Genomic DNA, 57,671 nt, shown 5'->3' on the forward strand with positions numbered 1-57,671 from the left:
GTACCTTCACATCCCCTAAAGCGTTTTTACACACCTAAAAACTGGATCACATCTAATCAGAAGCAAGTGCGTAAGCGTAAAACGTGTTGTTTATATTATGCGACGAGTGATGAGGGAAAGATGTGTGGATCGTGTCCCAAGAATCGAACCTTGGTTAAAATTGACGATGCCTCAATCACTGCTTCCACAGCAGTCCACCATGCTCTCGTCCAAGCAAAATAAGCAGGACGAACATATACTGAGGGTAACGCTACAGGATAGGGTGATGCCCTTGGTAAATAACTGTATAAAAAATCTGTTTATTAATAAAATATCAAATAATAGTGGTGTCTTCTTTGGAATCAACATGAACACTTGGAATGAAAGTATGGAAGAAGAGCCTTCTGCGGTGGATGCTCCAGATAGCACGATTCAGACTCCGATTCGACATCGTCATAAAAGCAAACAGCACAGAAAAAAGTTTTCTTCTCGACCCTATTCGATTAAAATGAAAATTAACATAAAATAAAAATAGCGAGAGGGTATATTCCCTCTCGCTTAGCATGATCAAGGAGGTACATATGGAAAAAGAATGTACGTATGAGGACTTTTTGAAGGTGGACATGCGAGTGGGAGAAATAGAGCGAGCGCTTCCCTTTCCAAAGGCGCGTAAGCCAGCTTATCAGTTATGGATCAACTTTGGAGAAGAGATTGGGATTAAAAAAAGTAGTGCACAAGTCACAGAGCGCTATCAGGTAGAGGATTTGATTGGGCGCAAAGTGATTGCCGTCGTAAATTTTCCTGAAAAGCAAATTGCCAATTTCATGTCTGAAGCCCTCGTATTGGGAATCGATAGCGTAGCAGGTGGCGTTTCACTATTGCAAATTGAACATGATACACCATTGGGTACACGCGTTTACTAAAATGAGCATCTCTCATAGGTAGAGATGCTCATTTTATGCTAAAATAAGTGCGTTGAAACGCGCGCGAAAGGGGGATGGGTATGTATTTAAAACGACTGGATATGTCGGGCTTTAAATCATTTGCAGATCGAACGCAAATGGAGTTTGTTCCTGGGATTACTGCTGTCGTGGGTCCCAATGGAAGTGGTAAAAGCAATGTTACAGATGGCATTCGTTGGGTATTAGGGGAGCAAAGTGCAAAATCGCTACGCGGTTCGAAAATGGAAGATGTTATTTTTGCAGGTAGCGAGTCTCGTAAACCAGTTGGATATTGCGAAGTTGCGATGACATTTGATAATAGTGAGCATAAATTACCACTTGATTATACCGAAGTAACGGTTACAAGACGGGTGTATCGATCTGGGGATAGTGAATACTTACTGAATAAGCAAACATGCCGTTTGCGTGATATTCATGAACTGTTTATGGATACGGGTATCGGAAAAGATGCATATTCCATGATTGGACAAGGTAAGATTGATGAGATTTTAAGTTCGAAATCGGAAGATAGACGTGCTATTTTTGAAGAAGCGGCTGGAATTGTTAAATATAAAACAAGAAAAAAAGAAGCTGAGAAAAAGTTAGAGGGTACAGAACAAAATCTAACACGGATTCGTGACTTAATTCATGAACTACACACGCAATTAGAGCCACTTGCCGCACAAGCTGAACAAGCGAAAGCTTATAAAGCACTGAAAACAGAATTAGCAGAAATTGAAGTACGATTGTATGTACATAAAATCAAATCATTACATAACGATTGGCAAATATCTAAATTGGAAATGACCCAATTAAAAGAAACGCAATCTGTATTAGGGGCTGACATCAGTAAACAAGAAGCAGATTTGGTCATCTTAAAGGAAAACCGTAGAGAAAACGAAGAAAAATGGGAACAATTGCAAGCGGAACTCTTACAGGTGAGTGAGCAACTTGAAAAAGTGGAGGGGAAAAAAGACGTTCGTGAAGAGCGTATTCGAAATCATGCTGCTACCGAAGAACAGTTAAAGGAGCGATTGATCGAACTTGAAGAGCGGTATCACAAGCGCGTAACAGAACAAGGGCGATTATCTCAGCTGTTACAGCAAAAAGAAGCAGAACTGAAGCACGCAGAACTTCAGTTGGGAGAGGCACTTCGTTCACTTTCCTTAAATTCTGAAGAGGCAAACGAACAACTTGCTAAGCTCCATGCTCAACGAAATCAAGATGGGCAATTACTAACCGAGCTTCGTAGTGAACACACTTATCTAATTGAACAACTAGAAGAATTGCAGTCACGACTCAATGCGCTTGATTCAAAAGAAGAGACGTGGGTAACTGAACAACGTGAAAAGCAAGCTGAACGAGATCAGGTACTGAAGCAACGGGAACAACTCGAACATGAACGACAACAAGTTGCATTGCAACTACGTGCCCTTGAACAAGAGAGACAACAACTTGAACAGGAAGATGGGCCACTCAAGAGAGCATACCAACAAATTGAAAAAAAAATACATCAACTTCGTACGGAACAGGAATGGCTGAAGGGAATGGAGGCCGAACATCAAGGTTTTTTCCAAGGGGTAAAAGAAATTTTAAGGGCTCGTGATCAACATGTTTCCTCATTACAAGGTGTACATGGTGCTGTAGCGCAAATCATTCAAGTGCCTCATCAGTATGAGGTAGCAATTGAAACGGCATTAGGTGGCGCCTTGCAACATGTAGTTGTTGATAATGCATATACCGGTAGACAAGGCATTGCTTTTTTGAAAGAAAAAAAGTTAGGTAGAGCGACCTTTCTTCCGCTTGATGTGATGCGCGCTCGTGTCATGTCACAAACAGATCGACATATCTTACAGCAACAGCAAGGTGTGATTGGAACGGGTGCTGATCTAGTCTCTTATGACGCCCAGTATCGAGAACTGTTTCACTATCTACTCGGATTGGTAATCATTACAGAAACCCTTGCCCAAGCTAATGCAGTTGCCAAACAGCTCCAATATCGGTATCGTATTGTGACCCTAGATGGAGATATTGTAAATCCTGGGGGCTCTATGTCAGGAGGAAGTCGTCAAGGGAATAAGACTAATTTGCTGGGGCGTTCTCGCCAAATTGAAGAATTGGATAAAAAAATTGAGGAGCAAAAACAACAACTTGCTGAGTGCGGAAATCGCGTAGATCAGCTACAACATAATCGAAAAATTTTGGATGAAAAAAGAGAGCTGATTCGTAAACAAGGTGAAGAACGAAGAGTAAGTGAACAAGCCTTAATTAGCCGAGATCGAGAGTTAGCGCACTTACTTCAGCTCACACATGACAATCAAGAAAATTTGAAAGCAGAGCGTACCGCATTGGCACATAAGCTTCAGAGCATCAAAGAAAAGAGACAACAGGTTAAAGAAGAAATGACGCGTATAGTCGAGCAAAATGATAGCTTAAACGATGAAATAGAGCAGGTTCAGCATCTTGTTCAAAAAGAAATAGATGATCGAGCAGAAGTAAATGAGCAAGTTACAGAATGGAAAGTAAAAGTGGCTGCTTTAAATCAGGAAAATACGCATTTAAAAGAGCGTCATTTACAAGTTATGACGGAATGTGAGCAGACGGAAAAGCAGTTATCCCATTCGCAAATGGAAAAACGCGATTTAGGGGAAACATTAACAGAGAATCATGTTGAAATAGAAAAATTAACGATGGAAATCGATCACCTTAGACAAGGTAAAGCAGAAGTGCAAGCACGCGTAGCACAGGTTAAAAGTATTCGTGAACAGCAGTTATCAGAACAAGAATTACAAGAAAAAGAGGTACGCAACAAACAAGCGACCATGCGACAGCTAGAAGCGAAGATGCATGAGCAGCAAATCCAAGCCAATCGTCAAGATGTAGAATTAAATCATCTTTTGCAAAAATTAGCAGAAGAATATGAGTTAAGTTATGAGCGCGCAGCCGCACAATATGAGCCACCAGAAGATGTGAAAGTTGCTGAAAAGCAAGTGCGATCGTTAAAAGCCCAAATGGGTCGTTTAGGTGATGTCAATCTAGGTGCAGTGGAAGAATATGAACGCTTATATGAACGACACCAGTTCCTAGAAGCACAAGAAAACGATCTAACGGAATCTAAGCAAAAACTAGCAGATATTATTACGAAAATGGAAGCCGAGATGGGCAAGCGCTTCTTAGAAGCTTTTGAGCGCATCCGTAGTGAATTTCAAGTTGTATTTGTAGAAATGTTTGGAGGAGGTAAAGCAGATCTAAACTTGGAGGACCCTGATCATTTATTGGAAACGGGAATTGAAATTGTTGCGCAGCCCCCTGGGAAAAAATTACAAAACTTAACGTTATTATCAGGGGGAGAACGCGCACTCGCAGCATTAGCATTACTGTTTTCTGTTCTTCATATGAAGCCAGTTCCGTTTTGTGTATTGGATGAAGTGGATGCTGCTTTGGACGAAGCGAACTTAACTAGATATACACGTTACATGCAAAAATTTGCCCACAATACACAATTTATTATTATCACACATCGAAAGCATACGATGGAAGGCGCAGATGTTTTATATGGTGTAACCATGCAAGAATCTGGTGTTTCCAAGTTGGTTTCTGTTAATCTAGAAGAATATGACCAAAAACAAGAGGTCGCAGCAGCATTGGAATAGGAGGATGTCAGTTGAGCTTTTTAAAACGATTACGTGAAAATGTATCGAAAAAAACGGAAAGTGTGACACAAAAGTTTATCTCGGGTTTAAGTAAGACAAGTCATTCATTTGTAGGTGCCATGAACAACTTATTTACCGGGCGTACTAAAATTGATGAAGACCTTTATGAAGAATTAGAAGATATCTTAATTGGTGCTGATGTAGGTGTGAATACAACCTTGGAATTAGTTGAGCGCTTGCGAGATGAAGTAAAGGAACGCAAAATAAAAGATCCGAGTGAACTACAACCTTTGTTGTCCGAAATCATCGGTGACATGCTTACAAATGAAGATGAATCCCATCATATCCAATTAAACGAAGACGGCTTAACGGTGATTTTATTTGTCGGTGTTAATGGTGTAGGAAAAACGACTAGTATCGGGAAATTAGCACATCGATACAAAAGTGAAGGCAAAAAAGTAGTAATGGCTGCCGGGGATACGTTTCGTGCTGGTGCGATCGAGCAACTACAGGTTTGGGGAGAGCGAGTCGGGGTTGATGTAATACGTCAATCTTCGGGGTCTGATCCAGCAGCTGTCATCTATGATGGCATTCAAGCAGCAAAATCACGCCAAGCAGATATCTTATTATGTGATACTGCGGGGCGCTTACAAAACAAAGTGAACTTGATGGAAGAGCTAAAAAAAGTGAATCGGGTTATCCAGCGTGAAGTGCCGGATGGACCACATGAAATTTTACTGGCGCTTGATGCAACAGCAGGACAAAATGCACTCGTCCAAGCGAAACAGTTTGGTGAGGCGGTGAACGTCTCTGGAATTGTATTAACGAAATTAGACGGTACAGCTAAAGGCGGAATTGTGATCGCGATCAGTCATGAATTAAATATTCCGGTCAAATTGGTGGGTCTAGGTGAAAAAGCCGACGATCTGCAAACTTTTGATACGGATCAGTTTTTACATGCACTTTTTAAAGATGCAGTGATAGAGGATGATAAGATGCAAGTGGATTAAACCATTCATTTTCTGTATCAAGGAAAAAACCTTGACATTGGATTGCAACCCAGTTATAGTAGAATCCTGTAAAGGTAATCACCTTGACGGTGAATGTGAGGTGACTCCATTGTTGGAGAAAACCACAGAGATGAACTTATTATATGATTTTTATGGATCACTACTTACAGAAAAACAACAGCAACTTTTAGAAATGTATTATGTAGAAGATTGGTCACTGGGTGAGATCGCTGAACATAATGGGGTTTCGCGCCAAGCCGTATTTGAAGCGATTAAACGTGCGAAACAATCCTTATCGGAATTTGAGGCGAAACTCGGTTTAATGAGACATTATATACAGAGGCAAAAAATAGCGGAGCAAGTATTGCATTTATTGCAAGACTTACCAGAGATCAAACAACAGGTGCAACCATTAATTGTACAGATGGTGGATCAAGACTAATACAGTGGGAGGTGGCACCATGGCGTTTGAAGGGTTATCCGAACGGATGCAAGCCGTAATGAGTAAGTTGCGTGGCAAAGGAAAAGTGAGCGAAGCGGATGTGAAAGAGGCTACGCGTGAGATTCGTTTAGCACTTCTTGAAGCGGATGTAAACTTTAAAGTGGTAAAAACCTTTGTCAATCGTGTGAAAGAGCGAGCGGTTGGACAAGAAGTACTGAAGAGCTTAACGCCAGGTCAGCAAGTTGTTAAAGTGGTGAATGAAGAATTGACTGCTTTAATGGGAACGGAACAAGCTAAGCTCGTACAAGCAAATCGACCTCCAACCAAAATTATGATGGTTGGTTTACAAGGTGCTGGTAAAACAACCACCTCAGGTAAGCTCGTCAAATACTTACAAAAACAAAATCGAAAGTCTTTATTGGTAGCTGGGGATGTATATCGTCCAGCAGCGATTAAACAATTACAAGTGCTGGGTGAGTCACTTGATACGCCAGTCTTTTCCTTGGGAGATCAAGAAAGTCCTGTTAAGATCGCAGAGCAAGGCTTGGCAGAAGCGAAGCAAGAGCATGTGGACTATGTCATCTTCGATACAGCAGGTCGCTTGCATATTGATGAAAAGATGATGGAGGAATTGAAACAAATTCGTGAAAAAGTTCAGCCAGATGAAATTTTGCTTGTTGTGGATGCGATGACGGGTCAAGATGCGGTTAATGTTGCAGAGCATTTTAATCGTGAACTTGGATTAACAGGGATTGTATTGACCAAACTGGATGGAGATACGCGCGGAGGAGCTGCGCTATCTGTAAAATCTGTCACCGACTGCCCGATTAAGTTTGTCGGTATGGGTGAAAAATCAGATGCTTTAGAGCCTTTTCACCCTGAGCGAATGGCTTCTCGAATCTTGGGAATGGGTGACGTGCTTACTTTGATTGAGAAAGCGCAATCAAATGTAGACGCTGAAAAGGCAAAAGCACTAGAACGTAAAATGCGTACGCAATCGTTTACATTTGATGACTTTCTAGATCAACTACAACAAGTGAGAAATATGGGGCCACTCGAAGACATGCTCGGCATGCTACCGGGTGCAGGCCAAATGAAAGGCTTAAAAAATATGCAAGTCGATGAAAAACAAATTGGCCGCATTGAAGCGATCATTCGTTCTATGACTCCATATGAGAAGGAACACCCGGAACATATCAATGCAAGCCGTCGTAAGCGGATTGCACTTGGAAGTGGAACGAACGTACAAGATGTAAATCGACTGCTCAAACAGTTTGATGATATGAAAAAGATGATGAAAAAATTCTCTGCAATGACCAAAAGTAAGAAAAAGCGTAAAGGATTTAAGTTTCCTTTTATGCCTTAATGTTTTCCTGATACCCTGATTAGGAGGTGAAAGATATGGCAGTTAAAATTCGTTTGAAGCGTATGGGAGCTAAAAAATCCCCGTTTTACCGTGTAGTCGTTGCGGATTCCCGTGCTCCACGTGATGGACGTTTTATTGAGGAAATTGGATATTTCAATCCCCTCACGGATCCAGCACAAGTGAAAATCGATGGAGAAAAAGCGAAAAAGTGGTTATCTGATGGTGCGCAACCTTCTGATACTGTACGCAATTTATTCCGTCGCGAAGGCATTTTGTAAGACACCTCTGATGGTGGCACAGCTTGAAGGAGATGATGATACTTGGAGAAACGATATCGGTCCCATCAACCAAAACGCACGGATTACTTAAACGTAGGAGTACTCATCACGACACATGGTATTCGAGGAGATGTACGTGTGCGTTCAGATACTGATTTTCCTGATGTCAGATTTGCTCCTGGTAATCAGCTTCTTCTTAAGCATGAGGCCCTATCTGGTTTGAAAACGCTAACCGTTGAAAAGTGTCGCACCCATAAAGCAAATTTATTAATTAAGTTCCAAGAATGGAATAATATAAATGAAGCAGAACCCTATAAAGGGGGTCAATTACTGGTAGAGCGTGATGATTTAGTAACTGTCGACCAGACAGAGGGTGAATTTTATTTTCATCAAATCATTGGATCTGAAGTAGTGACAACCACGGGCGATATCATTGGCAAGGTGACGGAAATTTTACCGATGCCAGCTAACGATGTATGGGTGGTTCAGGCACCAGGGCGGAAAAAAGATATCCTACTTCCTTATATCGAATCAGTGGTGAAGGAAGTAGATATAGCGCACAAAAAAATCACAATCGAGTGGATGGAAGGATTAGATTAACGGTGACGAAGATACGCTTTGATGTATTAACCCTTTTTCCCGAGATGTTCACGGGCTTTTTGGATACGAGTATGATAAAAAAAGCACATGAAAAAGGATTAGTTGAAACCTCTGTGATCAACTTTAGAGATTTCACCACGGATCAACATCGTACCGTTGACGATTCTCCATATGGAGGTGGCGGAGGAATGGTGTTAAAACCAGACCCAATCTTCGCTGCCGTAGAATCGATATGTGAACATGAAGCGAAACCACCTCCTGTGCTGTTGATGTCTCCACAAGGAGCTCCTTTTACCCAAGAAAAAGCGGAAGAGTTAGCACATCATTCTCGTCTTATTATCCTGTGCGGACATTATGAAGGTTATGATGAACGTATCCGTGAACACTTGGCCACAGAGGAAATTTCGATTGGCGACTATGTTTTAACAGGTGGAGAACTTCCTGCTATGGTTGTGATGGATAGTGTAAGTCGTTTGATAACCGGAGTGCTTGGCAACCATTCTTCAGCGGTGGATGATTCTTTCTCAACGGGATTATTGGAGTATCCCCAATACACACGTCCTGTAGAGTTTAGAGGTCACCGCGTACCAGATGTGTTGCTATCTGGTCACCATCAAAAGATTCAAAAATGGCGTCGAGAGCAATCTTTACTCCGTACCTATGCGCGTCGTCCAGATCTATTGGAGACGGCTGCGTTGACTGAGGAAGATCGTTTTTTCTTGCGTCGTTTACAAGAAAAAAAACATAGCTGATTTTGCTGGATTGAGTTCACATAAGCTGTGTGATAAAATATCTCCGTTCATATGAAACGGATGATGGCGATGAATTTTTGAAAGGAGGGAAAGGAAATGCATCCTACGCTTCGTTCTGTATCAGCAGATCAAATTAAGCAAGATATTCCACAATTCCGTGCAGGGGATACGGTGCGTGTCCATGTAAAAGTTATCGAGGGACAACGTGAACGTATTCAGTTGTTTGAAGGTGTTGTGATCCAACGTCGTGGTGGTGGAATCTCCGAAACGTTTACCGTTCGTAAGATTTCTTATGGTGTTGGTGTTGAGCGTACATTCCCACTGCATTCACCTCGTATCGATAAACTCGAAGTGATTCGTCGTGGTAAAGTTCGTCGTGCGAAACTTTATTACCTACGTAGCTTACGTGGTAAAGCGGCACGTATTAAAGAAGCACACCGTAAATAGTTTACTGCGTTTTAACCAAAAGGGCTTGTCTATACAAGCCCTTTTGTTGCATCTTAAAGTTCAAGGAGGTCTCAATGCGTTCATTTATTCCTCGTTCAGAACATTTAAAGCACAAACGAAAAAAGCGAAGAAGAGAATGGTGGCCCTATTTTTTTGCAGCAATGGTGATTGCGATTTTGGTTCGTCTTTATGCATTGGAACCTTACGATGTTTCAGGAGATTCGATGCAAAAGAATATTAATTCGAGTGACTTGGTGATGATCAATAAATTTATTTACCATTTCACAAAGCCGACTCCCAATGAAGTGATTGTGTTTCAAGCGACGAAGGAGAGTAAATATATTAAACGCGTAATCGCTGTAGCTGGACAAACCGTTGAAGCAGAAAATAATAAGATACTAGTTGATGGGGACTTGATTGAAGAGCCTTATTTAAATTCTTCTTCTCGAACCACGGATTTTAACCTCGTAGAGGTTCCAGCAGGTCATGTTTTTGTTTTAGGTGACAATCGCATGGAAAGTCGCGATAGCCGTCATATTGGAACCGTATCGCTAGACCAAATCATCGGGCGAGCTGAGTTGATTTACTGGCCACTGGGTGAGATGAAGTTTTTATAGGGTGAAATAAGGAGTAGGTACTTAAATGAGTATACAATGGTTTCCGGGACATATGGCAAAAGCAAGAAGACAAGTTGAAGAAAAATTAAAGATGGTTGATGTAGTCTATGAATTAGTAGATGGTCGACTTCCTTTGTCTAGTCGTAACCCGATGATGGATGAAATTATCAGAAATAAACCGCGGCTTATATTACTGACCAAATGTGATTTAGCTGATGAAGCAGGCAATGCCAAATGGATTCAGTACTTCCAACAGCGCGGACATACGGTCTTACCAGTCGACGCACAAACGGGTAAAGGGGTAAAGCAAATACATGGGATCACCGAAAAATTACTACAGCCGATGTTTGAAAAACGAGCAATGAAGGGGATTCAATCCAAAAAAATGCGTGCTATGGTAATCGGAATTCCTAATGTAGGCAAATCTTCACTCATTAATCGCCTAGCCAATCGTTCAGCAACGGTTACAGGAGATCGACCCGGTGTGACGAAGGCACAGCAATGGATCAGACTAGGGAATCATTTGGAGTTATTAGATACCCCAGGTATCTTATGGCCCAAGTTTGATGATCAAGAAACTGGATTTAAGTTAGCAGCGAGTGGTGCAATTAAAGAAGAAATTTTGGCAACCGATGAGATTGCCTTATATATGATCCATTTTTTGAAGAAGCATTATCCGCAAGCATTAGCAAAACGCTATCAGATTGCAGATGTCGAAAGTTATGAAGATGTTGCGTTGATGGAAGAAATGGGTAGAAAAAGAGGTTGTCTGCAACGCGGTGGTGTGATTAATTATGAGAAAGTAGCTGAAATCTTCTTAAATGACTTACGTGGTGGTCGGATTGGACGCATTACCTATGAATTACCTGAAGACTGGATGGAAAGCGAAGATGAAAAATAAAACACAAACCATAAGGGAGATCAAAGCATGGCTGTCAACGGTTCCTGATTTACAGGCGTCTGAACTGCAGCTTCTTCAACGTGATTCAAGGGCAGGAGTCCAAAAACTTTTACAGTCTTTTTTAAGAGAAAAAGCGAAAAAACAGCAGGAACTGGAACGGCTAGCGAGAATGTGGAAATACGAAGAAAAATATCGAGATCTGGGGTATCAATGGATCGCCGGAGTGGATGAAGCAGGGAGAGGCCCACTCGCGGGCCCCGTTGTGGCGGCCACCGTTATTTTGCCACCTGATTTTGATGTAACTGGCTTAAATGATTCAAAGCAAGTTTCTGAACCCGAGCGCAAACGATTAAGAGATCATATTAAACAACATGCCATTGCATATGGCATTGGTTATGTACATGCAGCTGAAATTGATCAAATAAATATCTTACAAGCTACATACCTAGCTATGCGCAAAAGTATTGAAACGCTTAAACAAGAACCCTCTCTTCTTTTAACGGATGCAGTCACCATTCCTCAAGTCCCCGTTCCACAGCGAGCATTTGTGAAAGGGGATACGTTAAGTCATTCCATTGCAGCGGCATCTATTTTGGCTAAAACGGCTAGGGATGAATGGATGAGAAGTGCAGCTCAAAAATATCCGCAATACGGTTTTGAGAAGCATATGGGATATCCGACTCCAGACCATCTGGCTATGCTAGAAAGATGGGGGCCTACGGATATTCATCGAATGAGCTTTGCTCCCGTAGAAAAAAGGATGAGAGGTGTAAACGTTGCCCAAAGACCGTAGAAAGTTGGTAGGTAGAATCGGGGAAGAAATGGCAACTCAGCATTTACAAAAACAAGACTTTAAAATTGTAGCGCGTAATTGGACTTGTTCACAAGGAGAATTAGATATTATTGCTTATGATGAGAATGAGTTGGTTTTTGTAGAAGTGAGAACGACAAGTGGAAGCCGTTATGGATTGGGCTTAGAATCCATCGGCTTTCGTAAACAGAAAAAAGTCAGAACAGTAGCACTACACTATATGAATAGCAAACATATATTCCATACTTCCATTCGATTTGATATGATATCAGTAAAGGTGGACAAAAACTTAGCTCAAGAAGAAATCGTACATATTAAGGGTGCCTTTTGAGTGCAAAGGAGAAGATAGAATGAATGGTAAAATCACAACAATTGAAAATTTTAAACTAATCGGTTTAGGGTGGACAGGTCCATATGAAGCTGCAGCGCGCGGGGATATTGTGAAAGTGTGGAAAAACTTCTTTTCGCGATTACCAGAGATAGCGGGCATCGTCGAAAAAAATGTTTATTACGCACCTTTTCACAGTCGTAAGACGGATTTTACCTACTATGTAGGGGTAAAAACAGAAGCTGATGTTCAGGTTCCCACAGGATTGATTCAGCTAGCTATTCCTGTACAACAATATGCGATGTTTACGCACCAAGGACCGATAAGTCAGGTTGAGCAATCGTATTTACAAGCTTGGGAATGGATGAAAGAGCAAAAGTTGGATAAAGATGTATCTGTCTTGACGCTTGAACGTTACGATCATCGTTTTCACCCGATTCATGATGAAGCTGAAAGCGAAACCAATGAATATGAAATCTATATTCCAGTGCAGAAACGGGAGTGAAGGTGTTGTATGCGAAGTTAAATAGTGCTTCTATTCTTGGCGTTGATGGAATGATTGTAGAAGTAGAAGTGGACATCAGTAATGGCCTTCCCGTATTTGATCTAATTGGACTCCCTGATTCAGCGGTACGCGAGGCTCGTGATCGTGTTCGTGCTGCTGTTAAAAATAGTGGTGTAAATTTTCCGCTACAGCGTATTACGACGAACTTAGCTCCTGCTGATATAAAAAAAGAAGGAGCGGGCTTTGATTTAGCCATCGCAGTAGGAATTTTAATCGCGAGTGGTCAACTGACGTGCGCCACGCTAGAAGATACTCTAATAATTGGAGAGCTTTCATTAGAAGGAAAATTACGCCCACTAAAAGGCACACTATCGATGGTGATGGTTGCGAAAGAAAAGGGGATCCACCGCGTGATTTTGCCAGAAGCGAATAAAGAAGAAGGAGCGCTAGTTGCTGGAATGGAAATCATACCCGCCTCTTCTTTAACAGAGACGGTCTCCTACTTACGAGGAGAATGGTGCCCGCTCCCCATTCGAGCAGAAGTAAGACAAGATGAAGCCTCTTTTACACATGATTTTGCTGATGTACAAGGACAAGTACATGTGAAACGGGCTATGGAAATTGCAGCTGCGGGTGGGCATAATCTAATGTTAATCGGTCCGCCTGGCTCTGGAAAAACCATGTTAGCGCGTCGCATCTCCACAATCTTACCTACTATGCTGATACAGGAAGCATTAGAGGTTACTAAAATTAGTAGTATTGCAGGAACCTCAAGCGTGTCAAGTGGTTTGATTCGTGAGCGTCCCTTTCGCTCACCTCATCACACAATATCTCAGGCTGGACTTATTGGAGGTGGCAGCATTCCCAAGCCGGGAGAAGTAAGCCTAGCACATCGAGGCGTTCTTTTTTTAGATGAGTTACCCGAGTTTTCAAAGTCAACACTGGAAGTATTACGCCAGCCTTTAGAGGACCAAGAAGTGACATTAGGACGCGCACGAGCCGTACTCACATTCCCAAGTTCATTTATGCTCCTATGTAGTATGAACCCATGTCCGTGTGGCTACTTCGGCTACGAAGAAGATCGCTCCTGCACTTGTACACCCCCACAAATTCAACGCTATCGCGCTAAAATCTCAGGACCATTACTCGATCGGATTGATCTACACATTAGTGTACCGAGAGTAGATTATGAAACACTAAGCGCAAGAGAAGTTAATGAATCCTCAGCAGAAATACGTAGGCGTGTCGCAAGTGCGCGTCACATTCAAGCGAAACGGTTTGAAGAACAGCATCATTTAACAAATAGTAACATGCAAGCAGCTGATATGCGTGTGTATTGTCAACTGAACGTTGCTGCTCGCCGACTTCTCCAACAGGCATTTGAAAATCTCGGTCTGAGTGCCCGTGCGCATGACCGCATCTTAAAAGTAGCACGTACTATAGCTGACCTTGCCCAGTCAGATATGATCGAAGTTGGACATATTGCAGAAGCGATCCAATATCGGACACTGGATCGAAAGTACTGGGAGTGAATTTGTATGTATCGAATATAGGGAAGTGATAATCAAGATACAGATTGGGGTGATATTGGAGGAAAAATGATATATAGATAGGATTCCATAATCGTGTATGATATATATGATTATCTTTAAAATGGGAGAGTTTACATATGAAAAAAGTGTTCGTTTTTATCACAGATGGTTTTGCCGATTGGGAAGCAAGTTACGTAACGGCAGAGTTGAATAAACCAGAAACGGGTTTTCAAGTTCAGACGATTGCGATTGACAAGGAACCTAAAGTTTCAATGGGAGGATTGACCGTGCTCCCAGACTATAGCTTACAGGACTTTTCGTTTGAATTGAAGTTTGCCATACTGATTATTCCTGGAGGAACAGGGTGGAGAGAGCCCAAAAATCATCAAGCAGAAAAGTTGGTAAAGTATTGCTTTGAACAAGGCATTCCAGTCGCAGCTATTTGTGATGCCACTACTTTCTTAGGTGATCATGGATTTTTGGATCATTATGCACACACTGGAAATTCATTGCCGTACTTAAAAGAAGGAGCACCTAACTATCGAGGTGATGAAAAATATGTTGCTGCGCAATCCGTTCTTGACGGCGGCCTTATCACAGCTAATGGAAGTGGAGCAATCGAATTTTCAAGAGATATCTTACATAAATTGGGTGTTTTAGAAGGGAAAGACTTAGAAGAGTGGTATGATTTATTTAAAAAAGGATTTATCAGGAATTAAGATGTCAAAGAGCGAAATACGTCTTGCGAATGGGAGAGAGACGGTTCAGGTCGATATCTGATAGTAGGATATCGACCTGTCACCACTTACGGTGTGATCTTCGCATATATACAGGTATCACATAAGGTACTACCGTCCGCAGAGGGTGTATCCTTTCTAAGGGTACCTTCTAATACAAAATTCAACTTCTTTGCAATGGCTCTACTCTTGATATTATTTGGATCGCATCTGATTTCCACGCGCTGGGCTTTCAGTTCTGTGAAGGCAAAGTTGGTGATCCCAACTACAGCCTCAGTGGTATAACCTTTTCCCGTAAAGCGCGTATCTGTCCAGTATCCAATTTCAAATTTGGGTACGTCCCAATTGATGCGATGGAGCCCAGATGAGCAAACAAATTGACCTGTATCTTTATGGAAAACAAGGAATCTGAGGTCTTCTCTTTGTAAAAATTTGATGTGAGCTTCACGAATATTTATTTCTGTCTTCTGTTCACTTTGTTCACCATGGGCAAACGGCAGCCAAGGTTTTAACTCATTTAGTGAGGCTGTCAGGGCATGGTAGACCGCTTTCCCGTCACCAGGCTTTGGCATCCTGATTAACAATCGTTCCGTTTCAAATTCATGAGGGAAGTCCAGTAGGATCGGATTCATTGTAGCGCTCCTTAGGGTTAGATTTTTTATAGGTATACTATGAATAAACTTTTGAAGTCGGTAGCAGACTTATAGTCCGATCGGATATCTACCACATAATATTTGAAATATGATAACATAAAATTATATTTTTTATCAATATTAAAATTAAGGTGGAATGATCATATGGCTACCAGGAGGTCCATGCTTAGAAGTTTGTTTTTTAATGATTATGGACAAGGAAAAGGATGCTCCAAAATGGGTAAGTGTATTTTGAGCGGATATGCCTTCCTTCCAGCCATAATTTAGCGTAGTCTGCCAAGCGTGTTTATCCTCAATGTTACTTATCAATGAAGGATTAAATTGTCCTTCCTAGGCTAGGAAGTCTTTTCTTATGAGGTGGGCTTAGTCCCCGACTTCTATAATAGGGATTTCTTAATCAAAGGAAGGAACGGGTATGATTTACGCTATGATCAGGTAAAACCAATCGCGAGATTTCGAGTGTAGGAGTGGGAAGATGAGTGTACATTTAAATCATAAACAAGAACGTGTCATTTCATTAACAGAACACTTTGTAAAAAATGAACTTTATTATGATAACACTGGGCATGATTGGTGGCACATTTCTAGGGTAACAAATATCGCAAAGAAAATAGCTATAATTGAAAATGCAGATGTTTTTATATGCATCATAGCCTCTCTTCTGCATGATATAGCTGATGAGAAAATAAGTGGAGATGAAGAGATTGGATTATATAGAGTGGAACATTGGTTGAAGAAAAATGAGGTTTTAAATGGGGATATTGCTCATATTTTAGAGATTATTTCCACGATGTCCTATAAAGGAGGAACAAATAAATGTACGATGTCAACATTAGAAGGGAAAATTGTTCAGGATGCCGATCGATTAGATGCAATTGGAGCAATTGGAATTTCACGTGTAATGTGTTATTCAGCTGTAAAACAAAGACCCATTCATCACCCCGAACTTACACCTAGAACGGTTATTACATTAGACGATTATCGAAATTCGGGTACAGCAATCATGCATTTCTACGAGAAATTATTGAAGCTAAAAGATCTTATGAATACTGATTATGCAAAGCAATTAGCAGCAGGAAGACATGAAGTACTAGAAAAATATCTAGAACAATTTCTTTATGAATGGGACGGAATAAAGTGAATTCACACGATCAAAAGCCGAGCGTCAATTTAAGACGGACGCTTGGTAAAAGCGATATCAAGATGAACTTGCAAAAGGTATCGCTCGATTATTGAAATCGTAATGTATGGGTAGAAATGCACCACGAAGGAAGCGCTCTTTCTTTTTCGGTCAAATTGACTTAAGATCAATCTAGAAAATCATCTAATCGATTGTGAGGAATTTCATATATGAATAAAATGAAAAAAGGGTTGAAGCTACTAGGACTCGTACTATTCTCTTTCTTTTTCTTTTTAGCAGGCGTGTTTCACTTTATCGAAGTACAAGGATTTGCCAACATGATCCCTGATTTTATTCCATTCAGAGTAGAACTTGTGTATATGACGGGGATCATTGAATTTATATTAGCTGTTTTCTTACTCATTCCTAAGACTCGTGAAACAACTGGGATGATCACCGCCATTTACTTAATACTCATTTTTCCTGCAAATATTTATGCGGCTGTTAAAGGGATTCCCGCTCCTGGACAAGAAGAAGCGAATCAAACCCTTCTTTGGGTGAGATTATTATTTCAGCCGCTCATGATCTGGTGGGTATGGGCAGTAAGTAAAAGTGAACAGAAGGATCGGACCGTGTAGGTGTCTGACCCTTTTGTTCTTATGCGATTAAATTTCTAAATATTTTGAATGAGAACCATTCAGAAATATTTTTGTTCAAAAAAACACAAGAAGGACACAAGTTATTTGTAAACTGTCGTAGTAGCAAACGAGATAAATGAAGGAAGGAAGTCGTTTGATGCTAAAAAAAGTCTTATCCTTTATCCTTATATCCAGCATTGTATGGGCTGGATTAATAGGGATTTCAACACTGGAAAGGAATTCGGCAGCTTACCAGGATGGCCAGAAAGGGTTGTATGCTTATTATACTAGAACTGAATTCAATGAGCACAGCAAACAAATATCAGGCGATCATGCTGATATTATCGTTAATTTAGATGACAAAGGTCAGTTTGTCTTTTCGAGAAAGTATAGCTATCGTCCTACATGGGTTACCAGTAATCAAGAAGAAGTTGTTGATCACTTAGCAAGCATAAAGGGGGACGGACCGGCAGAGAAAAACTTTGATAAACGGTCTACATATAGTTATGCACGTATTATTGAACAATCAAATGAGCAAGTAGTCATTCATTGGCGATATTTTCCTGATTTTAACAAACTGGATCCTACGGGTGTGGTGCATGAAATCTACACAATCAAGCGTAATGGTATCGTTATACGAGAGTTTAAAAAGGGAACGGAAAAAGTAGAAGATTGGGATGATCCGAAGAATAAGATCGTACAAACATTTCGGTTGACTGCTAAGGGTATCCGTAATATTGACAAACAAGAAAGCAGTTATTCTGCCAAAGCTGAACCTGTTAAGGGGAATCCAGTTTTATCTCCAAGCAAGGAAAGTCCTGTAGCTTGGTGGAAATTTGATGAAGGTGAGGGAAATCAGGTTACGGAAGTGCACAGTGATCGGAAAACAACCATCGCTGGGCATACGAGTTTATGGAAAAAAGGCATTTCGGGAATGGCATTAGGTTTTGATGGATATTACGCGAATATTAATATTCAAGGTCAAGATACGCCACAAATAAAAGAAAATTTCACCATAGACACATGGGTAGTTCTAGGTGCTTATCCGTGGGATAAAGCTCCTATTATTCATCAGTCCACTCATTTTGGTGAAGAGGGTTATTATCTAGGATTCAATGAACAGGGTCAAATCACTTTTACCGTCAATGGTCAAGAAATTGTAACTAACAATCCAGTTAACCGTAATCAATGGCTTCATATCGTTGGAACTTATGGAGAAGGGAGCATGGAAATTTACCTGAATGGCGTGCAAGAAGCGAAGCGATCTGTTTTTGGGGAAGTAGATATACCATATGAAAAACCACTTCGAATTGGTCTAAATACAGAAGCGTTAAGTGCAACTGCTCCTGTGCGAGAAGAGCAAAACTATCCTACTTTGTTCGGATTAGAGGGTTTAATTGATGAGGTCAAGATTTATAATAAAAAATTATCTGCTGCAACAATCACAAGTACATTTAATCGTATAAAGCCAGGTGACGCAATAACGAAGAACCCTGACATCCAAAAGCGCATACTTCCTGGAGAACCTGGAGCAGGGGCCAAATTTGGCGCCACCTATAAAAGATTAAAGTATCACGATTTATGGGATAACATGTGGCGAGTTGATCCTTATAGTGATGTAATTGTAAAATTCGACAAGCTACCTACAAATTATGTGTATTGGCGAGGCACCTCTTATGGCGTGAATATGGTAACTGAAAATAATTTGTGGATGTCAGACCAAAGTGTAGAACTAGCAAATGCAAATGCCACACCAGGTAAACCATCATTAGCAGAGCATATGTCAGATAAGGAAGCACGTTATTCTCATGTTCGTGTTTTAGAAAATACCGATGCACGTGTTGTCATTCATTGGCGTTATGCGGTGAATGATGTGTTCTTCAATCAGGCGTTTGAAACTGATTTTGTGGACGAGTACCACACCATTTATCCAGATGGAACTTTATTTCGAAGTTTGGAGTATTGGGGCTTTTCAGATCACATGAAAGAGGAAGATGTGGATTTACTCATAGAAGGGGATTTACAACCATTGACACCTGCTGATAAATTACCATCCGATATTATAAATGAGCAGGCGCTATCTATTGCAAACATAGATGGAACGAAAAAAGATCTGATTTATGATGGGTCTCAATTCAAAGAAGACGGAGAGTACTTAGGCGAAATCTTAATGGCTAATTTCAAATCTAATTGGAAGATCTTCACGGCATTTCAGGCAGGAGGGAACGGTGGACCATGGGGCAAAGAAGAGCAATCACCTCACTCCAACAATATGTTTACGGGACCATGGAACCATTGGCCAGTTGCGCGCATTGTTTCAGATGGAAGATATGCTTTTGATGGAGATGGACGCGTTAATCACTTTGCATTATCCACAAGTGAAGGGCATTCCGCCTTTATGTATGGGTTTTCCAATCAGTTTAATAAAACGAAGCAGGATATAACTGATCTTATTCCAATTGTGAAAGCATGGCGGCAAAGTCCGGAACTAACGAATTTACAGGGTGGAATAGATGAGGATTATGATGGTGAGCAGCGAGATTATAACTTGGTGATGCATGAAGATTCGCTGAACTTTACTTTAAATGGTTCTGTGGAAAATCCGATTCATAATCCGGCATTTGAAATTTTGAATTGGAACAGTGACCATAAGGCAGAACTTTTTATGGATACGAAAAGAGTGCGTAACTTTCGGCAAGGAATTGTACGTGATACAGATGGCGTACAAAAACTAATCCTTTATCTGCCATTGGATACCCAAGATAAAATGAACCTAGAAATTCGAAAAGTAAAGTAGAAAACAATTTAAGTGAAATCAAAAGGGATTGCATGAATTAGAGAGGTTGGATATATTTTGCTAAAAAGAATTATTAAACACACAATTGAAAGAGAAGCGAGTCACTTCATGAGTAAAGCATTAAGGTCTATGTTTAGGAAGATATTTAGGAGGAAAAGATGAATGAATCCTTTTAACACACATTTGTAAGTCGCGATAACCCTATATAAAGAAAGCACTGTGATCTGACATGGAAGTTTACAATTTTGTAAGCTTCCTATTTTTATGTAGGCGTACTTGGCAAGCAAGCTTTGCTATACATATAGCAGTTACGATACGACAGTGGGGTACGTGGGCTATCTCATTCAATCGATTTATTCTGTTTAGCTCACTCATTTAAAAATGGTTTAGCCTATTTCAAGCGTGTTGATTTGCATAATTTGTCCATTTTAGCGTCGTGTATTTTGCTCTCCATGCACTTTCGCCTTGCAAAGTAGTTGAAAAGACCGCTCCGCCAAAACTCCCTATCGGTCAAACAGGTTGTCCGCTTCTTCCTTCAGGTTTTGGCTTCGCTAGGTACGGCTCAAAGGCATTTCCGCTCAAAATACACTTCCTAGATTTGGATAATTAACATTACTGAGCCTATTTATATAAATAGAAGTAAATAATAAAAGCTTCATCAAATATACAATCAAATAAAAAAATAAAAAAACATTTATATAAATGGGGAGAATGATTTTTATTAAGTATAATAGGTTTAGCAATATCAATATAAAGCAGCACTGACCGAACTTAAGAATAAAAATAAGTTGAAAATAAAAATTATTTTTTATGTAAAATGGAGCATTTGCAAGATTGGACAAGGTATTTATGCATTATGAGTTGTTTTTATTCAATTTTAAACTTTTACAATACAAACGAAATGGTTTACATTGAAATGGATCAAAGTATTATGAATTATATTAAAATACCATCAGCTGAATGAAAAAAGGAGAGGATAAAATGAATTATGTAAAACCTGAAGTTGTGATGAATCAAGAGCTGAGTATAAACGAGGCAATTGAATGGGCAATTGTAGCGATTGTAGCGATTGTAGCGGTTGGAGGAGTTGCGGCTTACTGTATTTCAAAAGGTGGGAGCTTTGAAGGTGGATTTGATTGGGATGATCAATCGATGTTGTTAGGTTGTGGATTCGGTTCATAATTTGATCGTACTATAATTTGTTCTAAAAAATATTTAGCTGGTGGTATTTTAATACGAAAAGTTCATGAGAAAAAGGTGAAAGTATTGCAAAGGGTTGTACTTGAAGTGTCCAAGCTATCTAAATCGTTTCAACAAACAAAAGTAGTTGATCAACTCTCTTTTTCAATACAAGAAGGTGAAATATTTGGTTTGTTAGGGCCGAATGGTTCAGGTAAAACCACTACGATTCGTATGATGACAGGTCATGTGTATCCGGATGAAGGAGACATAACCATTGCGGGTATAGATGTGATGCATGACTCACTCGCTATAAAAAAAGTAACCGGTATTGTTCCCGATTCGGACGAGTTGATTGAAGATTTAACGGCATGGGAATTTTTATCGTTTATTGCTGCTATTAGGTCGATCCCTAAAAATATCGCTACGGAGCGGTCTTCTGAGTGGCTAACACTATTCGATTTATATGCGCATCGTGATCGCCCACTCCATTCATTCTCACACGGAATGCGTAAGAAGGTGCAGTTCATTGCAGCGGTGTTACACACGCCCAAACTGATTATTCTAGATGAACCGACTACCGGTTTAGATCCGGATATGGTGATCATGATGAAACAGGTGTTATTAAAGCTAAAAGCAAAAGGAAGTGCGATATTTTTATCTACACATCACCTCGATTTTGCACAAGAAATTTGTGATCATGTTTGTCTCATTAAGAAAGGAGTGACAGTAGCTAAAGGAAGTCTTGCTTTTGTTTTGAAAAAAAGCAAGTCAATTCGACTGGAGGATGCTTATATCTATTTCACTGAACGAGAAGATAGGGAGGATCAGATTGATGCACTCTTGGGTCATTGGTAGGATGATTCTTCGAACATGGATGAACAGATGGTGGGCGGTGACCAAGCAGTCACCTGTATTTGGTATTTTACCCGTACTCATTTTTTTAAGTCTCATGGGAATTTTTCTTTATATGTATGATTTATCCCAAGATGGGCTGATGGAGATGCTAGGTGTAATGGAATTGGAAGCAATTTTTCCATTACTTCAAAATTTTGCGCTTTTTTCTTTTATTGTTGTTATGGTTGGTCTTATCCTGCTATGGCAATGGGTAACCAATAGTGGCGTACTAAACCGATTTATGGAAACATTGCCCGTTTTCAAAAGGAGTTGGGCGGTCGGCCATCTCATCCCAGTGATGGTACTATTAATTAGTATATTTATTTGCTTGCTGTTTCCTACATTGCTTACGTTATTAAAGCCCTTCTCTTTCTCAGTGTCTAAATGGATATTTATAATGGGTTCATTTATAATGCTACTTCTTCTTGCCGTTTTGTTGGGTCTCATCTGGCAACAAATGATTCATCTCGTCACCAGATGGATACTAAAAAATAGATCGGCTAATACACATCGGATTTTTCATAGCTTTTTGTTTCTTTTTTCAATCATGATTGTTGTAGGAGGGATCACTCAGCTTTATCAGAAGCAGATACTTCCATATACGTACTTACCTAGCTATGTATTTAAGGAAATTGTATATTCACTTTATATAGATCGTGGAGATGCTTTTATACAAATGAGCGGGTTGTTGTTTAGCTTATTCGTGAGTGGACTTATGCTTTATTGGCTATTTCAGAGAGAGCGAGAATGGGAGCCTGATGATACCAATCGCTGGATTCCGTTAAAGGATCTTCCATTTGGACAACAACAATGGTTAAGTATCACTTCATTAGAATTAAAGCGAATTGCTCGTGATTATGAGACGCATTTATACACAATGATTTTTCTCTTATTCTTTATTACGATCGGTCAGTTAATTCCATTGGCGGAAGATATAATGGAACCCATATATCGAAGTTTATACGGTAAAGCGATTTTTTACGGGCTTCCGTTTATTTTAAGTGTTTATCCATTAACTTCAAGAAATAAAAATAAGGAAATGAGATCCGTTTATTATACCTTACCGCTACACTTATCAAAATTCACATGGGGGAAGATATTCGTGTATGGCATGATTTTCCCAATCATCTCTACTTTACTCATGCTGTGTATGCTCCTCTTTTTCCAACAAAGCTTCCCAAGTCTTTCCATGTTAATTGAAAGTTATGTCTATTCAACCGTGATGTACACAGTTGCTTACTCAGTAGGTGTACTTTTCCCTGGAAATCAAACATTTGTATCCACTTTGGTGATGAATCTGCTATATGTAACGATTAGTTTACCGGTCGTCTTTCTCATGCAATACCTTGTTCAGACACTTTCAATGCCTTGGCTAATTTTAGAAGTCGTATTTATGTTAATTTTACTTGTGTTACTAACTACTCAATTGGAAAAAAGGCGGGTGATGATCAATTGATTCGCTATGATTCTATTCCATATTGGCCAGAAGATGTTTACTTAGATTCAAATGGGCTTAAAGATGAAACGCTCGATACCCTTTCTCCTATGAATGAAATTAGCTACATCATGCTAAAAGAGATTGATCATCAAAAAAATATAGGCCAAATTGCTGAGATCGTTTGTAACCGATATGATTGGCCTCTTGAACAAGTAAAACCGGATGTGTTGGAGCTGATCCATCAATTAAATCAAGGGTATTTGATCAATATTCAGTCACCTCGTTCCATGAAACAAAAGGTGCGTGATCGTTTCATATCCCTACTCTATTTCCTGCGGACTTTTCAGGGGACTAGATGGAATATACGTAAGCGTATTGGGCTTGATAAAAATCGGAGTTTCTGGAAATTGTTCTGGCAAATTGCCATTTCCGTTTCTCGTGTTATGGTGATGCATGTTTTTCTTCTTTCGATTGTGCTCTACTTCATTTTTACGTTCTTGCAGTTCCCTGCGATGGTGGGAGCGATTATTTTTTTTATAGGTCTTATCTCGGGCTTTATTTTACATGAATATGGTCATGTAGCTACTTTTTATCTACTGGCCTCGCGAAATCAGCATGCTTTTTTTGCATTAAAGCGAGGTACATTTCAAGTGATCAAAAAAGAATTGGATGCAAAAAAAGAGTGCTGGGTAACTTTAATGGGCCCCTTACTACCTACTATTGTAGGCGGGATCATGTTTTGTATTTTGTTTGCCGTAGGTGATATACCGAACTGGATATCTTGGATGGCGTCTGGATTATTTACTTTTCATCTTGTTTGGCTACTTCCAATTTTTGTAGATGGAAAAAAACTATGGAGCTTGTTGCGGATGAAGCCAGAGAAAAAACTGGAAAAAGGAAAGGGGGAAAAGACGGCATGAAAAAGAAGGTTCCCATTGTAGCTTTTTTGTCAGGTACAATGCTTTTGTTCTTCTTAATGCTTATTCTCTTTTTTATCTACGGCTCCATTGGAAGCATGCAAGGGTGGCCCCCACTAAATTTATCCTTGTTTAATGAAATGACGATTTTTAAATCGATCGTTTCGGAGAATGGCTCTTTTCAATTGGCGTTTGGTCCTGGAATTTTACTTATATCTTTAGCCGGTGGTATGCTAAATGCACTACTTGCTTTGTGGTTAAACCCTAAATAGATCAGCGTGAAGGAGGTACCTAGTGGAAAAGCCATCGGTGAACGTTATTGAGAATCGTGGTTGGCTTATATTTTCATAAGATCCATAAAATTACTTCAATAAATGACTTGACTTTCCTATTTTTTAGTCGTATAATACAAAGCAAATATGGAAGATAGAAGCGATGCGGAAGACAAACCTTGTGATCTCCCTGTGGAGCAGAGAAGTACGTCTAGGCTGAAAACGTACACACATAGAGGATAAGGTACCACTCTCTAAGCTATCATCTGGGATTGCGATGTAGCATGAAAAGATGATCGTCGGTGTGCGTTATACACAACGAAGGATATTTGCTACGCGTATGCGTGCGATATTAAACGTAGGGTGGAACCACGGGTCAAGCGCACTCGTCCCTCATTTGAGGGATGGTGTGCTTTTTGTCGTTCCCATGAATAATGTGAGGTGGATAACCATGGCAGATCAGATTAAAATTCGTCTAAAAGATGGAAACGAACTTTCATTTGATAAGGGGATAACCGCATTTGATGTGGCGCAATCTTTATCAAAAAGTTTGGCCAAAAGTGCAGTCGCTGCAAAATGGGATGGTGAACTAGTCGATCTATCTCGTCCAATAGAAAAAGATGTAGCACTTGAGATCGTAGCGGCAAAAGATGCAGATGGCTTGTATCCGATGCGGCATACTGCCGCACATGTGATGGCTCAAGCGGTTGCGCGTCTTTATCCGGAAACCAAATTTGCAATAGGCCCTGTAATTGAAAATGGATTTTATTACGATTTTGCAGATCGTGCATTTACACCAGAAGACTTACCTAAGATTGAAAAAGAAATGAAAAAGATCATCAAAGAAAACCTCAAGTTAGAAAGATTCGTGATGCCGAGAGAGGAAGCACTTGCCTTCTTTAAAGAGCGCAACGACCGTTTTAAAGTGGAATTGATTGAAGATTTACCTGCTGATGAAGAAATTACCGTATATCGCCAAGGTGAATTTGTAGATCTTTGTCGTGGTCCACATCTGCCTTCAACTGGGAAGGTGAAAGTGTATAAATTGATGTCAATTGCGGGTGCATACTGGCGTGGCGATTCAAATCGTGAGATGCTCACCCGGATTTATGGTGTTGCATTTAATCAAAAAGAAGAGCTTGATGCGCATTTGAAAATGCTGGAAGAAGCAAAGCAACGCGATCATCGCAAATTAGGGAAAGAGCTTGACATTTTCATGCTATCACAAGAAGTAGGACAAGGGTTGCCGCTTTGGTTACCTAAAGGAGCCAAAATTCGTCGTATCATTGAACGCTACATTGTGGATTTGGAAGAGAAAATGGGTTATGAGCATGTATATACGCCGCATTTAGCTAATGTCGACTTATATAAAACTTCTGGTCACTGGGAGCATTACTCAGAGGATATGTACCCCTCGATGAAGATTGACCAAGAAGAATTGGTACTTCGTCCGATGAACTGTCCCCATCATATGATGGTTTTTAAATCGGATATTAAAAGTTATCGTGACTTACCGGTTCGGATTGCAGAATTAGGAATGATGCATCGCTATGAGATGTCAGGTGCACTGGCTGGCTTACAACGTGTACGAGTGATGACGCTAAATGATGCACATATCTTCTGTCGCCCAGATCAAATTAAAGAAGAGTTTTCACGGGCGGTACGCCTTATTGAACAAGTATATCAAGATTTTGGGATTACCGATTACTATCATCGTTTATCTTATCGGGATCCAGAGAATACCGAAAAATATATTCAAGATGATGCCATGTGGGAGCATTCACAACGCATGTTAAAAGAGACCATGGATGATATGGGGCTAGATTATGTAGAAGCACCAGGTGAAGCAGCCTTTTATGGTCCTAAATTAGATGTCCAAGTGAAAACTGCACTAGGTAAAGATGAAACCTTATCAACCGTGCAACTCGATTTCCAATTGCCAAGCCGCTTTGAACTCGATTACACTGGGGAAGATGGGAACAAGCACCGTCCAGTCGTGATCCACCGTGGTATTGTAGGAACTATGGAACGCTTCGTAGCCTTTTTAATTGAGCAATATAAAGGCGCTTTCCCTGCTTGGTTAGCTCCTATCCAAGCGCGCATCTTAACCGTAAGTAACACTTTTGACGACTATGGTCGGGAAGTGATGGATCAGCTCGTAGCCGCTGGCATTCGTGTAGAATTAGATAACAGCGATGAAACCCTCGGTTATAAGATTCGGAAGTCGCAAACGGAAAAGATTCCCTATACCATCGTGGTAGGAGAGAAAGAACAAGCAAATCAAAGCCTAAGCATCAGACGTTATGGTGAAGGCGACTTAGGAGCATTCTCAATCGAAGCATTTTGTTCTCGTCTCTTGGAAGAAATTGAAAACAAAGCATTATTGGTTAAATCAACCTAAAAACAGACTGCCGCTGGCTGCGGCAGTCTGTTTTTGCGATGCAAATTAAGCGATTCGTTCGGTTATCCTATTAGAATAGAGATCTGCTTTATTTATATGTTTAGGTTGGTATCAAACGAATGAAATACCTATTTTTGCATACTCACCAAGTCTGGATCATTGCTATCGAATATCTAAATGATGGACTGGTTCATTTCGATCCATATAAACAGAGAAATCTCGAACACTATTCCTCATTTGCTGAAAGGTACAAAAGCCTACTGCGTATAACGTTATGATAAAGCATTTTTTGGTGCTAGAACATGTAGTGGACATAGTTGCATGTTTAATCAGATTATATAGAAGTATTGCGGGGATACTGAAGTATATTGAGATAATAGTGGAAACGAAGGTGAAAAAATGTGTGGACGGTTTACTTTGTATACTCCAAAACCTACGTTACAGGATAGATTTCAATTTGAGCTGATGGATGATGTAAGCACACGGTATAATATTGCTCCTAGTCAATTGATTTTGTCTGTTGTAAATGATCATGGCAAGAGAAAAGGTGTTTTCTTGCGTTGGGGATTAATTCCATCTTGGGCGAAAGATCAGAAAATCGGCTACAAAATGATTAATGCACGTGCTGAAACGGTTGATGAAAAGCCGAGTTATCGAAGATTACTCGCAAGGAAGCGCTGTTTGATCTTAGCAAACGGCTTTTATGAGTGGAAGAAGACAGATAACGGAAAACAGCCGTATCTCATTGGACTAAAATCAGGAAAGCCATTTGCTTTCTGTGGTTTGTGGGATCAGTGGCAAGCGAAAGAGTATGGAGATATCATTTATTCCTGCACAATCATTACAACCAAGCCTAATGGTCTTATGAAGCCAATCCATGGACGCATGCCCAGTATACTTCAAAGAGACGATGAAGAGACTTGGTTGGATCCGAATATATCAGATTCTGCATACCTGAAATCACTTTTACATCCTTATTCAGATGATGACATGACTGCTGTACCGGTCTCAACCCTTGTAAATTCACCCCGAAATGATACAGCGGAATGTCTTAATCCAATCTCAATGTAAAAAGAGGGATGTAAAAGGATCACGAAGTGGAGAGACGGGCTATTCAGTTAGGCCTACAATAGTATGCGAATAAATGGATCATACATTTTGAAGATTTAAAAGATCCTATGCGTTAAATGGGGAATTTTCAAACTTGATCGTTCCTCAAGAGCAACCTTTTATCATTGCTGACAGAGAGCTGCGGGTACAACTAGGTATGAAAGAGGAGGGCCTGAAGTGAGTATTTATTTCTATAAAATTCACGACGACTTTGGATGCTTCTCTCATTTTTCACCCCATGGATTTGAGCTTGATGGTCAGTATTGGAAAACAAGGGAACATTACTTTCAATGTCAAAAGTATGCGGGAGAGTCCGATGATCGCTGCACGTCTTGGACCAATACGAAGCGATTGCCGTATAGGCTAAATTTAAAGCACATCAAGAAGTTAGAGAAATACTACTCTCTACTGGTGAAAAAGTAATTATTGAAGATACAACAAATGATTACTACTGGGGAAATGGCAAAAATATGCTCGGTATAATCTTAATGGAAACAAGAATGAGATTACCAATGGACGAGGGAGAATAAAAAGAGTGGCTCCCTCGTCTGCCGTTCACGTTCATCTGGAGAGGTGAGCTAGAGATTATCATACTTACAAAGATATACATTCATTTTAAAAATAATTTACTGGTTATTCTTAATATAGTCATTTAAAAGATCATTTTACATCTCCTTTATGTTATTAATATTTTTATTGTTTTAAAAAATAATATTCAACAAATAACCTTTATGCTATTATGATCATATTGCTGTTGATAATAGCACAAAGGAGATGACAAAATGCAAAGCAGAAAAAAATTGTACAAAATATCCATCCTATTTCTAAGTTTCTTTATCACACTCTCTTTTAATACGTTTAATCTAGTAGAGGCTAATGCACAGGCTAAACTAACATCACTGACATTCTATCAAAATGGTGATTCTATTCATGAGGGACAAGCCCCAACTGTAGCCATTACGGAAAGCAATCAGGTGATTGTACTTTCACAGGAAAATAATCAAATCTACTATGCTTTTGGTGTAATCGATGAAAGTAGGAATTCAATTTCATGGAAAAGTAAACACGCTCGTTTAGGTGAGGGAGAAAATCCGAGTATTACACTAACCAATGATGGATATGTGGTAGCGACATATAGTAAATCAGGCGAATTGTATGCACGTACTGCTTCCATACATGCCACTTATTTAAATTGGAGTAGATCTGAACGTAATTATGGATCTGGTGAGAACCCGTCCGTTGCATTTACAGGTGCCAATAATTATGAATTGATGTTTTTGTATGAAAAGGATAACGGTTACTTAGGACAAGCATTTGCTCAATATAGAGGAAACGGATCTATTTATTACGTATCCAATCCAATATGGCCTCAATTAAAAGGATCTAGTCCTGATTTGACGATGACATCGGACGGTTTAGTTTTATTTAGTGGCTCTCGTAATTTTCGTGGGCCGACAAGGCAGTATGCCTTTGGTCAAGTCGATGGAGATTCCATCTCGGTGACGCAAATCAGCGATGAAGATAGTCATTTTTTTAAGCCTCAGTCCAGTATTGTCATAAAGGATAACGGCTTATTCATTGAGTTTTTCCAAAATCGAAATAATATGGACTACCTTGAATATAAAATTGGACAACTTAGCGGTTCCTCCATTCAGTGGCTCAATACGGGAGGAAATAACCTGATGAAAAAAGGCGTACAACCCGATGTTGCGATAAATAATCAGTATGTCATCCAAGTTCATAAGTACTTCTCTTCTGATAATATTAGATATAACCTGTATCAGCTCAATCAGTAGGCGCTAATGTAAAACACGTAATACACTCAAAAAGCACTATTCTTCTAATTATGCGATTAGCTGGGATAGTGTTTTTTTATGTTTTCATGAATGCAGATTATATTACAAGCCTTTTCTTATTGAATTGGAAGACAAGGGGGTGTTTAATATGTTAGCATCATAGTTAAAAACGTTGACTACTCATCCTCCAAAGAAAAACCAATTGGAATGGACTAGGGACTGAAAACGTTAGCAACACTAGGTAATGGAAAAACATATAAAAGCATCAATAAACTTGAACGATTGAAACGAATGGAGAAACGTTTTATAAGGTTGCAAAGAAACGTATCCCGCAAACACCAGATGAATAAGGAGGGAAACCGTTATCGAAAAACAAGCAACCTTATAAAACTAGAAAAGAGATTATATAAATTGAGAGCAAGAATAGATCGAAACCGGACACGCTGAATCAGGATGAAAACATAAATTCCCCCCTAAGTTTTATAAGTATTTCGTAACGGTGCTAAGATGTGGTATGTTCAGCAGGCACTTCATCAGTTAGAAGTAGCTGTACGATCGGTAGAACAAGTAATGGATCAGATTTTACAATCTGATCTGGATAGACATCACTCATTGCGAAAGCTACTGGTTCATTTAGTGCAAATTCCAAGTGCGGATTGCCTCATTTTAAATGAGGCGACTGAGAAAGCAATGAAGCATTATTACCAAAAAAATCAACCGACCACAAAAGTAGAGATGCAGCGCATGTTAAGGCAAGGCTTTGAACATTTACAACAACACTTTCAAAGTTATTCTGAACACGAACTACAAACCAAAACTATGTCACACTGGGGTGTTTGTTATAGTCGGTTTGAGTGGTTATTGCAAATCGTAGCACACTTTTACCATCATCGGGGTCAGATGATCTCCCTGCTCAAAGAGCTTCCTATGCATGTAGATGGGAGGTGGTTTGAATGACCTCACGCATACATCCGTTTAATACGTCTCAGTTTATGGATAGAAGGGGGCTGTTGATAAGCTTCCCAAGCGATGATAGGAGATTCCACCTTAATGCTTTGGCATAGTGCATCAATATTTGTTTGAATTTTTTGTTGCAACTTAACTGGGTCCGGATTGGATGACTGAATGTGTATTTCTAAATGACCGAGCCGATGTTGGATAACTTGATAGGCTGTAATTTGTTCATCGGCAGTGATGAGAGCACGACGGATGAAGTCGGGGAAGACTGGGATGGGTGTATCCGTGTCCAACCCTTTAAAATAAAGTAGGTCATCTTGTCTGCCTTCAATTTGTTCAATAGCCAGGTGGAGAGAGCCACAAGGGCATGGGTCGGCACGTTCTGTTAAGATATCATTCAGATCGTATCGAATAATAGGCTGTGTATAACGTGAAAAATCAGTAATAATGGGTGTGAATTTACGCAGACGTTTATCTAAGAAATTTTTTTGTACGACAAGTAAATCTTCATTGATATGTAGTGTGCCATGTGCACATGTCGTAGCGATAAAACCTTCTGTACATTGATATACTTGATGGACGATCGTGCCAAACGCTCGCCGAATCACCCTTTCATCTAAGGGATCGAGTACTTCGGCTACCGAAATCACCTTTTCAGGTTGTAACTGAATCGAACCTGCTAACTGGGCTTCGGCGATAAATCGAAGCATGGAAGGGGGTGCAATCAGAGAAGTAGGCTGAAAGTGATTTAATTCTTTTAGATTTTGGATAAGTGGTGTAAGGAGGTCAAAGAAACGAAACGTAATGCGACCATGTGCAACACTGTTATATAGATTGCTATTGGCACGCAGAAAAAAAGCGATGCGATGCTTCCCAAAGATGGAACGGGGAAGCACTTTAGCTAGAATACTACCGGCCCACATCATCCGCTCTTTTTCGCTCACTAAAAAAAGGCCCCGATTTCCACTGGTTCCCGATGATAATCCAATCGTTGTGCGCTTAATCATGGGCGTAAAATTTCGGGTTTGTTCAGCTTGCAAAGCCAGCTTGAAAGCCTCCTTCTTTTTTATCCCGATTGTGTTGAGCGTATCAAAGTGATCCATCATGATGGACTTATTAATAGTAGGAAACGACTGCCACTCTTCGATAGATAGGTGTTCATAATATTTACGATAAAAAGGAGATTGTGGCAAAACTTTCTGGAGAAAGGATTGGACTTGGTGGTCTTGCCATGTAACTAAATCAGTACGTGATGCCCATGATGTGGGTTTGCTCAGCTTGATATATTGAAAAATGAATGGCATAATCGTTCGAAACAATTGCGTCACCTCACAGTTTGTGTGTTCTTCCAATAGGTTTGACAATGGGAAGGAACAATTGTAATTTTAGGTTGTATTTGGGAGAGTTGGTGTACTTTAAATAAGCTATTCCGATAAGGTGTTTTTTTGTTTAAGACATGTGTGATCGGATGTGGATAAATCAGATTCTGATAAGCTTCACTTACCCAACAACTATCTGCGGCTAGGAAAATACGTTTTGTGGATGATGTTCGTATGAAGAAGCCGATTTGCCCGTCTGAATGACCTGGAATCTCTACGGCAACGATACTACCATCATGAAAGACATCATATCCTTTTTCAAAAGGAGCAATGGACTCATCTTGTATCATATTGGCGTTTTCTTCAATGAAGTGGCTTCGCTTTGCGAAATCAGTTGGGAGTAAACCAGGAATAAATCCTTTTCTTATTGCTGCAATGCCCTTTTTATCTGCAATCGATTGATATTCCCTGCGAGATAGATAAAAAGCAGCCTTGGGAAAATCTTTCAGGCCGGCAACATGATCGGGGTGTAGATGAGTAAGTAAGATGAATTGGACGGCTTCGGGTTGATAACCAGATGCGATCACTTGTGCGTATGCGCTTTGTCTCTTGTCAAATTGAACGGGTGTTAGATAGCGCATGATACGGTACGGCATTTTCTGGGTTTCATCAAAAAAATGCTTGGCATAGCCGGTATCAATTAAGATGGGTCCATGTTTAGGATGTTCAATGAGTGAAAAAAGTGCTGGAAAGGTTCGTTTTTGCCATGTACCTGTGGGAATAACCATTTTCTCAGGATGCGTACAAGCACCCCCGTGCATCAATTTCCAGTTTACATATGTCATTATTGAATGTTCCACCACCTGATAAAATCTGCTAAACCCTCTTGAATAGAAATGCGAGGTTGATAGCCTAGTTCGTTTTGGGCTTTAGAGATATCAAGGGTTTGACTTTTCCCTAAAACCCCTACGGTATAGCGTGTTAATAGAGGTTCTTTGTTTTTCTGCAAGCTTTTAGCTAAAACTTCCATACAAGCAGCAATCGTATATGCAGGCAGAAATGAAAAAGAGCGTCCTTGAAAGGGTTGATCTAATAGAGTAAACACGCGTTCCAAGATGTTGATCAGCTTCATCGGTTCACCATTGGTGATGTTATACTTTTCTCCGAGTAAGTGAGGAGGTGCATACATGCATAAAATCAAAGCATCTACCACATTTTCAACATGTGTAATATCGATTACTGCTTGTCCACGATTAATGAGTGGGACCATCCCTTTTTCATTTGCAGTTAACAAACGGGGAAATATTGCTTGATCTCCAGGGCCAAATAAGGCACGTGGGCGAATTGTGATGACTGGAAATCCATCAGTATGTGCTTGATCTATTGCTTGTTCAGCTTGCCATTTGGTCTCAGCATAATGATTTACTTTTTTGGCTGGAAGGGGATCTATCTCCTTAATCTTAAATTGATCTTGATAGCGAAAGTAGATACTAGGTGTAGAAACATGAATAAGCCGTTTTACACCATGTTGTTGACAGCCTTTGATTACATTGTGTGTCCCGATGACATTGCTCTCATAAAATTGTCGGTAGGTCCCCCATGGAGAAGAGAGCGCACCACAATGGACAACCATATCCTGATTTTGGCAGAGGGCGATGATTTTATCGGTATCATGAAGTGATGCGGGTTCAAAGTGAATGCCCTTGGCAATCAAGGCTTTCCCAATTTCTTTATTACGAGCAGTGCCTGTGACCTGTAAGCCCTCACGATGGAGACGAAGGGCTAATTTTTGACCGAGGAATCCGGTAGCACCTGTTATAAGTACTTTCATGTTTTTTCCCCATTCCATTCAATATCCCAAGTAGATGCTTCAAGCATTGAAATCCGTTTGCGTTTACTTGTGGTATATAAATAGATTAACATCCATAGTTGCTGAAAAAAAGGAAGGGGATCCCTCCAGCGAAAAATAATGTCTGGCGTTGTCATCATGGTTTTTAGCCATTCCCTCAATCGGTTTGCGCTGAGACTTGACTGAAAGCCGTATGTTAGCATAGCGAGCGTCAGCATACTAGACTGACTGGAAGGGGGTACAATCGGATTCGTGATTTTTTCAGGGATGAGGAATGCTTGCGCTAATGTTAAATTTGTGAATAAATGTACTCCACTTGTCATTCTGGGATTACACTCGATTGGAATTAATTCTCCCTGAGCGGTTTCAAGCCAATCAAACGCAAATTGTCCGCTTCTATGTGTGCGTGCGAGCCATGATGCAATATATTGTTGAAGTAACGGATGTTGAAGTGGACGAAAATGGATTGTAGCTCCTTTTCCTGCTGTGAATTGGGACGGATAAGCTACGTGTGCCACTAATCTCCCTGCATTTGCGATGCTATAACTACATATTTGCTTCCCAACAATCAGTTCTTGTGCGACCCATGGTTGATTTGTTGAAATCGGTAGCCTTGGCATTTTATCTTGGGGGCCAGTCAGCACATGTGTATGTGCTGAAAAACGCGAATAGACAGGCTTTAAGATTAATTGACTGTTCCAGTGCCACTGATCAATTACTTTTTTTAACTGTAGCTGATCTGAAATGAAAAAAGTTTCGGGCGTGCGTGTGCCAAGTCCTTGAGCTTGCTGAACAAACGCCCATTTATGATGTAGAGGTGCTAACCTTTCAATTGGTTCGGTCCAAACCCGACACAAAGAGGATAGGCGTGAATGATAACGGCTAATGGTAAATACCTCTTCACATGTTGGGAGCAAGAGATCGACCTGTTCATTTTGAATGATCGCTTCTAAGGAACAGATATAGGCTTCAGGTTGCCAGCGAGGTGCAGGTACACGAAAAAACTTTGTCACAGACCGGGATGTCTGGCAAAGGGAAAAGGGTATACTTTCAGCCATTAATACCCGATGACCGGCCCGATGGAACATTCGTGAGACCTCTAAGGTAACAGGTGCACGCCCACCTGTCAGTAAAATGGTTTTTTGCGTTTGTTTAGTAGTCAAGCACAAGTCCCCCAATGGATAAACCTGCAGAAGTGCCAAGTAGTAAGATCCGGTCTCCACGTTTGATTTTTTGCTTTTTAATCGCCTCATATAAACCGATCGCAATGGATGCCGCAATCACATTACCGTGGTTTTGAGCGATTATGAGCATTTGTTCTGGACGAATAGAAAGGCGTTTTTGAATCAACTTCATGGCCATCAAACTAGCTTGATGTGGGATGACTAGTTTCATTTCTTCCATCGTAAGTGGTGCACGATCTTTGCTTTGTGTAAATAGGCGTTTGATAACTCCTTTCATAAGCCTTGCACTCATTCGGAAGATAGCTTCACCTTGCATATCAAATAGAAAATCATCCATGTTTAATTCATCTGGATAGTTCCGAGGATGATTGCGGCTGCCGCCTCCCCGAATTTCAGAAAGTTGTGCACCTTGTGGGAAAGTCTCCATGCGTGAGGTGATGATTTGCGAAGATTCACCTGATTGAGTAGGGCCGATTACGACAGCTGCTGCACCGTCCCCAAATAAAGAACAGCTTTCCTTGTGATTCCAATTGAGCCCTACAGATGCGATCTCAGACGATATGATAAGTACATGTCGATAGCGCCCTGCATGTACTAAATAGGATAGATGATCCAGAGCGGTTACAAAACTTAAGCAAGTTGAATTGATATCAAATGCCGGTATTCCGCAGTGATTGGGGTCTAGTTTTTGGTAAATGAGTGAAGCTGTACTAGGGATCGCTTGTTCAACAGTACCACTAGCGGAAACAATACAGTCTATATCTGATAGGTGAAGGTTTGCATCAGCCAGTGCTTCTGTAGCTGCAATGGCACCCATCTCAGAGGCCGTCTCATCCTCGATGAAATGACGCGTTAAGACTCCTGACTTCTTTGCTACCCAACCTTTCTCAGTGCCAATACGCTTGTCCATATCTTCAGCACGTACGATTTGTTTCGGTAGATATTTGCCAATACCGTAAATACGTACATCACGAGTTGTCATAAAGCTATCCCCTCGTTATTAACTATTTTTAATTGAATAAAATCATTATATCAAAAGAGATATAAAGTAGGTTAAATGAAAATATTTCTACAATCATGAGGATAAGGTGGATGAATCCGGGACAGATTAGGTATTTCGATTAAATCGAATAGTGATAGACAAATGATCTATGCAAACTGTAATGGCACACATATAGTATATAAAGCAACCAAGGTGGGGGAATGAAATGAAAAAGCCAATACTGATTTATGCACACATTCCTAAAACAGGTGGAACAACGATGCGTGGGATCTTGGAAAAAAAATTTGATGAGCTTAACTACTTAAAATACCCAGCAAACAAATCATTAAACGAAATGAAAGCTATTATAACAGATAGAGAGCCAGAGATACAGTGTGTATACGGGCATTGTCGTTTTGGAATTCATCAATATTTTCATAAACCACATACGTATATGACGATGATACGGAAGCCGATCAGCCGATTGATATCTGCTTTTTACTTTATTAAGTCACAAAAAGAGAATGGGTTATACCCATTGGTGAAGAATATGACGATAAGAGAGTTTATCTATCATCAAGATCCTAGAATACAAGTACAAGTGAATAACTTCCAGACACGTTTTTTGTGCGGACATGCAAAACCTACGCTCAAACAAGCCATTAGTCATTTAAAACAACACTTTAGCTTTGTTGGTATTACGGAGTTGTATCCACTATCTGTTTTCTTATTTTGTAAAAAACAAAAGTGGAAATCAGTCGTGTATAAAAGGGAAAATACAACTAAAACGAAGCCAGATATAATCCCACTGGATAAGGATGATTACAAATATTTAATAACTAAAAACCAGAGTGATTACTATCTATATAATCTTTGTAGAAAAAAATTACTCGATCAACAAAAAAAACTAACATACATTGAAAAAAAACAATTAATTCAATACTTAAACGTATATCAGAATAGAAGTAAGAAAGTTACATCAAATAGATGATGTAACTTTCTTACTTTTTAAGAAACAGCCCTTGCAAGTGTAACAGTGTTATGTTACGTTTAAAGTAAGGAGGCGATGAGATGGAAGGCTTCATTTCCAAGAAAGATCTGTTAGAGAAGACAGGTATATCGTATGGACAACTTTATCGATGGAAGCGAAAAAACCTAATTCCGGAAGCGTGGTTCACACGGAAGACTACATATACGGGTCAAGAAACTTATTTTCCCGAAGAGAAAATAATAGAGCGTATTGAAAAAATAAAGCGTCTAAAGGATGATTTATCACTAGATGATTTAGCTCGTTTTTTCTCGCCGAGCTTAGATGAACGTAAATTTTCAAAAGCATTTATCATTGAATATAACATTGTTTCAAAAGAGACGATCGATCAATATATGAACGATGAAGAAATAACAAACGATTCGATTGATCAAATGCTTTCCCTTTATATGATTGAAAAAGCTTTGCAAAGTGGTGAAGTGAGCAAAGAAGAAGCTATCTTATTTTTTGAAATGATCCAAATGCATGCTCATCAGTTTCATCAAATGAATTGTGAATTGTATTTAATTCGAAAAAAAGGGGTATTTACTTGCTTTTTGGTTTCAAGTGATAGCGTACTCTTTTTTGATCGTGATACAAAAGTGCTTTTATGTCTCAATGCTTTAAAATGTATGGAGGAACTGAAGGTTAAAATTCATGAAGCGGAGGCAAAATCATGACGAAGGAAATGTTAAATGACTTGGCTATTTCAGGAAGGGGTAGTGCTACGGGTGGCAAATATAAATCCGTCAAAGTAAACGGTATGGCCAAAATTAGTGGTGATATCCTCTGCGAAAAATTTCGGTGTAATGGTACGAGTGTCGTAGAAGGAGATATGGAAGCGGAAGAGATTCGTGTCAGCGGAAAAAGCACATTTCAAGGAGATATCAAGTCAAACGATTTAAAAGTGGATGGTTCTATTAAATGTATGGGTGGGTTAAGTAGTAGTAGTCATGTCGTGGTAAATGGTTACATGAGCTTTAAGGGTAATATTACGGGAGATCAGATCGATGTAAAAGGTAATATTACAGGCGAAAAAGACGTAGAAGCTGAAAATTTGGTTGTGAATGGAACGTTAGATATTGGAGGACTTGTGAATGCGGGGAACATCGAAATCAGACTTTATGGTGAATGTAGAGCTACCGAAATAGGTGGAGAGAAAATTAAAATTACCCCTAAAGACATGCCATTCAACGTAAATAAGCTTTTTAAATCGCTCTTTCAATATGAAGAAAAGCTGATCGCTCAACTGATAGAAGGAGATGAAATTACAATTAGTCATACACATGCGAAACTTGTACGAGGAAATCAAGTGAAAATTGGGGCGGGTTGTGTGATCGATCGTGTTGAATATAAAGAGAAAATAGAAATTGACGCAAAAGCTGAAGTAAAGGAAGAGATAAAAATCTAGGCAATTAGACAAAGAACCAAAAGCTGGGGGAATGCATAAGGTTTATATATATGGAAGAGGAGGATTGAGAATGGAAAAGAAACAGCCAAAATATCCGATGCCCGCCCCGCCCCCGCCCCCACCAATGGAAATGCCAAGAATGGAACCGCCTATGATGCCACCTATGCAAATGCCACATATCGAGGTGATGATACCTCCTTATATGCATGTTCAACAAGAAGAGCCCTATTTTACGCACTCTCTCTATGATTGGATTGGGAAGTGCATCAAAGTGTCAGTAGGCGGTTGCGGTGATATTAGTGGATACTTAGTAAATGTTTGTCCAGATCATATTACGGTGAAAGATCACTGCGCTACACACCAGATTCGATTACAGTCCATCTGTGCCATATGCTTTGAAAAATAAAATGTTCTTTTAAATACCCTTCTAAAAAAAGCACCTGCAGTAGGTGCTTTTTTTAGAAGCGGACGAAGAGCTGTGTCCATACGGTGCCGTAGGATCCACCTTTTACATATCCAACTCCAATATGTGTATAATTGGGACTCAAGATATTTTTGCGATGCCCTTCACTGTTCATCCAGCTATTTACCACTGATTGTGCCGTTTGTTGTCCCTGTGCAATGTTTTCGCCTGCTGCGCTATAAGACACTTGAAAATGTTTTAACATATCAAATGGCGAGCCATATGTAGGAGATTGATGAGAAAAATAGTTTTGTTCTTTCATATCTTTTGATTTGGTACGTGCGACACTGGATACTTTTGTACTGATTTGAAGTGGTTTTAATCCCATTTTGGCACGCTCTTGGTTGACTAAAGTGACTACTTCTTTTTCAATAGGTAAAACGCTACTTGCTGTACTTGTTTTTGCTTTCGCTTCAGCTTTGGCCTTTGCTTCCGCCTTCGCTTTCGCCTCAGCTTCCGCTTTTGCCTTTGCTTCTGCCTTCGCTTTCGCCTCAGCTTCCGCTTTTGCCTTTGCTTCTGCTTCCGCTTTCGCCTTTGCTTCTGCTTCCGCTTTTGCCTTTGCTTCTGCTTCCGCCTTTGCTTCTGCTTCTGCTTTCGCCTCAGCTTCTGCTTCCGCTTTCGCTTTCGCCTCAGCTTCCGCCTCAGCATTCGACTCCGTTTCAGCTTCAGTTTGTTGTTCAATTGCTGCAGTATCGTGATCTTTCGATTGGTTAACGGTAGATTGTTCGGTGGAGCATCCAATTAATAGCGTTAAAGCACAAAAGATGAGCATGGTATAAAAACGATATTGCATAAAAGATCCCCTTTATTTTAATTTTAATTGTACAAATTAGTACAACATTTTAAGTATAAATGACTAAGGGTATATATAACAATATGATTTGTACATGTGATATTAATAAAAATGATGAATGAAGTGGCTCTACAAAGCGTGAGGAGGGAATGTATGTTAAAAGTTCCCATGTAAATGTAATCGCATAGGAGTTAGGAGGATTAGTTGAAATCTTATCTCGAACACAATATCGAAATGTGCTTGTACCGAAAGGTGACACGGTTCAATTGCGTAATAAAATTGAAGAAATGCTGAATAACCCCCGACTCACGCGAAAAAGAGGATTTAAAATCAAAAACGTGTGGAGTGCGCATTTCATTATAGCCGCTATTATGCAAAAATACACGATTTATTTCAAACTTTCCTTAATTCATGAACCATCGACTGTATGTGATGGTTCATACTAATATTTTTCTGAATAATACACGGTCTTGTCCTTTACCGTCATAGTTACGGTAAACAGGTAACGCATTTTCATCGGTATCAGCAGGGAGGAGTTGGAATCCCAATCGTGTATGAAAGGCGATTGAAGTTTGGTTGATTGGAGAAGTGATACAGCGCACTTCGGTACATCCAAGTGATTGAACCTTGCTGAAAAAAGTGTGATATAATTGGGCAGCTAAACCTTTTTGGCGATATAGAGGATGTACACCCACAAAATGAATATATGCTTGTGTTGGATCGGTTTGAGAACGAAAACCAATCAAAAAAGCGATAATATGCTCGTTTTTTGTCAAGGCATAAGAAGTATCTTGAAAATGTTCAAAAAATAGACGAGGTAATAAATGAGTCATCTCTCGTCCGCCCCACCATTCATTTAATTGTGTAATTATGGGGGTATAGTCATCACTTTGCAATGATCGAATCATATAGAACCTCCTATAAAGGGTGATAAGATGAAAATACAGCAACTAACCGAAAACCTTACTGTTTTTCAAAGTGAATTATATCAAACGAATAGTACACTGGTCCAGACGAATGATCTGATCTTACTTGTAGATCCTACTTGGTTACCAGACGAAATCAAAACGATTCAAGTTGAAGTAAATCGAATTCAGCAAGGAAAACCATTATATCTACTTTTTACACATTCTGATTTTGATCATATTCTCGGGTATTCCGCATTTCCGGGTGCCAAAACGATTAGTCATCACTTCTTACAACACTGTTCAGAAGAGTATAAGCAAGATAAAAAATATAAAATAGTGGATTTTTACGAAAAGTACTACATAAAATCCCCATTTTCAGCTGAATTTCCACATATTGATTATGCGATTCAGGAGGATAACCAAACGATACAAGTGGGAGAAACAACACTTCGTTTCTTCTTGGCACCAGGACATACTGAAGATGGTCTGTTTTGTTTAATAGACCCCTTAGGCATATGGGTGGCAGGGGACTACTTGTCTGATATCGAAATGCCTTTTATTTTTGATACTTATCAATCTTATGTTCACACGATGGAGAAAGCAGAGCAGCTGTATGTAGATTACCGTATGAATTGGCTCATTCCAGGTCATGGGTCTGTTACGGATGATCAAACTGAGATGAAAAGACGAATTCATATTTCTAAAACTTATCTTGCTTTATTACGTCAAGCAATCATAGATGATAAATGGGATGAACTGAACCAAGAGTTAAAGCGATATCCCTTTCCTAAATTGATGAAAGAGACACAGTCGCATTTCTTGGAAAAAGTAACGACTGAAATACGAACACAAAATGACTCGAAATGAACATCCTCCAGCTATTTGTCAATGGGAAGAATGAATATACTCGGGAAACGCTTCTTTAAATGTTTGAACGACAAGCGGATAGTCCTCTTCTGAAATATCAAAGATTTCATCATCTTTAATTTCAAAAAAAATAGGCGTATCTCCAGATTTGTCTGCATCGTAGTACATCGCCATCAAACGATTTTGATACGAGAAAGTAGCACCTAAGATAGCAGAAAAAACGACACCGTCCATTTCTAAATGTCGAAAAAATATCGGCTCAATCTCTAATAAAACGTAATCGATATAGCTTTCACCTGGATGACGCAAGGTCATGCTTTCATTTTCGGATTCTACGATGTATAGCTCACGTGTTTGTTCTTTTTTCCATAATAAATAGAGATGTTTGACATCATTATGGATAAAAACATACTGATGTGGTGTTTGAAATTGAATCTGCATGATAGGTTCCTCCTCGGTGTTTGGGGGAGAGTGTAGCTCACCACTAAAATAATTGCGCTTCTCGCTTCAACTGGCGTGGCATCCTGCATCCATCCACGAAAGCATATTTTGTGCTCAAAAAGTTAGAAGCGTTCATTCCCTACATAGAAATCATTTTACCGTCAACCCGAAATGATTCAGTTATCCAAGATCACTCGTTTTTAGTGTTTTCTCACTATGGGACTTATTATAACAGAGCAAATTGTTCTAAGCATCCCCAAAAAGCAGAGGTACCGAGTAACGCTTACTTCCATCTATCCCATTAAAATGAGGAGGCATGTAACATAAAGAACGGATCGCTAGCGATCCGTTCTTTATGTTAATCATCATCTTGATCAATCACGTGGATATAACCGATCATGGGCCCTTCATTTTTGACTGAGCTATGATTATCGCAAATTAGTTCGTAGGTTCCTACTTCATTAGGTGTTAGTTCAAAGGTTGTGATTTGACCTTTTTGAACTGAATCACGCACATCTAAACGAGGAATATGAAACTGATGAGACTTACCGTGAAAGCCATGAATGTGTATCCGTACTTTTTCATCTTTATTTAAAATGATGGTACCCGGGTCAAATCGATAAATTTCTTTAACTTGATCACCGTGTCCTTGCTTGTGTTCCAACGTAAAGATGTGGATATCGCGTGCTTGCTCTTTAGCTGTTGAACTAAATGCTTCTTGCTCGATTACCGAGGCACTTTGAAACCAAGGAATGGTAGGAAGCAAAACAGCTACACCAATTAATACAAACAGAAATGCTGAAAATAGGTAAATCCATTGACGAGATGTGGTCATGTCATTCCCTCCGAATTAGGCTATCCACATGGTTCTACTAGACGGTTTGCCCATTTTGCAAAAAAAATATTCAAATAAGGCCTTATAGGTGTAATTGAATTAAAAATGGGGAATAGTAATAGAACAAATGTTTGTATATGGAGTGATGATATGATTCACCGCATGTTACAAAAAGCGATGGAAAGAAAACGGAAAATTCAAATGATTTATATGAATGCGGATCACCAATTTACACAACGATGGGTGTATGTCTTAGCTGTGGATCAGCAATATGTGCGTTGCTACTGCTTGTTGCGGAAAGGAATTCGCTCTTTTCAGTTCGAACAAATTTTAAGCGTAAGCGAGATGGGACACAAGTCGGCGGTGTCGATCAATCCCAATTATAGGAAGAAGGTCAAATGGATCAATCATGTAAAGCAATACCCCTAAATATGGGTAAATATTTGTTAATTACTTTGTACAGACATTTCATGGTTTGTTCCATTTCCAATATTTTATTACTCTCAAAACCATGCTATACTTGGTGAGAATTAGTCTATCCTATAGTTAGGCTGTACGTTTGTTTGGCGTAAGGAGGGGTTTCGATGGCCAAGACTGCTAAAGTAAATCAGCAAGCAACAGAAGTTCAAGAAAACGATTTTTTGGATACAGTAGTAGGGATGCTAGTTGCCTCAGGTGTCTTTTTAGGGATTTTCACTATCGCTACGGTAGTATCTTTTTTCGTTTAAACATGGGTACAAAAGTGACTGGCTTAAATCCATTTAAGCCAGTCACTTTTTGTGTGAGCGCATTCATGGATAATGGTGAAATGCTGGTAAATAATCATTAGTTGAGCTATACTTTCAAATGAGCCAAACTTGTATACGATGAAGAGATAGCCGTGTGCTATTTTTAAGCGACTTACATAGTGCGTAATATGTGGTTTGGGCTGTTTAGGTTGTGAAAAGATTGGAGGATCGGAAATGAACGTACATGAGTATCAAGGAAAACAAGTGTTAAAGAAATATGGTGTCGTCGTACCAGGCGGACATGTAGCATTCTCACCCGATACAGCTGTCCAGGCGGCTGAAAATTTAGGTGGATCTTTATGGGTTGTAAAAGCACAAATTCATGCCGGTGGTAGAGGTAAAGCTGGCGGTGTGAAACTAGCGAAAAGTATCGATGAAGTACGTCAATATGCACAAGAACTGCTTGGTAAAGTATTGGTGACACATCAAACAGGCCCAGAAGGAAAAGAAGTAAAACGCCTCTTAATTGAAGAAGGCTGTCCGATTGAAAAGGAATACTATGTAGGGATAGTAATCGATCGTTCTACTAACCGTGTCGTCATGATGGCGTCTGAAGAGGGCGGTACAGAAATCGAGGAAGTGGCAGAAAAAACGCCTGAAAAAATCTTTAAAGAAGTAGTGGATCCAGCGACAGGATTCCTTCCTTTCCAAGGTCGTCGTCTCGCTTATAACATCAACATTCCTAAAGATAAAGTAAACAAAGCAGTTAAATTTATGATGGGGTTATATCAAGCTTTTGTTGAAAATGATTGCGCATTAGCTGAAATTAACCCACTCATTACGACAACTGATGGTCGTGTGATGGCACTCGATGCTAAATTAAATTTTGATTCTAATGCATTATATCGCCAAAAAGAAATTTTGGAATTACGTGACCTAGATGAAGAAGATGCCAAAGAAATCGAAGCATCCAAATATGATCTCAGTTACATTGCATTAGATGGAAATATTGGTTGTATGGTAAACGGTGCAGGTTTAGCAATGGCAACGATGGATATTATCAAGCATTACTCTGGCGATCCAGCTAACTTCTTAGATGTTGGTGGCGGTGCGACAGCGGAAAAGGTGACCGAAGCCTTTAAAATTATCCTTTCAGATGAGAATGTAAAAGGGATTTTTGTCAATATCTTTGGTGGCATCATGAAGTGCGACATCATCGCACAAGGGGTTGTAGAAGCAGCCAAACAGGTGGGTCTACAAGTACCATTGGTCGTACGACTAGAGGGAACGAATGTAGATAAAGGAAAACAAATTCTGCAAGAATCTGGTATCGATATTGTTACAGCAGACTCTATGGCTGATGGTGCACAAAAAATCGTTGAACTAGTAAAGTAATGGACTAAGGAAAGACGTATGTGAAAGGTGGGTAAAACAGTGAGTATTTTTGTTAATAAAGAGACTAAAGTGATCACACAAGGAATCACAGGCGCAACAGGATTATTTCATACGAAACAAGCAATTGAATATGGAACCCAAGTTGTAGGTGGAGTAACGCCAGGAAAAGGTGGTACGGAAATCGAAGGCGTTCCTGTTTTTGATACAGTTGAGGATGCCGTAAAAGCAACCGGAGCTACTGCGACAGTGATTTATGTGCCGCCAGCGTTTGCTGCAGACGCTATCATGGAAGCAGTAGATGCAGAGTTAGACTTAGCAGTATGTATTACAGAAGGAATTCCTGTGCTCGATATGGTGAAGGTTAGACGTTATCTAGAAGGGAAAAAGACACGTTTAATTGGACCTAACTGCCCAGGTGTTATTACTCCGGATGAGTGTAAGATTGGTATTATGCCAGGATATATTCACTTAAAAGGAAATGTGGGGATTGTTTCGCGTAGTGGAACCCTTACTTATGAAGCGGTTCATCAGCTCTCCACTCGCAATGTAGGCCAATCTACGGCTGTTGGAATTGGTGGCGATCCGGTAAACGGAACCGACTTTATCGATTGTCTCAAAGCTTTTGAAGAAGATCCAGACACCAAAGCTGTCATTATGATTGGTGAAATCGGTGGAACGGCAGAAGAAGAAGCTGCCGAGTGGATTAAAGCCAATATGACAAAGCCTGTCGTTGGATTTATCGGAGGGCAAACAGCGCCTCCAGGAAAGCGAATGGGTCATGCTGGAGCCATCATCTCAGGTGGTAAAGGAACAGCTGCCGAAAAAATTGCGACACTCGAAAAATGTGGTGTAACCGTTGCCAAAACACCAGCTGTGATTGGTGAGACCTTAGTTAAGTTACTCGAAGAAAAAGGTATTTTGGATCAGTTTATTACGAAAAAATAAGGTATCGATTGAGAGGCAAAGCCCATCCTTATGGAGAAGCTTTGCCTTTTTCTATTTCGCGATCCGTTTTCGTGCAGTATCTTGATCCGATGTGACTACAGTATTAAACCCATTGTCGGCATGTTGATGTAGATGCACTCGGATGCATTTTTTGTGACTTGATAAGGTCTCATGAAATATTCCTACTGCATCATGATGATTTACCTTTTGATTAAATGTCTTCCAAGCTGTAGCATGCATACGCCAGTAGTTGGTCTGACGCCAGCTAAATAGTTGCTCGGCATGAAGGAATCCTAATTCTGGATTTGCGTATAACGCTTCCATCATGAGGCGCATTTAGCAAAGGAAAAAAATGATTCATTCGGATACCGATGATAAAAATGACGTAATCTTCATCTGTTTGCGCAGTATATCTTTAATTGTGTGGATTCGTTCAGCCAAGCCTAAAGCTTTGGGAAGAAAGTGCGAGGAAAGTAAAATCGAAAAATGTTGCAAATCAGCACTTTAAAGAATCATCTAAATATTTCTTCTAATAAATAGGAGTGAATTTAATCATCTCAAATAATCAGATTTAGAAGGATTTATATCTTTAACACAGAATATTTTGATGTAGTAAAAAAAGTTTAATGACTTCATATTTGCGATACAGGTTTCAATGACATGTTTATTTTAAGTCATTGAATGAAAAGGGAAGACCGGTGAGAATCCGGCGCGGTCCCGCCACTGTAAATGGGAGCTACCTGCTTGATGCCACTATAGGAATGATTGGGAAGGCGTAGGTAGTGATGAACATGAGTCAGGAGACCTGCCTGTTATCGTTAACGCATCATCCTACGTGGACATAGGAGGAGGTGTTGTGATGCCTATTTTTATACAGACACCCCGATAAAGGGGTTTTTTATATGTGCGCAAGATAGAGAAAAGGAGTGAGTGGATATGCGTTTTACACAACGTATAGGGATCTGGGTTTTATTGATTTCCATATTAGGTGGGTTATTTCCATTACAAGTTATGGGGTCTTCAGTAACAGCTAAACAAACTGAAATGCTTGAAGTGAAACAAACGGCGTTATCTTCCGCAAAATTTAAACGAAAATATCGGATCACACTGCAAAAAGCTTTGAGATGGGTAGAAAATAACTATACCATGTCCGACTGGCAAACGATGGGGATCATTAAAAATAAGGGAGTGGTACCAGAGGGATATCTCGAAAATTTAGAGAACCAAGTTAAAGCGGCTAACGGTGAATTTTCACGTGTAACCGATTATGAACGAATCATCATGGGTATGAGTGCAGCTGGTGGAAATCCTGAAAATGTTGATGGAATCAATCTGATAGAGAAGCTGTACAACAACCCCAATATGACGGCTCAAGGAAGTAGCGGTGTCATTTTCGGATTGATTGCACTTGATTCTAAAAAGTATGTAGTGCCAGCAGATGCATTATGGACGAGAGAAAAGTTAGTAGATTGGTTACTTGAAAATCAAAAAGAAGCGGGTAGCTGGTATGGAAACGTCGATTTAACGGCGATGGCTCTTATTGCATTAGCACCTTACGGTGGTGAAGAAGTAGAGCTAGCGAAGCAAAAAGCATTTGACTGGTTATCTGCTGAACAAATGGAGACAGGTGGATTTGGATACTTTGGCAGTGAGACAAGCGAAAGTGCTGCGCAGGTAATCATCGCTTTATCATCAAATGGGATTGACCCTACATCAGCTGCATTTACGAAGTCGGGCGGAAATGTGGTGGACAATTTAAGCACTTATCAAGAAAGTGATGGTGGCTTTGCACATATTAAAGATAGTGGCTCTAATGTGATGTCTAGTGAACAAGCATTATTAGCTTTTACTGCGTATAAGCATTTTGTAAAAAAACAAGAACGTATCTATGATTTCACTTGTGTGCCGGCTTCTTAAAAAGAATGAGATGTATTTTCATAAAAAACAGACGTCTTCTCTTGGGAGATTCGTCTGTTTTTTATAATAAGAAAATAGTCTTGGATCTCCAATGTAATCATATAAATAAATGAGAAAACCTGATGTGATTGAGGGGAATGCATGATGCATGTATTTACTGTTGAATGAAGGATAATTGAAGTATTGCATAACAAAGTGGTTAATACATTTTGTGTGTAAGGACGGGGGTAAAAGGGGTTATCGTACAAAGACAAATCACATTGAAGCTATGGTAGAAGTGGGAATCGATCCTCTTGACATTACGATCCTTTCAGGGGAGCGTTCGTCTCTTTTAACTCATAATGAATCGATCAAATTTCATATTCATCTATTTTTTATAGGGAATTGAATCGAGAGGTGGTGTCTACAGTTGAAAAAAAAATCTGGGAAGGTTTTTCGACCGGCTTATGTTAAAGATATGAAAGTGATCAGACATGAACAGATGCATCAATTAGAGAATCGTGCTCCTTTATCATTTGATGAGAATCAATCTACGCAAATAAAAAAAGAGGACAAACAGCATCATAGATCCAAACAGAGAAAAAATAATCGGTCCAAGAAAAGCTTACCAACAGAACGACCTAAACAAGATGTGAGTGGTGATCTATTATTATCTTTTTATAACGAAGAAAGAAATATTTTAGAAGAAATAAGAAATGAAGTTCTGCACGAAGAAGGAATGAAGCAAGATCATAATGATTTAGAAGAAAGGTTAAGTGTTTCAGCTGGAGCAAGTGGCGTCACTGACCGAGAAGCAACAATGGAAACGGTACAAGAGCCAGTGGAGTCAGAAGTGAAGGAGTCGGTACAAGAGTCGGTGGAGTCAGAAGTGAAGAAGTCGGTACAAGAGTCGGTGAAGTCAGAAGTGAAGGAAACGTTACGAGAGTCAGCGGAGTCAAAAGTGAAGGAGCCGGTGCAAGAGTCAGTGGAGTCAGAAGTGAAGGAGTCGGTACAAGAGGAAGCGGAGTCAGAAGTAAAGAAGCCGGTACAAGAGTCGGTGGAGTCAGAAGTGAAGGAAACGGTACAAGAGGAAGCGGAGTCAGAAGTGAAGAAGCCGGTACAAGAGCCAGTGGAGTCAGAAGTGAAGGAAACGTTACGAGAGTCAGCGGAGTCAAAAGTGAAGGAGCCGGTACAAGAGCCAGTGGAGTCAGAAGTAAAGGAGCCGGTGCAAGAGTCAGTGGAGTCAGAAGTGAAGAGAGTTGCACAACTATCTTTTCAGAACCAAGAAAGAAATTTTCTAGAAGAATTAAAAAAAGCAACTTTACGTGAAGAAGGAACGAATCAGAACCCAAATCATTTAGAAGAAAGGTTAAATGTTTCAGCTGGAACAAATGGTGTCAAGGGTCGAGAAAAAGTGAAGAAAACGGTGCAAGAGCACGTCAAGTCAGACGTGAGAGAAACTGGAGAACGATCTTTTTATCACCAAGAAAGAAACTTTTTAGAGGAATTAAAAAAAGCAACTTTGCGTGAAGGAGGAACGAATCAAAATCAGAATGTTTTAAAAGAAAAATTCAATGTTTCAATTGAAGCAAGTGGTGTCAAGGATCAAGAAGAAGAAAAAAATGCTGTACAGGAATCAGTCGATACAGAATTAGAAGGAGTTGTGGAAGCGCCAGTTGATACAGAAGCAAAAGAAGTTGAGGAAGCGCCAGTTGATACAGAAGCAGAAGAAGTTGTGGAAGAGCCAGTCGATACAGAAGCAAAGGAAGTTGTGGAAGCGCCAGTTGATACAGAATCAAAAGAAGTTGTGGAAGCACCAGTCGATACAGAATCAAAAGAAGTTGTGGAAGCGCCAGTCGATACAGAAGCAAAGGAAGTTGTGGAAGCGCCAGTTGATACAGAATCAGAAGAAGTTGAGGAAGCACCAGTTGATACAGAAGCAGAAGAAGTTGAGGAAGCGCCAGTTGATACAGAATCAGAAGAAGTTGAGGAAGCACCAGTTGATACAGAATTAGAAGGAGTTGAGGAAGCGCCAGTTGATACAGAATCAAAAGAAGTTGAGGAAGCGCCAGTTGATACAGAATTAGAAGAAGTTGAGGAAGCGCCAGTTGATACAGAATTAGAAGGAGTTGAGGAAGCGCCAGTTGATACAGAATCAGAAGGAGTTGAGGAAGAGCCAGTCGATACAGAATTAGAAGAAGTTGAGGAAGAGCCAGTTGATACAGAATCAGAAGAAGTTGAGGAAGAGCCAGTCGATACAGAATCAGAAGAAGTTGAGGAAGAGCCAGCTGATACAGAATCAGAAGAAGTTGAGGAAGAGCCAGTTGATACAGAATCAGAAGAAGCGTTGTCTGCAGAAAGGGAGCTAGGGTCAACGCAGAAAGAGGTTGAATCTATACAGACGACAGTCATGAAGGACAAACAAGAATCAATAGATCGAAGGAATGAAGGGGATATTGAAATTACACCCCTATATGACAGCAAAGCTAAGACCACTTTTAACAGCATGGTCCCGTTTGCTTCAGGCAACCGCGTAAATTTATTTTTAGGTGGATATGAAGGGAACATGAATACAAATCTAGGAAGCTTGATTAGCTTTGGTGAAAGTTATTCAGGTATCAAAATCGATTCTAATGGACTAGATCTATCAGATGGCCCTGTAAACTATGCCTTTCCTGTACCGTATTCGGGAATGATTACTTCTTTTGCTGTGCATTTTGCGGTACAGGAAATCATTTCTAATTCTGAGGAAGTATCTTACGGCGTATTATATCAATTATATAGCAATACGACTGCGCCGGATATCCTTACACCAACTGATGCGAAGGTGTTTGTTAATGTATCAGAGAATCATTTTGTCGAAAAAGTTGAATCTATGCATGTACCGATTCAAGCTGGTAAGCAATTGTTACTGGTGTTGACAGCATATGTCGAAGATACCCCCATTGACTTTGTCAATATTACGATATTGGGTTATGCAAGTGCAGGCCTCTCCATACAATTCACGTAATCTGTTGGTATTTGAAAAACGTTTTCCTAGTTGAAAACGTTTTTCTACGTTAAATAAAAGGTTTTTACGTCCCTTTCTCAAATAACTGATATAGGTTCAGGTAAACCCAAAATACACGCCGAGGTAATATTAAAATCATAGCTGGGTTGAGGAAGTAAAGGGGATAAAAATATGGATAGCAAATACGGGCTGATCGCCATGCATCAAATAAGTGGGGTCGGCTGGCACACAATTGAAAAATTATATCAGATAGGTTGGGAACCAAGTCGTATGCCATCTGAAAAAATGTTTCATCAGCTGAGCAAGCTAAATGTTTCAGGTCAATTGATCACCAAAATTAAAAAAAGATGGCACGCACAGTTTATTCAAGAAGTAAAAAAAGAACTAGACACACGTAACATAACAGCAATTACATGGCTAGATGAACAATATCCACCATTACTAAAAGAAATCGCAAAACCGCCGTGGATTCTTTATGCTAAAGGTCAATTGCAACTTCTGAATCATCTTCCAACACTTGCAATAGTGGGGACGCGTAAACCAACCATATACGGGGAAAAAGTCACGATGCAGATATGTTCTGAGTTAGCAAAACATGACTGGACCATAATTAGTGGCATGGCTATGGGAATTGACGGAGAAGTGCATCGTCATGTATTAGAAGTGGGTGGTAAGACCATTGCTGTTTTAGCCACCGGTGTGGATGTGGTATACCCTAAAATAAACCGAAAATTATATACACAACTCATCCAGGATGGTCTTGTAATTTCAGAATCTCCCCCTGGGACAACTGCACATGCGGGTCTCTTCCCTCAGCGAAATCGGATTATTAGTGGTCTTAGCCAAGGTACGCTTGTAATTGAAGCGGCTGAAAGATCAGGTTCACTAATTACGGCGGACTTCAGTTTAGAACAGGGAAAAGATGTATTTGCAATCCCAGGCCCCATTACTTCAGATAAAAGCGCGGGAACAAACCAATTGATCCAGCAAGGAGCAAAGTGCGTAACCCAAGTAGATGATATATTAGAAGAATTTTCCTTTGTGTCTGAGCGGATCGTTCATCAACAACAGAAGAAACAAGTAGAACTTGATTCAAATGAACAATTAATCATGGATCTTATGAGCGCGCACCCCATCTCACTGGCAGAAATTACAGAGAAAGTTGGCGCACATATGGATATCCAAAAAATTCACCAAACCCTTATCTTTCTTGAAATGAAAGGTGAAATCATACAGTTACCAGGAATGCAATATATCTTCCGAATGTAAATTTTTAGCCCGATAGGTATGTTTCGGGGTTAGAATGGTGAAAATTGGGCAAAGGTAGGCACTTGTCATAACTGGAAAACGTCAAAATTAAGTTGCTTACTATATTTAAAATCTGGTATGGTTACAAATGTTAGTGTTAACAGGAATATCAAATACAGAGCCTAATTAAATATTAATATAAATCTATTAAAAATATGAGGCGTCGAGCTAGGGACTAAGATTAGAAGTAGGGTATGAGGAGGGATAGTAGATTATGGCAGATGCACTTGTCATTGTAGAATCCCCAGCAAAAGCGAAAACGATTGGAAAATACTTAGGAAAGAAATATATCGTCAAAGCTTCAATGGGACATGTAAGGGATCTACCCAAAAGTCAACTAGGCGTAAATGTAGAGCAGAATTTTGAACCCAAATACATCACCGTCCGTGGTAAAGGGGAAGTGATGAAAGAGCTTAGAAGTGCCAAAAAGAAAGTGAAGCATGTGTATCTAGCAGCTGACCCGGATCGTGAAGGTGAGGCGATTGCATGGCATCTTGCTCATAGTTTAGGGGTATCATTAGATGATAAATGTCGAGTCGTGTTTAATGAAATTACGAAACAAGCTGTGAAAGATGCGTTTAAACAACCACGCCACATCGATATGGATTTGGTTCATGCTCAACAAGCACGGAGGATTTTGGATCGATTAGTCGGGTATGGGATTAGTCCAATTTTATGGAAGAAAGTAAAAAAAGGGCTGAGTGCAGGTCGTGTTCAATCTATTGCTGTTAAAATGATTCGAGATCGAGAGCAAGAGATTCGGTCTTTTGTACCCGAAGAATACTGGACCGTAACAGCTGAGCTGAAATCAGGTAAAGATAGCTTTGATGCCAAGTTTTATGGATATGAAGGTAAAAAGAAGGAATTGAAATCAGAAGATGATGTAGCGGAGCTATTGTCACATATCAAAGGAAAACGTTTTACAGTTGAACAGGTTAAAAAAAGTGAGAAAAAGAGGCATCCAGCCTTACCATTTATCACGAGTACATTACAACAAGAAGCTGCTCGAAAATTAAACTTTCGTGCGCAAAAAACGATGGCTGTTGCACAACAACTTTATGAGGGAGTCGAATTAAAAAAAGGGGATACGGTTGGGCTGATTACATATATGCGTACAGATTCAACGCGTATTTCGGATACGGCTCAGGTCGATACGAAAAATTACATCGCTGAAGTGTATGGAGATGCCTACATTCCCACGGAAACACGAAAACAAAAAAAGAAGGCCGGAGCACAAGATGCACATGAAGCGATTCGTCCTACATCTGTTCTACGGACACCAAATGAAATGAAAGCTTTTTTGTCTCGTGATCAGTTACGCTTATATAAGTTGATTTGGGAACGCTTTGTTGCATCACAAATGGCGTCTGCTATTTTAGATAGTATGTCAGCTGATATCCAAATCGGGAATGCCGTATTTCGTGCAACGGGTTCTAAAATTAAGTTCCACGGTTTTATGAAAGTATACGTAGAAGGAAATGACGATAAGAAACAGGAAAAAGATAAGTTTTTACCAGGGTTAATTGAAGGGCAACAATTGAAGCGAGAAAAGATAGAGCCCAAGCAACATTTTACGCAGCCCCCTCCTCGCTATACGGAGGCAAGGCTGGTAAAAGAACTAGAAGAGAGAGGGATCGGACGCCCTAGTACGTATGCACCAACGCTTAATACGATTCAAAAGAGAGGGTATATTCAGCTTGAAGATAAACGTTTCATTCCATCCGAGCTAGGAGAAATTGTAATTGAGCTCATAGAAGCGTTTTTTCCGGAGATCTTAGATATTGACTTTACGGCCCATATGGAAGAAGATTTAGATCGCATTGAGGAAGGAACAGCTGATTGGATTAAACTACTTGATCAATTTTATGAGCCATTTTCGCAGCGGCTTACCGTAGCTGAAAAAGAAATGGATGAAATTGAAATTAAGGATGAGGAATCGGATGAGAACTGTGAACAATGTGGAAGTATCATGGTTTATAAATTTGGACGCTATGGTAAATTCTTGGCGTGTTCGGCATTCCCTGAATGCCGTAATACGAAGGCTATTGTAAAATCAACAGGTGTAACTTGCCCGGATTGTAAACAAGGAGAGATTGTAGAACGTAAAAGTAAGAAGAAACGGACTTTTTATGGATGTGAACGTTACCCTGAATGTGAGTATGTATCATGGGATAAGCCAAATCCTCGTCCATGTCCAAAATGCCAATCGCTGATGGTAGAGAAAAAAATAAAAAAAGAAACCATGATTACTTGTACGCAATGTGACTATCAAGAGGAGAAGAATTAGACGGAGGATGAACGTTTTATGAAAGAACAAATCACAGTAGTTGGAGCAGGATTAGCAGGAAGTGAAGCTGCATGGCAGATTGCAAAGAGAGGAATAAACGTTCAGTTGATTGAGATGAGACCTGTCAAGATGACACCCGCTCATCGAGGAGATCAGTTTGCTGAATTAGTTTGTAGTAACTCCCTTCGGGCCAATGGCTTAACCAATGCAGTCGGTGTTTTAAAAGAAGAAATGCGTCAATTGGACTCATTAATATTGAAATGTGCAGATCATCATGCGGTTCCTGCTGGTGGAGCTCTCGCAGTCGATCGCGAAGGTTTTTCAGAAATGATTACGGAGACATTAAAGAATCATCCCCTTATTGATGTACAATATAAGGAAGTAACTGAAATTCCGGATGGCCCGACGGTCATGGCGACTGGTCCCCTGACATCAGAATCCTTATCCAATGAATTAAAAGCTTTAACAGGACAAGAATATCTTTATTTTTATGATGCAGCTGCACCCATTGTCGAAAAAGAAAGTATTAATATGGAGAAAGTGTTTATCGCCTCACGTTATGATAAAGGAGAGGCAGCCTATTTAAATTGTCCCATGAATAAGGAAGAGTTTGATCGTTTTTATGAAGCGCTAATATCGGCTGAGATAGCACCGCTCAAAGAATTCGAAAAAGAGATGTATTTCGAGGGGTGTATGCCGATTGAAGTGTTAGCAAAGCGTGGTGAAAAGACCTTATTATTTGGTCCGCTAAAACCTGTAGGATTAACAGATCCACGTACGGGAGAACGTCCTCATGCTGTAGTACAGTTGCGTCAAGATAATAGTGCCGGTACATTATATAATCTGGTCGGGTTTCAAACGCATTTGAAGTGGGGACCGCAAAAAGAAGTTCTACAATTGATTCCGGGATTAGAAAATGCGGAGATCATTCGTTATGGTGTGATGCATCGGAATACCTTTGTCAATTCTCCAGAACTATTGCTTCCAACCTATCAATTTCGTAAACGAGATCATTTATTTTTTGCAGGACAAATGACTGGTGTAGAAGGTTATGTGGAGTCAGCGGCCTCTGGATTAATGGCAGGCATCAATGCTGCACGGTTTGTATTGAAGCAAGACCTTGTTATACCACCCCAATCGACTGCAATTGGGAGTTTAGCTCATTATATTACCACAGCAGATAGCAAAAATTTTCAACCTATGAATGCCAATTTTGGTTTATTTAAGCCATTAGAGAAACGGATTCGTGCTAAAAGAGAGCGGATTGAGCAGTATGCTGAGCGTGCTCTTACTGAGATCCAAGATTTTGTACAGGAATTGTAAGATTAAATCGACATTTGTAAACACAATCTACAGGGCTATCCTGTAGATTGAAAGGAGCATACAAGATGGATTCATTTCATGCAACCACTATTTTTGCAGTTAGACACCAAGGCGCTGGAGCGATAGCGGGTGATGGGCAAGTTACATTTGGAAATCAGATGATTATGAAGAATGGTGCAAAGAAAGTTAGACGGATATATAAGCAACAAGTGCTTGTCGGTTTTGCAGGCTCTGTAGCGGATGCTTTTACATTGAATGAAAAATTTGAAGGGAAATTAGAAGAGTATCAAGGTAATTTACAACGCGCTGCGGTAGAGTTAGCTAAAGAATGGCGATCGGATAAAGTGCTTAGGAAGCTTGAAGCGATGCTCATTGCGATGAACAAAGATCAATTGCTTCTCATTTCTGGAAATGGAGAAGTGATTGAGCCCGATGATGACATTTTAGCCATTGGCTCAGGGGGGACTTATGCTTTATCTGCAGGCAGAGCTTTAAAACGGCATGCTACGCATTTATCGGCTGGAGAGATGGCTAAGGAAGCGTTGACGATTGCCAGTGAAATATGTGTATTTACAAATAATCATATCTGTGTGGAGGAGATTTAGTATGAAAGAACAATTATTATCTCAGGCTCAAACGCCAAGACAAATTGTGACAGAACTAGATAAACATATTGTTGGCCAGAACCAAGCGAAACGAGCAGTAGCCATTGCACTGAGAAATCGTTACAGAAGAACACTGCTTGCACCCGAACTCAGAGAAGAGATTGTGCCTAAGAATATCTTAATGATTGGACCTACTGGAGTTGGAAAGACAGAAATTGCACGCCGATTAGCTAAATTGGTAGGGGCTCCATTTATTAAATTGGAGGCGACTAAATTCACAGAGGTAGGGTATGTAGGTCGTGACGTAGAGTCAATGGTACGTGATCTTGTTGAAACAGGAATTCGAATGATAAAAGCAGAAAAATTAGAAAAAGTAAAAGGGAAAGCTGAAATATTGGCAAATCAGCGTATATTAGAGATCCTAGTCCCAGATCAGAAAAAAAGAAGTACGATGAAAAATCCGTTTGAGATGTTTTTTCAGCAGAATCAAAATGGCGAACAAGACCAAAATGATCATTCAGAGAAATATCGAATAAAAGAGGAGCGAGAACAGCTAGAGCAGAAATTATTAGCAGGTGAGTTGGAGGAGCAGGAAATCGAAATTGAAGTGGAAGAGAATGCGTCCTCTATGATGGATATGTTTGCGGGAACTGGCGTTGAACAAATGGGGATGAATATGCAAGAAATGTTTGGCCAATTTATGCCCAAAAAAATGAAAACAAAGCGTTTATCGATTCGTGAAGCACGGGAAGTATTGATTACACAAGAGGGGCAAAAACTGATTGATATGGATCAGGTAAGTTCTGAGGCACTAGAGCGTGTAGAACAATCAGGCATTATCTTCTTAGATGAAATCGACAAGGTAGCGGGGAAAGATCGACAAGGAGCAGATGTGTCGCGTGAAGGTGTTCAACGCGATATACTTCCCATCGTTGAAGGTTCTACAGTGGTAACGAAGTATGGGCCAGTAAAGACGGATCATATTTTATTTATTGCTGCAGGTGCTTTTCATGTGGCAAAA

The 57,671-nt window shown here is 39.9% G+C and carries 58 protein-coding genes and 1 riboswitch (2 of these 59 only partly in view); of the genes, 47 read left to right on the forward strand and 11 right to left on the reverse strand.

Annotation, left to right across the window (positions count from 1 at the left end):
• From fhuF to IC619_RS07825, 17 genes are all read left to right on the forward strand, one after another.
• A protein-coding gene (gene fhuF, locus IC619_RS07745; RefSeq protein ID WP_347239772.1) for a siderophore-iron reductase FhuF crosses the window boundary here: on the forward strand, positions 1–222 show its final stretch. The gene continues 600 nt to the left of window position 1, outside the view; 222 of the gene's 822 nt are visible here — the last part of the coding sequence; the start codon falls outside the window, past its left edge; it ends in the stop codon at positions 220–222.
• A 338-nt stretch (positions 223–560) separates the two neighbouring features.
• Complete coding sequence (locus tag IC619_RS07750; RefSeq protein WP_191140114.1) at positions 561–902, forward strand: tRNA-binding protein; 342 nt, start codon at positions 561–563, stop codon at positions 900–902.
• 80 nt (positions 903–982) lie between these two features.
• Complete coding sequence (gene smc, locus IC619_RS07755) at positions 983–4,573, forward strand: chromosome segregation protein SMC (RefSeq protein WP_191140115.1); 3,591 nt, start codon at positions 983–985, stop codon at positions 4,571–4,573.
• An 11-nt stretch (positions 4,574–4,584) separates the two neighbouring features.
• Positions 4,585–5,583 (forward strand): signal recognition particle-docking protein FtsY, encoded by a 999-nt coding sequence (gene ftsY / locus IC619_RS07760; RefSeq protein ID WP_191140116.1) that lies wholly within the window; start codon positions 4,585–4,587, stop codon positions 5,581–5,583.
• 112 nt (positions 5,584–5,695) lie between these two features.
• Positions 5,696–6,025, forward strand: a complete 330-nt coding sequence (gene ylxM, locus IC619_RS07765) for a YlxM family DNA-binding protein (RefSeq protein WP_224749539.1) — start codon at positions 5,696–5,698, stop codon at positions 6,023–6,025.
• 19 nt (positions 6,026–6,044) lie between these two features.
• Positions 6,045–7,391, forward strand: coding sequence for a signal recognition particle protein (gene ffh, locus IC619_RS07770; RefSeq protein WP_191140118.1), 1,347 nt, complete (start codon positions 6,045–6,047; stop codon positions 7,389–7,391).
• Between the two features lie 35 nt (positions 7,392–7,426).
• On the forward strand, positions 7,427–7,669 hold the full coding sequence (gene rpsP / locus IC619_RS07775; protein WP_191140119.1) for a 30S ribosomal protein S16: 243 nt from the start codon (positions 7,427–7,429) through the stop codon (positions 7,667–7,669).
• A 42-nt stretch (positions 7,670–7,711) separates the two neighbouring features.
• On the forward strand, positions 7,712–8,269 hold the full coding sequence (gene rimM / locus IC619_RS07780; protein WP_191140120.1) for a ribosome maturation factor RimM: 558 nt from the start codon (positions 7,712–7,714) through the stop codon (positions 8,267–8,269).
• Positions 8,270–8,280: 11 nt separating this feature from the next.
• On the forward strand, positions 8,281–9,021 hold the full coding sequence (gene trmD, locus IC619_RS07785; RefSeq protein WP_191140203.1) for a tRNA (guanosine(37)-N1)-methyltransferase TrmD: 741 nt from the start codon (positions 8,281–8,283) through the stop codon (positions 9,019–9,021).
• Positions 9,022–9,117: 96 nt separating this feature from the next.
• Positions 9,118–9,468 (forward strand): 50S ribosomal protein L19, encoded by a 351-nt coding sequence (gene rplS / locus IC619_RS07790; RefSeq protein WP_191140121.1) that lies wholly within the window; start codon positions 9,118–9,120, stop codon positions 9,466–9,468.
• Positions 9,469–9,542: 74 nt separating this feature from the next.
• Positions 9,543–10,085, forward strand: coding sequence for a signal peptidase I (gene lepB, locus IC619_RS07795; RefSeq protein ID WP_191140122.1), 543 nt, complete (start codon positions 9,543–9,545; stop codon positions 10,083–10,085).
• A gap of 25 nt (positions 10,086–10,110) precedes the next feature.
• Positions 10,111–10,986: a ribosome biogenesis GTPase YlqF gene (ylqF, locus tag IC619_RS07800; protein ID WP_191140123.1), complete on the forward strand. Its 876-nt coding sequence runs from the start codon at positions 10,111–10,113 to the stop codon at positions 10,984–10,986.
• Complete coding sequence (gene rnhB / locus IC619_RS07805) at positions 10,976–11,779, forward strand: ribonuclease HII (protein ID WP_191140124.1); 804 nt, start codon at positions 10,976–10,978, stop codon at positions 11,777–11,779. The genes ylqF and rnhB overlap by 11 nt, the downstream gene beginning before the upstream one ends.
• Entirely contained in the window at positions 11,763–12,128 is a 366-nt protein-coding gene (locus tag IC619_RS07810; RefSeq protein ID WP_191140125.1) for a YraN family protein, read from the forward strand. Before rnhB ends, IC619_RS07810 begins: the two co-directional genes overlap by 17 nt.
• A gap of 19 nt (positions 12,129–12,147) precedes the next feature.
• Positions 12,148–12,630, forward strand: coding sequence for a GyrI-like domain-containing protein (locus IC619_RS07815; protein ID WP_191140126.1), 483 nt, complete (start codon positions 12,148–12,150; stop codon positions 12,628–12,630).
• Positions 12,631–12,635: 5 nt separating this feature from the next.
• The gene (locus IC619_RS07820; RefSeq protein WP_191140127.1) at positions 12,636–14,162 is read left to right on the forward strand and encodes a YifB family Mg chelatase-like AAA ATPase; all 1,527 of its coding nucleotides are present in this window, start codon (positions 12,636–12,638) and stop codon (positions 14,160–14,162) included.
• Between the two features lie 137 nt (positions 14,163–14,299).
• Entirely contained in the window at positions 14,300–14,881 is a 582-nt protein-coding gene (locus IC619_RS07825; RefSeq protein WP_191140128.1) for a type 1 glutamine amidotransferase family protein, read from the forward strand.
• Positions 14,882–14,967: 86 nt separating this feature from the next.
• Here the strand turns inward: IC619_RS07825 and IC619_RS07830 are convergent, their stop codons facing one another.
• Complete coding sequence (locus tag IC619_RS07830; protein WP_191140129.1) at positions 14,968–15,531, reverse strand: GNAT family N-acetyltransferase; 564 nt, start codon at positions 15,529–15,531, stop codon at positions 14,968–14,970.
• 496 nt (positions 15,532–16,027) lie between these two features.
• On the opposite strand from IC619_RS07830, the gene IC619_RS07835 reads away from it, so the two are divergent.
• The 14 genes from IC619_RS07835 (at position 16,028) to IC619_RS07895 (ending at position 31,074) form a co-directional block, all read left to right on the forward strand.
• Positions 16,028–16,693: an HD domain-containing protein gene (locus tag IC619_RS07835; RefSeq protein ID WP_191140130.1), complete on the forward strand. Its 666-nt coding sequence runs from the start codon at positions 16,028–16,030 to the stop codon at positions 16,691–16,693.
• 209 nt (positions 16,694–16,902) lie between these two features.
• Positions 16,903–17,310 carry a DoxX family protein gene (locus IC619_RS07840; RefSeq protein ID WP_191140131.1) on the forward strand — a complete coding sequence of 136 codons (408 nt, stop codon included), beginning with the start codon at positions 16,903–16,905 and terminating at the stop codon, positions 17,308–17,310.
• A 157-nt stretch (positions 17,311–17,467) separates the two neighbouring features.
• Positions 17,468–20,107: a LamG domain-containing protein gene (locus tag IC619_RS07845; protein ID WP_191140132.1), complete on the forward strand. Its 2,640-nt coding sequence runs from the start codon at positions 17,468–17,470 to the stop codon at positions 20,105–20,107.
• A 981-nt stretch (positions 20,108–21,088) separates the two neighbouring features.
• Complete coding sequence (locus tag IC619_RS07850) at positions 21,089–21,289, forward strand: hypothetical protein (RefSeq protein WP_191140133.1); 201 nt, start codon at positions 21,089–21,091, stop codon at positions 21,287–21,289.
• 84 nt (positions 21,290–21,373) lie between these two features.
• Positions 21,374–22,144, forward strand: coding sequence for an ABC transporter ATP-binding protein (locus IC619_RS07855; protein ID WP_213260843.1), 771 nt, complete (start codon positions 21,374–21,376; stop codon positions 22,142–22,144).
• Complete coding sequence (locus IC619_RS07860; protein ID WP_191140135.1) at positions 22,119–23,639, forward strand: hypothetical protein; 1,521 nt, start codon at positions 22,119–22,121, stop codon at positions 23,637–23,639. Before IC619_RS07855 ends, IC619_RS07860 begins: the two co-directional genes overlap by 26 nt.
• Positions 23,636–24,541 carry a PqqD family protein gene (locus tag IC619_RS07865; RefSeq protein WP_191140136.1) on the forward strand — a complete coding sequence of 302 codons (906 nt, stop codon included), beginning with the start codon at positions 23,636–23,638 and terminating at the stop codon, positions 24,539–24,541. Before IC619_RS07860 ends, IC619_RS07865 begins: the two co-directional genes overlap by 4 nt.
• Positions 24,538–24,810, forward strand: a complete 273-nt coding sequence (locus IC619_RS07870) for a hypothetical protein (RefSeq protein WP_191140137.1) — start codon at positions 24,538–24,540, stop codon at positions 24,808–24,810. Before IC619_RS07865 ends, IC619_RS07870 begins: the two co-directional genes overlap by 4 nt.
• A gap of 451 nt (positions 24,811–25,261) precedes the next feature.
• Positions 25,262–27,211 carry a threonine--tRNA ligase gene (gene thrS, locus IC619_RS07875; RefSeq protein ID WP_191140138.1) on the forward strand — a complete coding sequence of 650 codons (1,950 nt, stop codon included), beginning with the start codon at positions 25,262–25,264 and terminating at the stop codon, positions 27,209–27,211.
• Positions 27,212–27,610: 399 nt separating this feature from the next.
• Positions 27,611–28,282: an SOS response-associated peptidase gene (locus IC619_RS07880; RefSeq protein WP_191140139.1), complete on the forward strand. Its 672-nt coding sequence runs from the start codon at positions 27,611–27,613 to the stop codon at positions 28,280–28,282.
• Between the two features lie 216 nt (positions 28,283–28,498).
• Positions 28,499–28,744 carry a hypothetical protein gene (locus IC619_RS07885; protein ID WP_249669746.1) on the forward strand — a complete coding sequence of 82 codons (246 nt, stop codon included), beginning with the start codon at positions 28,499–28,501 and terminating at the stop codon, positions 28,742–28,744.
• Positions 28,744–28,851 (forward strand): hypothetical protein, encoded by a 108-nt coding sequence (locus tag IC619_RS16780; RefSeq protein ID WP_347239773.1) that lies wholly within the window; start codon positions 28,744–28,746, stop codon positions 28,849–28,851. The genes IC619_RS07885 and IC619_RS16780 overlap by 1 nt, the downstream gene beginning before the upstream one ends.
• Before the next feature lie 252 nt (positions 28,852–29,103).
• Positions 29,104–30,117 carry a hypothetical protein gene (locus tag IC619_RS07890; protein WP_191140140.1) on the forward strand — a complete coding sequence of 338 codons (1,014 nt, stop codon included), beginning with the start codon at positions 29,104–29,106 and terminating at the stop codon, positions 30,115–30,117.
• 507 nt (positions 30,118–30,624) lie between these two features.
• Complete coding sequence (locus IC619_RS07895; RefSeq protein ID WP_191140141.1) at positions 30,625–31,074, forward strand: DinB family protein; 450 nt, start codon at positions 30,625–30,627, stop codon at positions 31,072–31,074.
• A gap of 2 nt (positions 31,075–31,076) precedes the next feature.
• Here the strand turns inward: IC619_RS07895 and IC619_RS07900 are convergent, their stop codons facing one another.
• Genes IC619_RS07900 through IC619_RS07920 form a run of 5 tightly spaced genes read right to left on the reverse strand, consistent with a single transcriptional unit; the run spans position 31,077 to position 36,408 of the window.
• Complete coding sequence (locus tag IC619_RS07900; RefSeq protein ID WP_249669748.1) at positions 31,077–32,393, reverse strand: F390 synthetase-related protein; 1,317 nt, start codon at positions 32,391–32,393, stop codon at positions 31,077–31,079.
• A gap of 5 nt (positions 32,394–32,398) precedes the next feature.
• Entirely contained in the window at positions 32,399–33,238 is an 840-nt protein-coding gene (locus tag IC619_RS07905) for an MBL fold metallo-hydrolase (protein ID WP_191140142.1), read from the reverse strand.
• Positions 33,238–34,224: an NAD-dependent epimerase/dehydratase family protein gene (locus IC619_RS07910; RefSeq protein WP_191140143.1), complete on the reverse strand. Its 987-nt coding sequence runs from the start codon at positions 34,222–34,224 to the stop codon at positions 33,238–33,240. The genes IC619_RS07905 and IC619_RS07910 overlap by 1 nt, the downstream gene beginning before the upstream one ends.
• Positions 34,221–35,405, reverse strand: coding sequence for an ATP-grasp domain-containing protein (locus IC619_RS07915; RefSeq protein ID WP_191140144.1), 1,185 nt, complete (start codon positions 35,403–35,405; stop codon positions 34,221–34,223). Before IC619_RS07915 ends, IC619_RS07910 begins: the two co-directional genes overlap by 4 nt.
• Entirely contained in the window at positions 35,395–36,408 is a 1,014-nt protein-coding gene (locus IC619_RS07920; RefSeq protein ID WP_191140145.1) for a beta-ketoacyl-ACP synthase III, read from the reverse strand. Before IC619_RS07920 ends, IC619_RS07915 begins: the two co-directional genes overlap by 11 nt.
• A gap of 226 nt (positions 36,409–36,634) precedes the next feature.
• Between IC619_RS07920 and IC619_RS07925 the strand changes: the two genes are divergently transcribed.
• From IC619_RS07925 to IC619_RS07940, 4 genes are all read left to right on the forward strand, one after another.
• Positions 36,635–37,399 carry a sulfotransferase family 2 domain-containing protein gene (locus IC619_RS07925; RefSeq protein ID WP_191140146.1) on the forward strand — a complete coding sequence of 255 codons (765 nt, stop codon included), beginning with the start codon at positions 36,635–36,637 and terminating at the stop codon, positions 37,397–37,399.
• Between the two features lie 80 nt (positions 37,400–37,479).
• A complete protein-coding gene (locus IC619_RS07930; RefSeq protein WP_191140147.1) occupies positions 37,480–38,115 on the forward strand; it encodes a DUF4004 family protein in 636 nt (211 codons plus the stop codon).
• Positions 38,112–38,846 (forward strand): polymer-forming cytoskeletal protein, encoded by a 735-nt coding sequence (locus IC619_RS07935; RefSeq protein WP_191140148.1) that lies wholly within the window; start codon positions 38,112–38,114, stop codon positions 38,844–38,846. The genes IC619_RS07930 and IC619_RS07935 overlap by 4 nt, the downstream gene beginning before the upstream one ends.
• Positions 38,847–38,916: 70 nt before the next feature.
• Positions 38,917–39,252: a DUF2642 domain-containing protein gene (locus tag IC619_RS07940; protein ID WP_191140149.1), complete on the forward strand. Its 336-nt coding sequence runs from the start codon at positions 38,917–38,919 to the stop codon at positions 39,250–39,252.
• 52 nt (positions 39,253–39,304) lie between these two features.
• On the opposite strand, the gene IC619_RS07945 is transcribed toward IC619_RS07940, so the two are convergent.
• Both IC619_RS07945 and IC619_RS07950 read right to left on the reverse strand, forming a co-directional pair.
• Entirely contained in the window at positions 39,305–40,102 is a 798-nt protein-coding gene (locus IC619_RS07945) for a CAP domain-containing protein (protein ID WP_249669749.1), read from the reverse strand.
• A gap of 437 nt (positions 40,103–40,539) precedes the next feature.
• The gene (locus IC619_RS07950) at positions 40,540–41,010 is read right to left on the reverse strand and encodes a GNAT family N-acetyltransferase (RefSeq protein ID WP_191140150.1); all 471 of its coding nucleotides are present in this window, start codon (positions 41,008–41,010) and stop codon (positions 40,540–40,542) included.
• A 27-nt stretch (positions 41,011–41,037) separates the two neighbouring features.
• Between IC619_RS07950 and IC619_RS07955 the strand changes: the two genes are divergently transcribed.
• Entirely contained in the window at positions 41,038–41,877 is an 840-nt protein-coding gene (locus IC619_RS07955; RefSeq protein WP_191140151.1) for an MBL fold metallo-hydrolase, read from the forward strand.
• A gap of 18 nt (positions 41,878–41,895) precedes the next feature.
• Here IC619_RS07955 and IC619_RS07960 read toward each other — a convergent pair whose 3' ends face one another.
• A complete protein-coding gene (locus IC619_RS07960) occupies positions 41,896–42,318 on the reverse strand; it encodes a hypothetical protein (protein ID WP_191140152.1) in 423 nt (140 codons plus the stop codon).
• Positions 42,319–42,676: 358 nt separating this feature from the next.
• Positions 42,677–43,153 carry a cupredoxin domain-containing protein gene (locus IC619_RS07965; protein ID WP_191140153.1) on the reverse strand — a complete coding sequence of 159 codons (477 nt, stop codon included), beginning with the start codon at positions 43,151–43,153 and terminating at the stop codon, positions 42,677–42,679.
• A 150-nt stretch (positions 43,154–43,303) separates the two neighbouring features.
• On the opposite strand from IC619_RS07965, the gene IC619_RS07970 reads away from it, so the two are divergent.
• The 4 genes from IC619_RS07970 (at position 43,304) to sucD (ending at position 46,221) form a co-directional block, all read left to right on the forward strand.
• The gene (locus tag IC619_RS07970; RefSeq protein ID WP_191140154.1) at positions 43,304–43,582 is read left to right on the forward strand and encodes a WYL domain-containing protein; all 279 of its coding nucleotides are present in this window, start codon (positions 43,304–43,306) and stop codon (positions 43,580–43,582) included.
• A 155-nt stretch (positions 43,583–43,737) separates the two neighbouring features.
• Entirely contained in the window at positions 43,738–43,881 is a 144-nt protein-coding gene (locus IC619_RS07975; protein WP_191140155.1) for a YqzM family protein, read from the forward strand.
• A gap of 234 nt (positions 43,882–44,115) precedes the next feature.
• Positions 44,116–45,276, forward strand: coding sequence for an ADP-forming succinate--CoA ligase subunit beta (gene sucC / locus IC619_RS07980; protein ID WP_191140156.1), 1,161 nt, complete (start codon positions 44,116–44,118; stop codon positions 45,274–45,276).
• A gap of 39 nt (positions 45,277–45,315) precedes the next feature.
• A complete protein-coding gene (sucD, locus tag IC619_RS07985) occupies positions 45,316–46,221 on the forward strand; it encodes a succinate--CoA ligase subunit alpha (protein WP_191140157.1) in 906 nt (301 codons plus the stop codon).
• Between the two features lie 51 nt (positions 46,222–46,272).
• On the opposite strand, the gene IC619_RS07990 is transcribed toward sucD, so the two are convergent.
• The gene (locus tag IC619_RS07990; RefSeq protein WP_191140158.1) at positions 46,273–46,545 is read right to left on the reverse strand and encodes a monooxygenase family protein; all 273 of its coding nucleotides are present in this window, start codon (positions 46,543–46,545) and stop codon (positions 46,273–46,275) included.
• A 307-nt stretch (positions 46,546–46,852) separates the two neighbouring features.
• A riboswitch (cobalamin riboswitch) is annotated at positions 46,853–47,048 on the forward strand.
• Between the two features lie 109 nt (positions 47,049–47,157).
• Between IC619_RS07990 and IC619_RS07995 the strand changes: the two genes are divergently transcribed.
• The 7 genes from IC619_RS07995 to hslU all read left to right on the forward strand — a co-directional run.
• The gene (locus tag IC619_RS07995; protein ID WP_191140159.1) at positions 47,158–48,138 is read left to right on the forward strand and encodes a prenyltransferase/squalene oxidase repeat-containing protein; all 981 of its coding nucleotides are present in this window, start codon (positions 47,158–47,160) and stop codon (positions 48,136–48,138) included.
• Positions 48,139–48,547: 409 nt separating this feature from the next.
• Positions 48,548–51,127 carry a hypothetical protein gene (locus tag IC619_RS08000; protein ID WP_191140160.1) on the forward strand — a complete coding sequence of 860 codons (2,580 nt, stop codon included), beginning with the start codon at positions 48,548–48,550 and terminating at the stop codon, positions 51,125–51,127.
• Between the two features lie 171 nt (positions 51,128–51,298).
• On the forward strand, positions 51,299–52,396 hold the full coding sequence (dprA, locus tag IC619_RS08005; protein ID WP_191140161.1) for a DNA-processing protein DprA: 1,098 nt from the start codon (positions 51,299–51,301) through the stop codon (positions 52,394–52,396).
• Between the two features lie 253 nt (positions 52,397–52,649).
• Complete coding sequence (gene topA / locus IC619_RS08010) at positions 52,650–54,722, forward strand: type I DNA topoisomerase (RefSeq protein ID WP_191140162.1); 2,073 nt, start codon at positions 52,650–52,652, stop codon at positions 54,720–54,722.
• 18 nt (positions 54,723–54,740) lie between these two features.
• Positions 54,741–56,045 carry an FADH(2)-oxidizing methylenetetrahydrofolate--tRNA-(uracil(54)-C(5))-methyltransferase TrmFO gene (trmFO, locus tag IC619_RS08015; RefSeq protein WP_191140163.1) on the forward strand — a complete coding sequence of 435 codons (1,305 nt, stop codon included), beginning with the start codon at positions 54,741–54,743 and terminating at the stop codon, positions 56,043–56,045.
• Between the two features lie 65 nt (positions 56,046–56,110).
• A complete protein-coding gene (gene hslV, locus IC619_RS08020) occupies positions 56,111–56,650 on the forward strand; it encodes an ATP-dependent protease subunit HslV (protein WP_191140164.1) in 540 nt (179 codons plus the stop codon).
• 1 nt (position 56,651) lies between these two features.
• On the forward strand, positions 56,652–57,671 hold the 5' portion of the coding sequence (gene hslU / locus IC619_RS08025; RefSeq protein WP_191140165.1) for an ATP-dependent protease ATPase subunit HslU. 390 nt of this gene lie beyond the right edge of the window; only the first 1,020 of its 1,410 coding nucleotides appear in the window; it begins with the start codon at positions 56,652–56,654; its stop codon lies off the right edge, out of view.

It is taken from the genome of Polycladospora coralii (assembly GCF_014773435.2).
Taxonomy (GTDB): Bacteria; Bacillota; Bacilli; order Thermoactinomycetales; family Thermoactinomycetaceae; genus Polycladospora; species Polycladospora coralii.

Bases quoted from the DNA above. Each gene is read 5' to 3' on its own strand.
- IC619_RS07750 (WP_191140114.1), top strand. From the start codon at position 561: ATGGAAAAAGAATGTACGTATGAGGACTTTTTGAAGGTGGACATGCGA.
- IC619_RS07960 (WP_191140152.1), bottom strand. From the start codon at position 42,318: ATGCAGATTCAATTTCAAACACCACATCAGTATGTTTTTATCCATAAT.
- IC619_RS07830 (WP_191140129.1), bottom strand. From the start codon at position 15,531: ATGAATCCGATCCTACTGGACTTCCCTCATGAATTTGAAACGGAACGA.
- smc (WP_191140115.1), top strand. From the start codon at position 983: ATGTATTTAAAACGACTGGATATGTCGGGCTTTAAATCATTTGCAGAT.
- ylqF (WP_191140123.1), top strand. From the start codon at position 10,111: ATGAGTATACAATGGTTTCCGGGACATATGGCAAAAGCAAGAAGACAA.
- rpsP (WP_191140119.1), top strand. From the start codon at position 7,427: ATGGCAGTTAAAATTCGTTTGAAGCGTATGGGAGCTAAAAAATCCCCG.
- IC619_RS07970 (WP_191140154.1), top strand. From the start codon at position 43,304: ATGATTCACCGCATGTTACAAAAAGCGATGGAAAGAAAACGGAAAATT.
- trmFO (WP_191140163.1), top strand. From the start codon at position 54,741: ATGAAAGAACAAATCACAGTAGTTGGAGCAGGATTAGCAGGAAGTGAA.
- IC619_RS07880 (WP_191140139.1), top strand. From the start codon at position 27,611: ATGTGTGGACGGTTTACTTTGTATACTCCAAAACCTACGTTACAGGAT.
- IC619_RS07920 (WP_191140145.1), bottom strand. From the start codon at position 36,408: ATGACAACTCGTGATGTACGTATTTACGGTATTGGCAAATATCTACCG.
- IC619_RS07990 (WP_191140158.1), bottom strand. From the start codon at position 46,545: ATGGAAGCGTTATACGCAAATCCAGAATTAGGATTCCTTCATGCCGAG.
- dprA (WP_191140161.1), top strand. From the start codon at position 51,299: ATGGATAGCAAATACGGGCTGATCGCCATGCATCAAATAAGTGGGGTC.
- IC619_RS07945 (WP_249669749.1), bottom strand. From the start codon at position 40,102: ATGCAATATCGTTTTTATACCATGCTCATCTTTTGTGCTTTAACGCTA.
- IC619_RS07850 (WP_191140133.1), top strand. From the start codon at position 21,089: ATGAATTATGTAAAACCTGAAGTTGTGATGAATCAAGAGCTGAGTATA.
- IC619_RS07955 (WP_191140151.1), top strand. From the start codon at position 41,038: ATGAAAATACAGCAACTAACCGAAAACCTTACTGTTTTTCAAAGTGAA.
- IC619_RS07925 (WP_191140146.1), top strand. From the start codon at position 36,635: ATGAAAAAGCCAATACTGATTTATGCACACATTCCTAAAACAGGTGGA.
- thrS (WP_191140138.1), top strand. From the start codon at position 25,262: ATGGCAGATCAGATTAAAATTCGTCTAAAAGATGGAAACGAACTTTCA.
- sucC (WP_191140156.1), top strand. From the start codon at position 44,116: ATGAACGTACATGAGTATCAAGGAAAACAAGTGTTAAAGAAATATGGT.
- hslV (WP_191140164.1), top strand. From the start codon at position 56,111: ATGGATTCATTTCATGCAACCACTATTTTTGCAGTTAGACACCAAGGC.
- IC619_RS07940 (WP_191140149.1), top strand. From the start codon at position 38,917: ATGGAAAAGAAACAGCCAAAATATCCGATGCCCGCCCCGCCCCCGCCC.
- IC619_RS07845 (WP_191140132.1), top strand. From the start codon at position 17,468: ATGCTAAAAAAAGTCTTATCCTTTATCCTTATATCCAGCATTGTATGG.
- IC619_RS07870 (WP_191140137.1), top strand. From the start codon at position 24,538: ATGAAAAAGAAGGTTCCCATTGTAGCTTTTTTGTCAGGTACAATGCTT.
- IC619_RS07935 (WP_191140148.1), top strand. From the start codon at position 38,112: ATGACGAAGGAAATGTTAAATGACTTGGCTATTTCAGGAAGGGGTAGT.
- IC619_RS07825 (WP_191140128.1), top strand. From the start codon at position 14,300: ATGAAAAAAGTGTTCGTTTTTATCACAGATGGTTTTGCCGATTGGGAA.
- IC619_RS07835 (WP_191140130.1), top strand. From the start codon at position 16,028: ATGAGTGTACATTTAAATCATAAACAAGAACGTGTCATTTCATTAACA.
- topA (WP_191140162.1), top strand. From the start codon at position 52,650: ATGGCAGATGCACTTGTCATTGTAGAATCCCCAGCAAAAGCGAAAACG.
- lepB (WP_191140122.1), top strand. From the start codon at position 9,543: ATGCGTTCATTTATTCCTCGTTCAGAACATTTAAAGCACAAACGAAAA.
- IC619_RS07905 (WP_191140142.1), bottom strand. From the start codon at position 33,238: ATGACATATGTAAACTGGAAATTGATGCACGGGGGTGCTTGTACGCAT.
- IC619_RS07965 (WP_191140153.1), bottom strand. From the start codon at position 43,153: ATGACCACATCTCGTCAATGGATTTACCTATTTTCAGCATTTCTGTTT.
- IC619_RS07930 (WP_191140147.1), top strand. From the start codon at position 37,480: ATGGAAGGCTTCATTTCCAAGAAAGATCTGTTAGAGAAGACAGGTATA.
- IC619_RS07840 (WP_191140131.1), top strand. From the start codon at position 16,903: ATGAATAAAATGAAAAAAGGGTTGAAGCTACTAGGACTCGTACTATTC.
- IC619_RS07950 (WP_191140150.1), bottom strand. From the start codon at position 41,010: ATGATTCGATCATTGCAAAGTGATGACTATACCCCCATAATTACACAA.
- IC619_RS07890 (WP_191140140.1), top strand. From the start codon at position 29,104: ATGCAAAGCAGAAAAAAATTGTACAAAATATCCATCCTATTTCTAAGT.
- rplS (WP_191140121.1), top strand. From the start codon at position 9,118: ATGCATCCTACGCTTCGTTCTGTATCAGCAGATCAAATTAAGCAAGAT.
- rnhB (WP_191140124.1), top strand. From the start codon at position 10,976: ATGAAAAATAAAACACAAACCATAAGGGAGATCAAAGCATGGCTGTCA.
- IC619_RS07995 (WP_191140159.1), top strand. From the start codon at position 47,158: ATGCGTTTTACACAACGTATAGGGATCTGGGTTTTATTGATTTCCATA.
- IC619_RS07975 (WP_191140155.1), top strand. From the start codon at position 43,738: ATGGCCAAGACTGCTAAAGTAAATCAGCAAGCAACAGAAGTTCAAGAA.
- IC619_RS07895 (WP_191140141.1), top strand. From the start codon at position 30,625: ATGTGGTATGTTCAGCAGGCACTTCATCAGTTAGAAGTAGCTGTACGA.
- IC619_RS07910 (WP_191140143.1), bottom strand. From the start codon at position 34,224: ATGAAAGTACTTATAACAGGTGCTACCGGATTCCTCGGTCAAAAATTA.
- IC619_RS07815 (WP_191140126.1), top strand. From the start codon at position 12,148: ATGAATGGTAAAATCACAACAATTGAAAATTTTAAACTAATCGGTTTA.
- ffh (WP_191140118.1), top strand. From the start codon at position 6,045: ATGGCGTTTGAAGGGTTATCCGAACGGATGCAAGCCGTAATGAGTAAG.